Annotated in this window: 56 protein-coding genes and 1 other annotated feature (2 of these 57 cut by a window edge); of the genes, 44 read left to right on the forward strand and 12 right to left on the reverse strand. The window is 30.5% G+C overall.

Translation table 11 applies throughout. The annotated features are described in order from the left end of the window. Window positions 1–35, reverse strand: the 5' portion of a protein-coding gene (locus tag B3040_RS17845) for a GerMN domain-containing protein (RefSeq protein WP_291576308.1). 661 nt of this gene lie to the left of the window's left edge; 35 of the gene's 696 nt are visible here — the first part of the coding sequence; its start codon is at window positions 33–35; its stop codon lies off the left edge, out of view. Between the two features lie 146 nt (window positions 36–181). Between B3040_RS17845 and B3040_RS17850 the strand changes: the two genes are divergently transcribed. From B3040_RS17850 to B3040_RS17865, 4 genes are all read left to right on the forward strand, one after another. Next, window positions 182–697 carry an NUDIX hydrolase gene (locus B3040_RS17850; RefSeq protein ID WP_291576310.1) on the forward strand — a complete coding sequence of 172 codons (516 nt, stop codon included), beginning with the start codon at window positions 182–184 and terminating at the stop codon, window positions 695–697. A 17-nt stretch (window positions 698–714) separates the two neighbouring features. Then, window positions 715–1,539 (forward strand): GNAT family N-acetyltransferase, encoded by an 825-nt coding sequence (locus B3040_RS17855; RefSeq protein WP_291576312.1) that lies wholly within the window; start codon window positions 715–717, stop codon window positions 1,537–1,539. 116 nt (window positions 1,540–1,655) lie between these two features. Continuing rightward, complete coding sequence (locus B3040_RS17860) at window positions 1,656–2,144, forward strand: type II CAAX prenyl endopeptidase Rce1 family protein (protein WP_291576314.1); 489 nt, start codon at window positions 1,656–1,658, stop codon at window positions 2,142–2,144. A gap of 46 nt (window positions 2,145–2,190) precedes the next feature. Further along, the gene (locus tag B3040_RS17865) at window positions 2,191–2,661 is read left to right on the forward strand and encodes an NUDIX hydrolase (protein WP_291576316.1); all 471 of its coding nucleotides are present in this window, start codon (window positions 2,191–2,193) and stop codon (window positions 2,659–2,661) included. 295 nt (window positions 2,662–2,956) lie between these two features. Here the strand turns inward: B3040_RS17865 and B3040_RS17870 are convergent, their stop codons facing one another. Further along, a complete protein-coding gene (locus tag B3040_RS17870; protein WP_291576318.1) occupies window positions 2,957–3,874 on the reverse strand; it encodes an alpha/beta fold hydrolase in 918 nt (305 codons plus the stop codon). Window positions 3,875–4,162: 288 nt separating this feature from the next. Here B3040_RS17870 and B3040_RS17875 point away from each other — a divergent pair, with 288 nt between their 5' ends. From B3040_RS17875 to B3040_RS17955, 17 genes are all read left to right on the forward strand, one after another. After that, a complete protein-coding gene (locus B3040_RS17875; RefSeq protein WP_291576321.1) occupies window positions 4,163–4,723 on the forward strand; it encodes a histidine phosphatase family protein in 561 nt (186 codons plus the stop codon). Window positions 4,724–4,760: 37 nt separating this feature from the next. Further along, a complete protein-coding gene (locus B3040_RS17880; RefSeq protein WP_291576323.1) occupies window positions 4,761–5,522 on the forward strand; it encodes a sugar phosphate isomerase/epimerase family protein in 762 nt (253 codons plus the stop codon). Window positions 5,523–5,755: 233 nt separating this feature from the next. Continuing rightward, complete coding sequence (locus tag B3040_RS17885) at window positions 5,756–6,703, forward strand: SDR family oxidoreductase (RefSeq protein WP_291576325.1); 948 nt, start codon at window positions 5,756–5,758, stop codon at window positions 6,701–6,703. Between the two features lie 292 nt (window positions 6,704–6,995). Beyond that, a complete protein-coding gene (locus tag B3040_RS17890; RefSeq protein ID WP_291576327.1) occupies window positions 6,996–7,493 on the forward strand; it encodes a DUF2975 domain-containing protein in 498 nt (165 codons plus the stop codon). 12 nt (window positions 7,494–7,505) lie between these two features. After that, complete coding sequence (locus B3040_RS17895; protein WP_017414019.1) at window positions 7,506–7,721, forward strand: helix-turn-helix domain-containing protein; 216 nt, start codon at window positions 7,506–7,508, stop codon at window positions 7,719–7,721. A gap of 196 nt (window positions 7,722–7,917) precedes the next feature. Then, entirely contained in the window at window positions 7,918–8,475 is a 558-nt protein-coding gene (locus B3040_RS17900) for a hemerythrin domain-containing protein (RefSeq protein WP_291576330.1), read from the forward strand. 225 nt (window positions 8,476–8,700) lie between these two features. After that, window positions 8,701–9,102: a hypothetical protein gene (locus tag B3040_RS17905; protein ID WP_291576332.1), complete on the forward strand. Its 402-nt coding sequence runs from the start codon at window positions 8,701–8,703 to the stop codon at window positions 9,100–9,102. Window positions 9,103–9,659: 557 nt separating this feature from the next. Then, a complete protein-coding gene (locus B3040_RS17910) occupies window positions 9,660–10,850 on the forward strand; it encodes a 5-bromo-4-chloroindolyl phosphate hydrolysis family protein (protein WP_291576334.1) in 1,191 nt (396 codons plus the stop codon). Window positions 10,851–10,893: 43 nt separating this feature from the next. Then, window positions 10,894–12,042, forward strand: a complete 1,149-nt coding sequence (locus tag B3040_RS17915) for a toxic anion resistance protein (protein WP_291576337.1) — start codon at window positions 10,894–10,896, stop codon at window positions 12,040–12,042. 155 nt (window positions 12,043–12,197) lie between these two features. Continuing rightward, window positions 12,198–12,413, forward strand: coding sequence for a hypothetical protein (locus tag B3040_RS17920; protein WP_291576339.1), 216 nt, complete (start codon window positions 12,198–12,200; stop codon window positions 12,411–12,413). A gap of 82 nt (window positions 12,414–12,495) precedes the next feature. Beyond that, complete coding sequence (locus tag B3040_RS17925) at window positions 12,496–13,785, forward strand: MFS transporter (protein ID WP_291576341.1); 1,290 nt, start codon at window positions 12,496–12,498, stop codon at window positions 13,783–13,785. A gap of 173 nt (window positions 13,786–13,958) precedes the next feature. Then, window positions 13,959–14,852 (forward strand): GNAT family N-acetyltransferase, encoded by an 894-nt coding sequence (locus tag B3040_RS17930; RefSeq protein ID WP_291576342.1) that lies wholly within the window; start codon window positions 13,959–13,961, stop codon window positions 14,850–14,852. A gap of 148 nt (window positions 14,853–15,000) precedes the next feature. Further along, complete coding sequence (locus B3040_RS17935; RefSeq protein ID WP_017414028.1) at window positions 15,001–15,339, forward strand: YtrH family sporulation protein; 339 nt, start codon at window positions 15,001–15,003, stop codon at window positions 15,337–15,339. Beyond that, a complete protein-coding gene (locus tag B3040_RS17940) occupies window positions 15,327–15,779 on the forward strand; it encodes a hypothetical protein (RefSeq protein WP_291576344.1) in 453 nt (150 codons plus the stop codon). Before B3040_RS17935 ends, B3040_RS17940 begins: the two co-directional genes overlap by 13 nt. A gap of 160 nt (window positions 15,780–15,939) precedes the next feature. Beyond that, on the forward strand, window positions 15,940–16,941 hold the full coding sequence (locus B3040_RS17945; RefSeq protein ID WP_291576347.1) for a S66 family peptidase: 1,002 nt from the start codon (window positions 15,940–15,942) through the stop codon (window positions 16,939–16,941). Between the two features lie 32 nt (window positions 16,942–16,973). After that, the gene (locus B3040_RS17950; RefSeq protein WP_291576349.1) at window positions 16,974–17,747 is read left to right on the forward strand and encodes a metallophosphoesterase family protein; all 774 of its coding nucleotides are present in this window, start codon (window positions 16,974–16,976) and stop codon (window positions 17,745–17,747) included. Between the two features lie 15 nt (window positions 17,748–17,762). Beyond that, window positions 17,763–18,008, forward strand: a complete 246-nt coding sequence (locus B3040_RS17955; protein WP_291576351.1) for a TIGR04076 family protein — start codon at window positions 17,763–17,765, stop codon at window positions 18,006–18,008. A 183-nt stretch (window positions 18,009–18,191) separates the two neighbouring features. Here the strand turns inward: B3040_RS17955 and B3040_RS17960 are convergent, their stop codons facing one another. Continuing rightward, window positions 18,192–18,731 carry a GNAT family N-acetyltransferase gene (locus B3040_RS17960; RefSeq protein ID WP_291576353.1) on the reverse strand — a complete coding sequence of 180 codons (540 nt, stop codon included), beginning with the start codon at window positions 18,729–18,731 and terminating at the stop codon, window positions 18,192–18,194. A 461-nt stretch (window positions 18,732–19,192) separates the two neighbouring features. Between B3040_RS17960 and B3040_RS17965 the strand changes: the two genes are divergently transcribed. The 7 genes from B3040_RS17965 to B3040_RS17995 all read left to right on the forward strand — a co-directional run bounded on the left by B3040_RS17965 (window position 19,193) and on the right by B3040_RS17995 (window position 25,297). Beyond that, window positions 19,193–19,687, forward strand: coding sequence for an HIT family protein (locus B3040_RS17965; protein WP_291576355.1), 495 nt, complete (start codon window positions 19,193–19,195; stop codon window positions 19,685–19,687). 4 nt (window positions 19,688–19,691) lie between these two features. Beyond that, window positions 19,692–20,345 (forward strand): HD domain-containing protein, encoded by a 654-nt coding sequence (locus B3040_RS17970; RefSeq protein ID WP_291576357.1) that lies wholly within the window; start codon window positions 19,692–19,694, stop codon window positions 20,343–20,345. A 23-nt stretch (window positions 20,346–20,368) separates the two neighbouring features. Further along, complete coding sequence (locus B3040_RS17975; RefSeq protein WP_291576359.1) at window positions 20,369–20,824, forward strand: GNAT family N-acetyltransferase; 456 nt, start codon at window positions 20,369–20,371, stop codon at window positions 20,822–20,824. Window positions 20,825–20,863: 39 nt separating this feature from the next. Continuing rightward, window positions 20,864–21,688, forward strand: a complete 825-nt coding sequence (locus B3040_RS17980) for an MBL fold metallo-hydrolase (protein WP_291576362.1) — start codon at window positions 20,864–20,866, stop codon at window positions 21,686–21,688. Window positions 21,689–22,069: 381 nt separating this feature from the next. Then, window positions 22,070–22,840 carry an ABC transporter ATP-binding protein gene (locus tag B3040_RS17985; protein WP_291576363.1) on the forward strand — a complete coding sequence of 257 codons (771 nt, stop codon included), beginning with the start codon at window positions 22,070–22,072 and terminating at the stop codon, window positions 22,838–22,840. Continuing rightward, window positions 22,800–23,741 (forward strand): ABC transporter permease, encoded by a 942-nt coding sequence (locus B3040_RS17990; RefSeq protein ID WP_291576365.1) that lies wholly within the window; start codon window positions 22,800–22,802, stop codon window positions 23,739–23,741. The genes B3040_RS17985 and B3040_RS17990 overlap by 41 nt, the downstream gene beginning before the upstream one ends. Before the next feature lie 614 nt (window positions 23,742–24,355). Then, a complete protein-coding gene (locus tag B3040_RS17995; RefSeq protein WP_291576367.1) occupies window positions 24,356–25,297 on the forward strand; it encodes an alpha/beta hydrolase in 942 nt (313 codons plus the stop codon). A 126-nt stretch (window positions 25,298–25,423) separates the two neighbouring features. Here B3040_RS17995 and B3040_RS18000 read toward each other — a convergent pair whose 3' ends face one another. Beyond that, entirely contained in the window at window positions 25,424–26,209 is a 786-nt protein-coding gene (locus tag B3040_RS18000; RefSeq protein WP_291576369.1) for an EFR1 family ferrodoxin, read from the reverse strand. Between the two features lie 288 nt (window positions 26,210–26,497). Here B3040_RS18000 and B3040_RS18005 point away from each other — a divergent pair, with 288 nt between their 5' ends. From B3040_RS18005 to B3040_RS18020, 4 genes are all read left to right on the forward strand, one after another. After that, on the forward strand, window positions 26,498–26,977 hold the full coding sequence (locus B3040_RS18005) for a methylated-DNA--[protein]-cysteine S-methyltransferase (protein WP_414632548.1): 480 nt from the start codon (window positions 26,498–26,500) through the stop codon (window positions 26,975–26,977). Between the two features lie 190 nt (window positions 26,978–27,167). Beyond that, window positions 27,168–28,082, forward strand: a complete 915-nt coding sequence (locus B3040_RS18010; protein ID WP_291576373.1) for a DMT family transporter — start codon at window positions 27,168–27,170, stop codon at window positions 28,080–28,082. A gap of 239 nt (window positions 28,083–28,321) precedes the next feature. After that, complete coding sequence (locus tag B3040_RS18015; RefSeq protein ID WP_291576375.1) at window positions 28,322–29,272, forward strand: C39 family peptidase; 951 nt, start codon at window positions 28,322–28,324, stop codon at window positions 29,270–29,272. 395 nt (window positions 29,273–29,667) lie between these two features. Beyond that, window positions 29,668–30,669: a DUF4349 domain-containing protein gene (locus B3040_RS18020; RefSeq protein WP_291576377.1), complete on the forward strand. Its 1,002-nt coding sequence runs from the start codon at window positions 29,668–29,670 to the stop codon at window positions 30,667–30,669. A 127-nt stretch (window positions 30,670–30,796) separates the two neighbouring features. On the opposite strand, the gene B3040_RS18025 is transcribed toward B3040_RS18020, so the two are convergent. Continuing rightward, on the reverse strand, window positions 30,797–31,210 hold the full coding sequence (locus B3040_RS18025) for a DUF3888 domain-containing protein (protein ID WP_291576379.1): 414 nt from the start codon (window positions 31,208–31,210) through the stop codon (window positions 30,797–30,799). A gap of 268 nt (window positions 31,211–31,478) precedes the next feature. Here B3040_RS18025 and B3040_RS18030 point away from each other — a divergent pair, with 268 nt between their 5' ends. Continuing rightward, complete coding sequence (locus B3040_RS18030; RefSeq protein WP_291576381.1) at window positions 31,479–32,348, forward strand: radical SAM protein; 870 nt, start codon at window positions 31,479–31,481, stop codon at window positions 32,346–32,348. A gap of 284 nt (window positions 32,349–32,632) precedes the next feature. On the opposite strand, the gene thrS is transcribed toward B3040_RS18030, so the two are convergent. Continuing rightward, complete coding sequence (gene thrS / locus B3040_RS18035; RefSeq protein ID WP_291576383.1) at window positions 32,633–34,570, reverse strand: threonine--tRNA ligase; 1,938 nt, start codon at window positions 34,568–34,570, stop codon at window positions 32,633–32,635. Window positions 34,571–34,752: 182 nt separating this feature from the next. Then, window positions 34,753–34,956: a binding site (T-box leader), on the reverse strand. A 260-nt stretch (window positions 34,957–35,216) separates the two neighbouring features. On the opposite strand from thrS, the gene B3040_RS18040 reads away from it, so the two are divergent. Both B3040_RS18040 and B3040_RS18045 read left to right on the forward strand, forming a co-directional pair. Further along, window positions 35,217–35,459 carry a hypothetical protein gene (locus B3040_RS18040; RefSeq protein WP_291576385.1) on the forward strand — a complete coding sequence of 81 codons (243 nt, stop codon included), beginning with the start codon at window positions 35,217–35,219 and terminating at the stop codon, window positions 35,457–35,459. A gap of 86 nt (window positions 35,460–35,545) precedes the next feature. Then, a complete protein-coding gene (locus tag B3040_RS18045; RefSeq protein ID WP_291576387.1) occupies window positions 35,546–36,088 on the forward strand; it encodes a phosphatase PAP2 family protein in 543 nt (180 codons plus the stop codon). Between the two features lie 153 nt (window positions 36,089–36,241). Here the strand turns inward: B3040_RS18045 and B3040_RS18050 are convergent, their stop codons facing one another. From B3040_RS18050 to atoD, 5 genes are all read right to left on the reverse strand, one after another. Then, window positions 36,242–37,135, reverse strand: coding sequence for a polysaccharide deacetylase family protein (locus tag B3040_RS18050; protein ID WP_291576389.1), 894 nt, complete (start codon window positions 37,133–37,135; stop codon window positions 36,242–36,244). A 28-nt stretch (window positions 37,136–37,163) separates the two neighbouring features. Continuing rightward, window positions 37,164–37,442 (reverse strand): hypothetical protein, encoded by a 279-nt coding sequence (locus tag B3040_RS18055; protein WP_291576391.1) that lies wholly within the window; start codon window positions 37,440–37,442, stop codon window positions 37,164–37,166. 467 nt (window positions 37,443–37,909) lie between these two features. Beyond that, window positions 37,910–38,071: a DUF1540 domain-containing protein gene (locus tag B3040_RS18060; RefSeq protein ID WP_291576393.1), complete on the reverse strand. Its 162-nt coding sequence runs from the start codon at window positions 38,069–38,071 to the stop codon at window positions 37,910–37,912. Between the two features lie 592 nt (window positions 38,072–38,663). After that, window positions 38,664–39,323: a 3-oxoacid CoA-transferase subunit B gene (locus B3040_RS18065; protein ID WP_291576395.1), complete on the reverse strand. Its 660-nt coding sequence runs from the start codon at window positions 39,321–39,323 to the stop codon at window positions 38,664–38,666. Between the two features lies 1 nt (window position 39,324). Then, window positions 39,325–39,978 carry an acetate CoA-transferase subunit alpha gene (atoD, locus tag B3040_RS18070; protein ID WP_291576397.1) on the reverse strand — a complete coding sequence of 218 codons (654 nt, stop codon included), beginning with the start codon at window positions 39,976–39,978 and terminating at the stop codon, window positions 39,325–39,327. Between the two features lie 506 nt (window positions 39,979–40,484). Between atoD and addB the strand changes: the two genes are divergently transcribed. From addB to B3040_RS18110, 8 genes are all read left to right on the forward strand, one after another. After that, on the forward strand, window positions 40,485–43,937 hold the full coding sequence (addB, locus tag B3040_RS18075) for a helicase-exonuclease AddAB subunit AddB (protein WP_291576399.1): 3,453 nt from the start codon (window positions 40,485–40,487) through the stop codon (window positions 43,935–43,937). Next, the gene (locus B3040_RS18080; RefSeq protein ID WP_291576401.1) at window positions 43,927–48,066 is read left to right on the forward strand and encodes a UvrD-helicase domain-containing protein; all 4,140 of its coding nucleotides are present in this window, start codon (window positions 43,927–43,929) and stop codon (window positions 48,064–48,066) included. Before addB ends, B3040_RS18080 begins: the two co-directional genes overlap by 11 nt. Window positions 48,067–48,280: 214 nt before the next feature. Continuing rightward, window positions 48,281–49,915 (forward strand): hypothetical protein, encoded by a 1,635-nt coding sequence (locus tag B3040_RS18085; RefSeq protein ID WP_291576403.1) that lies wholly within the window; start codon window positions 48,281–48,283, stop codon window positions 49,913–49,915. Window positions 49,916–50,634: 719 nt separating this feature from the next. Continuing rightward, on the forward strand, window positions 50,635–51,675 hold the full coding sequence (locus B3040_RS18090) for a M42 family metallopeptidase (RefSeq protein WP_291576405.1): 1,041 nt from the start codon (window positions 50,635–50,637) through the stop codon (window positions 51,673–51,675). Further along, entirely contained in the window at window positions 51,666–52,694 is a 1,029-nt protein-coding gene (locus B3040_RS18095) for a M42 family metallopeptidase (protein WP_291576407.1), read from the forward strand. The genes B3040_RS18090 and B3040_RS18095 overlap by 10 nt, the downstream gene beginning before the upstream one ends. A gap of 482 nt (window positions 52,695–53,176) precedes the next feature. After that, a complete protein-coding gene (locus tag B3040_RS18100) occupies window positions 53,177–54,166 on the forward strand; it encodes a M42 family metallopeptidase (RefSeq protein WP_291576409.1) in 990 nt (329 codons plus the stop codon). 521 nt (window positions 54,167–54,687) lie between these two features. Continuing rightward, window positions 54,688–55,410, forward strand: a complete 723-nt coding sequence (locus B3040_RS18105) for an NAD-dependent protein deacylase (protein ID WP_291576411.1) — start codon at window positions 54,688–54,690, stop codon at window positions 55,408–55,410. 240 nt (window positions 55,411–55,650) lie between these two features. Beyond that, complete coding sequence (locus B3040_RS18110) at window positions 55,651–55,875, forward strand: hypothetical protein (RefSeq protein ID WP_291576413.1); 225 nt, start codon at window positions 55,651–55,653, stop codon at window positions 55,873–55,875. A 401-nt stretch (window positions 55,876–56,276) separates the two neighbouring features. On the opposite strand, the gene B3040_RS18115 is transcribed toward B3040_RS18110, so the two are convergent. Beyond that, window positions 56,277–57,134 (reverse strand): nitrilase-related carbon-nitrogen hydrolase, encoded by an 858-nt coding sequence (locus B3040_RS18115; RefSeq protein WP_291576415.1) that lies wholly within the window; start codon window positions 57,132–57,134, stop codon window positions 56,277–56,279. Between the two features lie 403 nt (window positions 57,135–57,537). Between B3040_RS18115 and B3040_RS18120 the strand changes: the two genes are divergently transcribed. Further along, a protein-coding gene (locus B3040_RS18120) for a YihY/virulence factor BrkB family protein (RefSeq protein WP_291576417.1) crosses the window boundary here: on the forward strand, window positions 57,538–57,671 show its start. 709 nt of this gene lie beyond the right edge of the window; the window shows 134 of its 843 coding nt (coding positions 1–134); the start codon lies at window positions 57,538–57,540; the stop codon falls past the right edge of the window.

A 57,671-nucleotide genomic window follows, 5' to 3' on the forward strand; every position in this document is an offset into this window, starting at 1 on the left:
AATAGTACAGTTATAAGAATAAAATATTTTTTCAATTATAACCTCTCCTAAATTTTTAATATTTATATATTTATTATATTACAACAGGAGCTTAGGTTGACCTATTTTTATAAAGTACTTAAGGAGGGTATCATGGAATACAAATTTATTGTGGAAATATTTGAAGAGGGAGAGTTTAATTATGATTTTTAATTATGAATTAGGGGTTAAAAAAGAACATATGAAAAACAGCAAGGTAAATCATAGACAAGCAGTTAGAGGAATTATTTTCAGGGACAACAGAATTTTAATGGTGTATACCAATAAAGGTGATTATAAGTTTCCAGGGGGTGGAGTAAATAAGGAAGAAACCTTTGAAGCTGCTTTAATGAGAGAAGTTTGTGAGGAAACAGGGTATACAGTAAATAATATACAGGGAAAAATAGGGGCAATGGTTGAGAGAAAAATTGATGACTTTGATGGAATCTCAATGTTTGAAATGACCTCTCATTATTATTTATGTGAGGTATCTAATACAAAGACAGCTCAAAACTTAGATGATTATGAAGCAGATTTAGATTTTCAGCCTATATGGATACTTATTGATGAAGCAATAAAAATAAATGAAGAAATCCTTAAAAAGGATTCTAATGATAGAAACCCTTGGGTGGATAGAGATACTTTAGTTCTAAAAGAGCTGAGAAAAATAAGGGGTTAGAAAGAAGAGGGTAGATTATGAGGAAAATAAATCAATTAACCAATGAAATAAAACAGAGTATATTAGATTATCTATACAAAGATGAAATGTATAACTCAATATTAATAGAACTAATTGAAAATAACTTTGAAAACTTAGGAGAGCTATTTATAAGTGATGATAGTAAAGAAATAACAGGTATTCTTCATATAAAAAATGATGGAAATTCTGATTTCACAAGCTTTCATTATAGTACAGAACAGGCATTAAAAGCAATTGCAGAGGAAATTAAAGGTCTAAACTATAAAAAAATACTACTTGCAGGGACACTTGAGAAAGTTACTGACCTGCTTTCTCTTCTAGGCGATAAAAGAAAGCCAGAAGAAAATGTGTTTTATAAATTAAATCCTGAAAAATACAAAGAGATTTCTAAAAATTACAGAACTAAAATCAGACTGGCAGCATTAAACAAAGAAGATATAGAAAAGGTTAAAAAGTTTACAGCGGCTTTTTTAGAGGCGAAAACAGAAGAGGAAGTTAGAAGTATTACTGATGATGATAAAATACTGCCCAAAATGAAATCAGGTGTTTACCTATTAGAATGTGAAGGTAAAGCCATAGGAATGGCAAGGTTTATAGGAAAAACCAAGAATTATGCAGAAGTTACAAGTGTTTATATAGAGGAGAGTTATAGAAATAGAGGTTTTGGCAAGGAATTAATTGGCCATATGAGCCACATTGCTCTTAAAGAAAATAAAATACCAGTATTAGAGGCGTGGCAGACAAATATGGCAGCTAGAAAAACCTATGAAGCCATGGGCTTTGAAGAAAAAGGAAAATATGCCTTTGAGTTTCTTACTTAGATGAAAGTCTTAGCAGTAATTTAATAGTTTACAATGTAATGAAATGCTATTTAATATTGCCTTAACTTAAAGAGAGAGCAAATAAGATATATTTTAAATGCATCAGGGGGATACCAATGAAAAATAATATAATAAGATTACACAATTACCTTAAAGGATTAACACCAGTTAAATTTATTATTACTGTCCTCATTATGAAAGTTTTATTTAATTTACTCATGACGCCAATAGGTATTTTATATACTACAAATATTGGAGCAGTAGGTGGACCAATTGAGAATAGTGTGCTAAATTTGGAGATGTTTATAATCGCAGTGATTATAGCTCCTATTATTGAAAGTTTTATTTTTCAATTAGGAATTATAAGAATTCTTCAGGATTTACTAAAAGTAAAAAACAAAAAATTGTTAATATTAATATCAGCAATTATTTTTGCAGCCCAACACTGGTATAGTCCATTTTATATATTGCTAATGATTTTCCCAGGAATAATTTATGCATATACATTTCTTATCTATGATGATAAGAAGTATCATCCATATTTAATGATAGTTGTAATACATGCTTTAAATAATTTAGTTACGCTTTCATTGAGCTTAATTTAAGTTTTAACTCTGTGAAAAATTAAATAAATTGAATAGAGGGAAAAAGATGATTAATTTTAAAACTGAAAAAGGGATTTTTAACTTTAGAACTGCAGGAATTTTATTTCATGATAATAAAGTACTCATTCATCGTAGAATAAATGACGATTTTTATGCATTACCTGGAGGAAGAGTAGAAATCCTTGAAGATACTGAAACTACTATTATAAGAGAAATGGAAGAAGAGTTAGGAGTTTATGTTAAAATCGAGAGATTACTATGGGTATGTCAAAGCTTTTTTGGCAGCGATGATAGCAAATACCATGAAATTTGTTTTTATTATCTAATTAATTGTGAAGATAAAGAATTAATTACTAAAGAAGATGTATTTTTAGTATCAGAAAATGATAAAACCTTTGAATTTAAGTGGGTTCCAATAGATGAAATTGAAAAAGAACCTTTTTATCCTACTTTTATAAAAAACAGATTAGGGAATTTACCTACTACTATTGAAAGCATTATAGACTTCGAAGAATAAAAGAGTGATTATGAAATAAATTTAAGATTATTGGAACTTAAGAGGGATCATGATTATTATTTTATAAAGCAAGTGAATTTTATAAAGATGATATAAAAAGGCTGCCTCGTAGTGCATAGCTCTGCATTATGAGGCAACTGTTCAATTATAGGAACCAAAGTCTCCACTTAACTTATATAGTATATTTACCTTGATTTTATTAAAGATTTATAATTGCTTAGCAGGTTGGAATGCTTTTAAATTACCATCCCTAGTCATAACAGCAATAACTATAGAAATAGCTAAATTAAATGGACTATTTAATATTAACTTGATTGATTACTTCAAGAACTTTCTCTACTATTATTTCAGGGCAATATTGATGGATATTATGACCTGCACCATTGACTAAAGTAAATTCTCCCTTAGAGCTATAGGATGCTTTAGATTTATTTAATTCCTGTAATAAGTTTTCAAAAGTTATAGCTTCACTTTCTATTATTCCAGCATTAATTAAGTTATTTATTTCAGGGGTTCCATCTCTTCCTAAAACCTTCAACGGAATATCTAAGCCCATAGAACCTAAAGTTTCTACTTCTTTTCCACTTTCAATCATATTTTCAAGTTCTGAGGCCGTTGCTTTGTACAAATCAGGTTTAATTATAAAGTTTTTTATTTTATCTTGTATGCACACTGGAAAGTTAAGTTGCCAAGGTGATAATTTAGGATTAACTTCTTCAATGAGCTGTTCATTACTCATACTTCCTATATGTCTCATTCTTTCTAAAGCCCTAGCTGTAGGGTAGGTAGACTGAATAGAAGGCAGAGATCTTTTTAGTTCTTCTACTTTGTACATTTCAATTGGACTTGAATCAACTAAAACTAAGCCAGAGACATAATTAGGAAATAGTTTAGTAAAATGTAAAGCACATATACCACCAAAAGAATGACCCACTAATATTATAGGTTCAGTTATATTTTCTTTTTCTAACAGGAGCTTTAAATTTTTAGAAATTCTTAAGCTTGTACACTTATTAGTTGTTAAAGCACTGTTACCATAACCTTCTCTATGGTACAAAATAACTCTTGCAACTTTTGAGATTTCATTAGCAATATTATTCCATTCATAAAAAGAGCAACCCATTCCAGTTTCCAAGACTACCACAGGACCATAATTTCCTAAAGTGCATAGCTCTATGCTTGTAGTTTCAATATTTATAATTTTTGTATTCATAACACATCTTTAGGTCAAATATTAAGTATATTTAACCTAAATACTCACCTCTTCCCCTTATACCTGTACTCAAATTTATATAAAAAATTTTAAACTTATGGATATATAATATCATGAAATGCAAATAATTCACACAATTGTGTATAATCTGATAAATAATCAGTGGGTTTATAGTTATCTGTAAGAATATAACTTATAATATAATAAAAGGATATGGTTGGAAGTTAAAGTTTCAAAGTTAACAGGTAAAAAGACTATAAGGAAAATGTATAAATTGGGGGTAGTATTATGACAAAACTTATACTAATAAGGCATGGGGAGCCGGACTACAGTGATGTAACAGAAAGAAGTTTTAAAGGGCATGGAATAGATCTAGGACACCTTACACCAGCAGGCATAGAACAAGCAAAGGCTGTGGCAAAAGATGAAAGGTTAATAGGGGCAAGTATTATTGTGTCTTCACCTTATACAAGAGCTTTGCAGACAGCTGCAATTATATCTAAAGAAACTTCACTGGATATAAGTATTGAACTTGATATCCATGAATGGTTACCAGATTTAACTTATAATTACGTTGATGATGAAATAGTTAAACAGGCTGCAAGAGAATGTACTCTTTGTAAGGGAGAGTATGATGAGAAAGATTCGAAAGGCTGGGAAAAGCTTAGTACTGTTGCGGACAGATCCTTTAAAGCTTTAGAAAAATATTTAGATTATGACAAGATAATCGTAGTAACTCATGGAGTTGTGATGAGGCAATTTAAATTTCAACCCTCAATACCATACTGTGGAATTGTGGAAGTAGAGTTTCATAAGGATTACAAATGGAGTGGATGGGTTGAGAATTAGTGATAAACTAAATGGAAGTTTTCGAGGGGGTGATTAGGTGAAAGAGGTTTATGTTTCTACTTTAAAAGATGAGTCAGAGAAAATTCTCAAGCTGGCTAAGGAGATGGGGTTAGGGTTTGAAGTCCAGAGTTTTATTCAGCCATACTCTATAGGTGATTATAATAGAAAACTTGAAACTATAAGGTGTAAGTTAGAACACATACAGCAGGTATCTTTACACGGACCTTTTGTTGATTTATTTACAGGAAGCAGAGACCCTAAAATAGTTGAAGTAGTGAAAAGTAGATTTTGGGATGCCTACTATACTGCTAGGAGCATTAAAGCTAAACACTTAATATTTCATGCAGGATATGTACCAAAGGCATTTTTTCCTATACAGTGGCTAGAAACTTCAGCAGAATTTTGGAAGGATTATTTAGAAAGTATCGACCATGATGTTGAAATACATATTGAAAATGTGTGTGAAGATCAATGGGGGACTATAGCAGAGCTAATAGAAGTAGTTGATAGTCCTAGGTTTTCTGCCTGTCTTGATATTGGACATGCTAATGTAAATTCATCAGTACCATTAGAACAATGGATTAAAGGGTTAAATAAACATATTAAGTATGTACACTTACATAATAATTATGGTATTTCGGATAATCACTATGGTTTGTGTAATGGAGATATTGATATTTTAAAAACTTTAGAATTACTTGAAATATATGCACCAGATGCTAAGTGGTCATTAGAAACTAAATTAGAAGAAACAGAAGAATCTATATTGTTTTTATCTAAAAATGGGTTTATTGAATAACGGCATTCTTACGGGCATTAACTTATTAGATAAGGAACTGGATAGAAAAGTAAAAGGTAATATATGGATTTAGGGATTATGTTCTCATACTAGATATGATTTTAGTGTGTTTTTAGAAAAAACTGTTTTAAAGCATTTGAAGGTATAGAATTTAGTTAGAAATCAATCAATAGGCGAGAATAAAAACAATTTCTAAAGTTTGATATTTATTAAAAAATCATGGAGGATAATATATGAAAGTATTAGTTATGGGAGGAACTGAATTTGTAAGCAGTTCTTTAGCAAAACATCTTATAGATAAAGGGTATACTGTGGACATTTTCACAAGAGGGATTAAGGAAATTAAATATGAGGGTATTAGAAAACATCTAAAAGGGGATAGAAAATTAATTGAAGACTTAGAAAGAAATCTTTTAGGAGAAAGTTATGACTATGTCTTTGATATTTCAGCCTATGTGAAAGAGGATGTGAAAAAGTTAGTTAAAGTTTTAAAGAGAGATAACTTAAAAAGATATGTATTTTGCAGCTCAGGAGCAGTATATGTACCCTCAGAAGAAATGATTACTGAAGACTTTACTAGGGGGGAGAACTTTAATTGGGGTAGTTATGGATACGATAAAAAGGAAGCAGAAGATTACCTCTTTGAAGTGTGCAAAAAAGAAAAGTTTCCGATAACTATATTTAGACCTACTTATATATATGGAGAAGAGAATAATTTATATAGAGAAACGTACTTCTTTGATAGGATAAGTGAAGGTTTAGATATTCCTATACCAAGTGGAGATAAAAGAACTCAATTTATTCATATCAGTGACTTAGTTCAAGTCTTTGAAAGCGCTGTAAAAGCAGAAAAATCTATAGGACAAGCATACAATGTAACTCACCCCGAAATTGTAACTTGGAATTACTTGGTAAAAACCGCTATGGGAATAGTGAACAGGAAGGTTAATACTATAGAAGTTGATGAGGAAAAAGAAAATATAAATACAAGAGAGTATTTTCCTTTTAGAAATGTTACCTATTTGCTAGCTACAAAAAAGGCAGAAGACCATGGACTATATGTGCCAAAACTTTCTCTGTCTGAAGGGATGGTGCTGGCTTATAATTACTACAGCAAAAACAAGTCAATATTAAAAGATATAAGAATGGATAAAATTGAATTAGTATTAAGAAAAAAATAATTTTAGAGCTATCTTTGCTTATGATTGAAGATAATAAGTCTTCATTTTATTAGCAAGGGTAGTTTTTATTTTGGAACTGCACTTCTCTTAGAAAATTGGATATTTGTTTTCAAAAGGGGACTCTTGTGTTACAAATGGGAATTTCGTGTTACAATTCACCCCAATTTTAACCTTTGGAAAAGATAATTTAATGTTATAGATATATTTTTTAATGATAAACGATAAAAAATGCTTGAAATACATTAAATACCATGCTATGATAAATATATGGTAAATAAAGGAGGTTGATTTTATGAGTCAAAACAGTATCAAAATTAAAAAAATTAGTAAGGCAATGCTAATGTTTGTCAGAGTGCTGACTTTAGTACTTGTAACTTTAGCAGTATATTTTACTGTTAAAAGCTTCTCTATTAATTATGATAATGGGTTATTTAGAGAATTTACTGCACTTCTTGTGTCTTCCATGGATGCATTGCTTATTATTGCTATTTTAGCAGTGGTATGCAACTTGTTAAAATCTATAGAGAAGGACTACACACCTTTTAATATCAGTAATGTTAAAAAGTTAAAAGTTTTATCTGCTCTTCTTCTTGCATTTGAACCAGTACATTTGATTTCAACAAAAGTTGTTCAATCAATACGTCCGCTAATTTTAGAAGGTGGAACAAGGGTTACTTCATTCACATCTTTTGGTGGTGTATTCTTTGCAGTAGGACTGGTTGTATTCTGTATTGCTTTAATATTTGAATACGGTATAGAACTTCAAAAGCAATCAGATGAAACCCTTTAAGGAGGATATGATATGGCTATTATTTTAAGACTTGACCGAATGATGGCACACCGTAAAATGTCATTAAATGAATTAGCTGAAAAAGTTGGAATTTCTAACGTTAATCTTTCGAATATTAAAACAGGAAAAGTAAGTGCAATACGATTTTCCACTCTTAATGCCATTTGTAGAATACTAGATTGCCAGCCAGGAGATATTTTAGAGTATAACCCTGATACTGAGGATTAAATTGTTAAATCCGTATCTATAGTTACCGAATTTTTTAAAAGTATATTTTATAATTAGATTAACTTAAAGATAAATGAAATTTTAAAAAAGTAATTTATTTTCAGATTTACCTATAAGGCAGGTTAGTCTAAGAATATTTTGCTAATTTAAATGGAAAATATAAATAAAGAGTATTTAGATAAAAGGAGATGTAACTATGAACGGAATTAATTTAATGGTTGAAGAACATAAATATATTAAAAGGATGCTTTTGGTATTAAGAAAAGCAAGCTATGGAATTTTAAAAAGGGCAGAAGTTAATTTTGAGGATTTCGAAAAGATGATTGACTTTGTTAGAAGTTATGCAGACAATCATCACCATGGAAAAGAGGAAAAAATTCTTTTCAATCGAATGGTAACCGAAATTGGAGGTCCTGCTGAAAAATTAGTTAACTTAGGAATGCTGGTAGAGCATGATTTAGGAAGACTTCATATGAAAGAACTAGAAGAAGCATTAGAAAGAGTAAGAGCTGGAGATGATGAAAGTAAGGTGGATGTAATTGCAAATGCAGTTTCTTACACTCATTTATTAACAAGGCACATAGACAAAGAAGACAGCACAGTTTACACTTTTGCTAATAGAAAACTAAGTGGAGAAACATTAAGCACTATTGATATTGAATGTGAAGCCTTTGAAAAAGAAATGGAAGAAAAGAATATTCAACAAAAATATATAAATATATTAGAAGAATTAGAAAAAAAATACGTACTATAATTTAGGCATTTTCAAAAAAATAATCCTTTGTGATTAAATTTAAAAATTCCTAAAGTAAAATAAGTTCATTCACTATTAAGTGGATGAACTTATTTTTGTGGTTAAATGTAAAAGAATAACTTATAATATAATTAGAGGGAAGATATTAAATAGGGAATAATTTAATATTCACTTATAATAGTTAAAGCGCATATATAGGTATTAATAAAAGGAAAGGGGTCTAATATGGGGAGATTAAAATCTAAAGCAATAGGAATTGTGCTTTTGCTAGCATTTTTTCTAGTAGGGTGTTCTGGGGGAGGTTACAGAACCGTCATGTCCTCAGAAAATAGTACAAATAATAGAACTGAAATGACCTATTCAAGTTTTAAGGGAAGTAAGTTCACTTCATTAAAACTTAAACAGGGAGACATACTAGATTTAGATGTTGAGGTAGTTACAAGGGAAGGGAATCTAACAATATCTTTAATTGATGAAGGTAATAAGGAATTGGTTAAGATTGAAAGCCCTAAAGAACCCGTGAAAAAAAATATAAAAGTTGATAAGGATGGAACCTATAAAATAAAAGTTGAAGGTAACCATAAAGGGAGCTATAAAATTAATTGGAATGTAAAAGCAGATGATTAATAAGGTATTTGAAAATGCCTAAGGGAAATCTCGATAAGATTGTATATTATCGAGATTTTAATTATTAAGATGTTAACTAAGTGTTTTTTACATAAAGAGTAAGGTGTTGATGGTAAATAGCAAACCTAAGTATAACTTTAATTTTCATAGTAGATATGTAAGGTGAAAGTTAATTTTTAAAATTTTAAAATAACTTGTTATTAAGGGCTTAATAAGTACTTTTAAAATTGTTATTTTTATGATTTTAATATATAATTAACTCATTAAATATATAAGTTGACACATTATTATTTATAAGTTACGAACTGTATAAAGTAGCTTACAATAAAAGGAAATATAAGTATGTTTTATATACATTTTTAATTATCTTCTATATAGGAACTTAAATTAAGATAATTTATACAGGATCTTATATTGGCACCCTTAAGGGTTTTAGGGATGAACAAAATAAGTTTTTACTAAGTAGGTCTATATTAGAAAGGTAAAAAGGTTACAGTAATTTATAATAAAAATTATTTTTTTGAAATAATTCTAAGATATAATTTGGAGGAATTAATATGGACAAGTGGGATTTTTCGAATTTAGGAGATGAAATTTGGTCTACAGTTCAAGATGCATTAAATACTAGAGATTTTACTAGATTAAAAGATGAAATTCGTTATACTGCAGAAAATACTTTAAATGAAGTAAGAAATAGCTTTGGATCAAATTATAATGGAACAATGGATAGAGGCAATTATACAGAGCAATGGTTTGATAAGCAACAAGTGATGAAAAATCAAAGTATTAATAATACACAAATTGCTAAAAAGCCTGCAGGAAATGTTTCTAGTATCTTATACATGGTATTTGGCTTTACTGGAACGGGATTATTTGGTGCAACTTCTTTAGTATATGGAATTATTAATCTTGCTTTGGGCACTTTTTCATCCATTGGTGCTATTGGGTTTGGAGCTTTATTTTTACTATCATTAGGAAGTTTATCCATGGCTTTAACAGGGGTTAAGTTAAGAAAGAGAGTTAAACGGTTTAAGAAATATGTAAGACAGCTTAGAGGGCGTAATTACTGTTCTATCAAGGAACTAGCTTCTCATATTGGAGAAACAGATAAGTTTGTGGTAAAGGATTTAAGAAAGATGATTGACTTAGGAATGTTTCCAGAAGGTCATATTGATAACAATGAAACCTATCTTTTATTAAATTATGAAATCTACGAGCATTATCAAAGAACTCAAGATGAGCAAAGGAAACAAAGTGAACAAGAAGCTAGTAAACAAAGGGAAGAGGCAGAAAAAAGAAATGATCCTTCTCAAAGAGAAATTAGAGAGGCAATTGAAGAAGGTAGAAGATATATTAAAAAAATTAGGGAAGCTAATGATGCTATACCAGGAGAGGAAATATCAAGGAAGCTTTATAGACTAGAGATAATTACAGAAAAGATATTTAATTATGTAGAGCAGCATCCAGAGCAGCTTCCAGCACTTCATAAGCTGATGAGCTATTATCTTCCGATTACACTTAAGCTAGTAACTAGTTATGAGCAGCTTGATGCTCAACCAGTTCAAGGGGAAAATATAATGACAGCTAAAAGTGAAATAGAGGATACCTTAGACACAATAAGTGGTGCTTTTGAAAAGTTATTAGATGATTTGTTTAGAGATATAGCTTTTGATATATCTTCAGATATTTCTGTGCTAGAAACCTTGCTTTCTCAAGAAGGCTTAACAGAAAAGGATTTTAAGAAGTAAAGGTATCTAACTATGTGGATACTTCATATATAAGGAGGATATTATGGTGGAGAATGAAATGAAAGATGGGATAGGTGAGGTTCCAACCTTAACCTTTGAACCCTTTGAAGAAGAAACTAAAATCGTGGAAGTACAGGAGAAAAAAGAAGAAGCTCCAGTACTTGATGATAGCTTCTTAACTGAAGAAGAAAAGAAAATGGTAGATGATTTTGCGGCTAAGATTGATATAACTAATTCAAATATGATTCTACAATTTGGAGTTGGATCTCAAAAGAAAATAGCTGATTTTTCGGAGACCGCTTTAAATAATGTAAAGACTAAAGATTTAGGGGAAATAGGAGGCATGCTTTCTGGTGTAGTATTAGAGCTAAAGAACTTTGATGCTAACGAAGAGAAAGAAGGCTTCTTCGGATTCTTTAAGAAAAGTGCAAATAAGCTAACTGCTATGAAAGCAAAGTATGATAAGGTTGATTTAAATATAAATAAGATTTGTACTGCCTTAGAAAATCATCAAATGCAACTTTTAAAAGATGTAGCAATTCTAGATAAAATGTATGAACTTAATAAGGTTTATTTCAAAGAACTTTCAATGTACATTTTAGCAGGAAAGAAGAAACTTGCAAAATTAGAAGAAGAGGAATTACCAGCACTAACAGAAAAGGCTAGAATAAGTGGACTTCCAGAGGATGCTCAGACAGCTAATGATTTTGCAGCTTTGTGCAATAGATTTGAAAAGAAAATTCATGACTTAGAACTAACAAGAATGATTTCCATTCAAATGGCTCCACAAATTCGACTTGTGCAAAATAATGACACTTTAATGTGTGAGAAGATCCAATCTACTATTGTGAATACTATTCCTCTTTGGAAAAGTCAAATGGTTTTGGCTCTAGGAGTTGCTCACTCAAACCAAGCAGCTAAAGCACAACGAGAAGTGTCAGATATGACTAATGAGCTTTTACGTAAAAACGCTGAAACTTTAAAAATGTCAACCATAGAAACTGCAAAAGAATCAGAAAGAGGAATTGTAGATATAGAGACAATAAGAGCAACAAATCAGTCATTAATTTCAACTCTTGATGAAGTAATGCGTATACAAACTGAAGGAAAGCAAAAACGTAAAGAAGCTGAAATGGAATTAAATCAAATTGAACAGGAATTAAAAAATAAGCTTCTTAGTTTAAGAGGATAAGAATAATTTTATTATAAAAATGCCACCATAATTCGATTTATGGTGGCATTTTTATGCGGAACAATACTTCCAATATTTACAAAGCTATCTTAAGGTGCTATAATTATTTTTTAAAATCAGGATATTTTTTATTAAAAAAAGAAAGGAGAGATATTATGAAGAAAATAATATATTTGTTTGGAGAAAACAAATCCTACGAAGATTACGTAAGACCACATAGTTTGAAACATTATGAACTAAGAATATTAGATAGAAGCTGCCAAGTAAAAGCACTAGATAGAAACACAGTTTTAATAAAGAGACATATATATAAGTTAATAGGATTTGGGGAATACCGTAAAACAGTAAGAAAGCTAAATTTATTGTTTTAGGGTATTTTTTTATGCTCTTAAGTAGGAATAAAAAAGCCAATAAGCATGAGTATTATTAATTATTAATTGGGGGGAAGGGTAAATGAAAGAGGGTATTATAAATAAGGAAAATCATAAAAGGGGATTAGGAAAGTCGAAGGATAATAAGAGAGAATATGAAAAAAGGGTGAGTGAAAAACTATGGAATAGAAACTTTACGCTATTACTTCAAGGGCAAGTGATATCTGTTTTTGGAGATAATATTTATGATATCGCACTTCGCTTTTGGATTCTTGCTGAAACTGGTTCAGTTGCTTTAATGGGGGTATTAATGGCAATTACAATTATACCCAAGATATTAATTTCACCCTTTGCTGGCACATTTATTGATAGGCATGATAGAAGGAAAATATTAATTGTTTGTGATGGTATTAGTGGTGTTACTATTCTTTTCATTGGGATAGCAGCAGTAATGAATTTTCTACAAATATGGATGATTCTTATAGCAGGAATTATTGTTGATGTATGCAGGTGCTTTTTTTATCCTACTATAAATTCATCTATACCTGATGTTGTTTCAAACTCTAAACTGATAAAAGCAAACTCTATGTTTGAGCTAGTAAGTTCGGTTAATGAAATGGCTGGATACGCATTAGGTGGTTTTTTAGTAAACCTTATTGCAGTACCTTTATTATTCATATTTAACGGAATAACTTTTTTATTATCAGGGATTGCAGAATATTTTACTAATATACCAAAAATTCAAGAGGTTTCGCAAAGGTTGAATTTTATGGAAGATATGAAAGAAGGAATAAGATATGTTAACAATTTAAAGGGCCTTAAATACCTTTATATAACCATAGCATTTTTGAATTTTTTCGCATCTGTGTCAATGACTCTAACATTACCTTGGTTTAAGGTAAATAATGAACTTGGGATTGAACTATATGGGGTTGCAATGGCTATAAATACCCTCGGTATGTTTATTGGTTTCACTATATTGTCCTTAGTTGAAATAAAAAAAGAAAAAAGATTTTTTGCTTTCATTACAAGTGGAATATTAGTATCTATCACTATGATTCTTTATTCTCTTACATTAAATCCTTACTTGATTTTTATCTTGTTTTTTATTGATGGATTAAGTTTAGCTATAATGGGGTCATTAATTCAATCAACTATGCAAAGCTGTGTATCTCCAAATATGAGATCTAAAGTCTTTGGATTTAAAAATGCTTTATCATCTGCATTAATGCCATTAGGTATGGCTCTTGCTGGTGTGTTAGGAGAAATAGTAAATATGAACCTTATTATACTTGCTGATTATGTGCTATTCCTTATATTCTTTATATATCTTAGTTTTTTATCAAGTGTAAAAGAAATAATTAATGGATAAATAATCTTAAAGGTAAATTAATTATCAAGTTGTATGTGCAAGGCTTCAATAGATATAAAATAAGTCTATTTTTATAGTTAAATGTAAAAAATAGATTATAATGTATATTATAGAAAATAAGGGTATCTTTATAAAGTTTATTTTTTATAGGATATAAAAAGGATGGGGAATAGATGATCTTAAGAAATATAAATAAAAATGAAATTGATTCAGTTATTAAGGCTACTACACCAGAGAAAAGCTCCTTTAAGGATATATTAGAATCCTGGATTAATGAAGGAATAACAAGGTTAGAATGGTGCTTTGTTGTTGAGGATCATGGTAACATCTTAGGAAGGCTAATATATGGTGTCTTTGACAATAGTTTAAAAATGTTAGATATATGGATGAAGAATTTTAATGATGAAACGAAGGAAAAATTACTAAGTGACAGTTTAAAAATAATGAAGGTAAAAGGATTTAATAATGTAGAATGCCATCTTTATTCTGATAAAAATAACTTTCAACAATATGTAAAGGCTTTAACATCAGTCGAGTTTAAAGTTACTCAAGAAAAGAAAAGCTTTGTTTGGGAAGAAGGAATTATTAACAGCTTATCAGGAGATTTATATTTCAGTACATTAGAACAAATTGGTTCAAATGAGTTTATTAATGCAATTGAAAAGGTTACAGTGGGAACTTTAGATGAAGACGATTTAGCATGGGTAAAAGAGTTTGGAAGTAAAGAAGCTGCAATAAAATATTTCAATCTACTGAAGGATATTGACTATACTGAAGGTTGGTGGAAATTAGCCTACAATCGGGAGCAAGAACTATTAGGTTTAGTAGTACCACAAAGATTGACAGAAGGTATTGGTGGTATTAACTACATTGGTGTAATTCCTGAAAAGAGGGGACAAGGCTATATAAACCATTTGGTTATAGAAGGAGTCAAAACTTTGAAGGATAACAATATAAAAAAGGTAATAGCAGATATTGATGTTAAGAATTACCCACTATACAAAGTTCTTCAAAAGCAAGGATTTAAATTAGATTGTACCATGTTAGTACTAAAATTGGATTTATAAGAATGATTTTATAAAAGTAAGTAGGGGGAAGTATTGCTGAAAAAAAGAAGTGAGCATGAGTATATAGGGGACTTCTAGCATAAAACATATTTCACTTTAAAAAAGCATAGCTTATATAGAAATCAATTTAAAAAGAAAAGGAAAAACTATGAATAACTTTATTTCAAATATATTCTATAGCTATTTTATTGCTTTTGGAGTTATGTTAGGTGCTTGCACTTTTGCAGGTGTTGCAGCAATGATAAACAACCACCCACCATTAAAAACTATGATGGATTTCGCAAGTTCTGTTAAGATATGGGCAATAGCTACTGCCTTAGGGGGAACTTTCACTTCCTTTCAAGTTTTGGATGAAGGCGTTTTTAAAGGTGAAGTACGATTAATGATCAAACAAATTGTATATGTTTTAGCGGCATTATTGGGAGCTAATCTTGGGTATTACACCTTGAAGCTTGTGGAGAGGTGTGGTGAGTTATGGACAAAGTAAAAAAAGAGAGGTACTTTTTCTTTCTTGTCACAGGATTTCTTCTAGGTGGACTTATAGGAATAATATCATTTAGCACTTTTATTAGTTATAGAATAGACCAATATCATCACAAGATTAAAACTTTAGAGTCAGAAATTGCAGACAAAGATGCTCGGTTAGAAAAACTTGAAGAAGTCATTAACAAAAAGAAACTAGTTGTAAAAGAGGTTGAAGTTACCTTAGAAAATGAAAATGATGAAATAGCTAAGATCACATTGCAAAAGCACATTAAAGAAAAGCTAGATAAGTTTATTGGTAAAGAAGTAAATAAACTAGATGGAGATATGCTTTGGGAAGTTGTAGATAAGAGAATTATGAAAATAAAAGATAAGGAATATAAGCTAAAGGTAAGTAAACTTATGATTTCTGAAACTATTCATATCTGGGTACAAGTTCAGTAGTAATAAAGCTGTGTGGATGGAAATTAAAGAGCAATAAAAAAGTAGGTTTAGATATATAGGAAATATTATAAAGAAAAATAATAGGGTCACACCCATATTTAAGGTATGAGATTTAGATATCACATATGAGAAGTAAAAAATTGTTAGAGAGGTATCAACGATGAGTTATATAGAAAAATTAAAAGTTGGTGATTCAATTGGAATTTTTTCACCATCAGCACCAATAACATATTTATGCCCTAAGAGGTTCCAAAGGGCAAAGAAATATTTAGAAGAAAAAGGCTTTAATATTATTGAAGGAAATCTCACAGAAAAGCACGATTTTTATAGATCTGGTGGAATAAAAGAAAGGGCAGAAGAGCTAAATAATTTAATTAGAAATCCAGAAGTAAAATGCATCATGTCTACAATTGGAGGAATGAACTCCAATTCTATTTTACCTTATATAGATTATGAAGCCTTTAAAAGGCATCCCAAAATAATTATTGGGTATTCTGATGTTACTGCAATTTTACTTGGCATATATGCACAAACTGGAATAAGTACCTATTATGGGCCTGCTTTAGTTGCTTCCTTTGGAGAATTACCACCATTTGTTGAAGATACATATAAATATTTTAAAGATATTGTTATTGATACAACAATGATTCCTTATAAGTTTAAGATTCCAGACTATTGGACTGAAGAGTTTATTAATTGGGAAACGCAAGATAGAGGTAAGGCAAAGAGAGAGAATCAATGGATAACAGTACATGAAGGTGTCACTCAAGGTAGAGTTATAGGTGGAAACTTAAATACAATGCAAGGAATATGGGGTAGTAAGTATATGCCTGAAATAATGGATGGAGATATACTCTTTATAGAAGATTGCTTAAAGGACATTGCAACCATAGAAAGAAGTTTTTCTCATTTAAAGGTAAATGGAGTTTTTGACAAGATTTCTGGAATAATTCTTGGTAAGCATGAATCTTTTAAAGATTTAAATACAGGCAGAAAACCTTATGAAGTATTATTAGAAGTTTTAGGGGATAAAAAATTGCCTTTTATTGCAGAGTTTGATTGCTGCCATACACATCCAATGATGACTTTACCAATTGGAGCAAATATTGAACTTGATGCTACAAATAGGAAAGTGTCTATTATAAAAGATTGGCATAAATAAATTATAACTAGGTAAGTTGTGGAGGAAATGTTATGAGAATTGCAGTAGTTAGTGATATACACAGTAACCATATTGCTTTTGAAGCAGTTCTAAAAGATATAAGCACTAAGGAAATAGATAAGATTTTCTTTTTAGGTGATTATGTTTTTGGAGGTTACGGATCCAATGAAACTGTGGATTTGTTGATGAGTTTATCAAAGGATAATAAAAAACACTTAATCATATCAGGTAATATTGATGAATTAATAGCTCCAATCGAGGAAGAGGCGGAGTGGATATATCCAGTAAATAAACAAATATATAAAGATTTAGGGAGCAACAGAGTGAATTTTCTTAAATCTCTTTCAAACAGTGCTTTATTTGAAGTGGAAGGAATTAAAATAAAGTTATGTCATAATCCATCGGAGATTGAAATGTTCATATCAGTTGATGAATTACGGAAAGAAAGAAATCAGCCTAATATAAAGGGCCTCGAAGAAATTGCAAAGTCCATGGATAGTGATGCTTGCATTTTTGGTCATTATCATTTGTTTATGGATGAGGAGATAAATGGGAAAAGAATTATATGTCCAAGCTCTGTTGGAATGCCATTTAATGGGGATTCAAGAGCACAATATATTATTTTAGATGTTTCTAAAGGAAGCATTACTACAACTAGTCAGTACGTTGACTATGATAGATTAAAATTAGTGAAAGATTTTGAGGAAAAGGGGTACTTTGAGAAATATTATAATTGGTCTACAGATATAGTTACAACTATATTAACAGCGCATAACTACATAGGTACAACACAACTTAGAAAGTAAGAAGGTGATGACAATATGTCGAAAGTTAAGTTAACAATTATAGAAAGTAATTGTAGATCTGGACATCATAAAAAAGATGATTCATATATAGTAGAGGATACTTGTGCACCAATATGTCATGAACTATGGAATAGCATTTATCCAAGTATATATGTATTATTAAACGGCGGAACTCTAGACTATGGCAATAGTAAAGCAACAAAATTTCAAGCGAAATGTCCAGATGGTGGTAGAGTAGTAATACTAGGTGAACTCTTATAGAAAGTTTAGATAATAACTGAAAGATATTTGGATTGTGAGAGTATTTTTGTGCAACGGGTTAAACGTTCTTTATAATAGAGCAGAAAGCGAGATTATATTGACTGAAAGAAGAGGGAGAAGTTTTATGGAGGCTTTAAGGCCTCCATTATTATACATATTCTAAGTATAGGTTTACTCACATAACTAGCATTTAAAATCCTTCCAATTTACTGGAGTAGTTTGCCTCTTTTGCCAATCCTCTTTTGTGATTCCATAGCCAATTGCATCATAAACACTGCCATCACTGCATTCCCAACCATTTCTATAGTGAGCTTCTTTCACAAATCCACATTTATGAAATACACATCTCATAGCATAGTTATCTTGTCTTGTAGTACCTTCTAGCCTTTTTTTCTCGGGATAATTAGTGAATATATAATCAACAAGCCATTTTATGGTAATTGTACCTATTCCCATACCTTTGTGAGTATTGGAAATTCTTATATCAAATAGCGGGTTACCATCTTCTAAATCAAAAACCCTAATGATTCCAATTTTCACACCTGAGTCTGAAAGAACCCAAAAGGTTTTAGCATCATCACTCGAGTAATACTGATTTTGGTAGCTGACTCGAATTCTATCTGGGTTTGGATTAGGTGTTCCATGGAACTCCCAAGTATTTGATGTCAAAAAGTTTATAAGGTCATCAATTTCATTTGTAAATTCTTCAAAGTATAGTTGCATTATTTTCTTCCCCCTAAATTAATATCAAAATACATCACAAGTCATACTGAATAGTTGTAATATTCAGTTATAAAGTATAACATTTTCTACTATAGAATTCAAATAATTCAGAAAATATTTCATGGAAGGCTAAATTTTTATTTTAAATTTCAATATGATAATTTTAGGAGTTTTAATAAGTTTTACTAATAAATATATAACTCTAAAGAAGTGATTAGTGCCAAAAAAGTTTTCTAATAAAATTGTGGGGTGAATACTTAGTTATATTTGTCAGGAAGGTAATAGAATTAAGAGTTAATTACAAATTATAGTTTTATGTAAAAATATAACTTATAATATAAATATAGTAAATAAACATTTATTATGAAACTAGTAGGCACTAGTTGATATAAAAATAGTATAATAATCTAACTTATAAAACAAAGACAATAAAGCAAATTTTAATTAGGAATGGTGATATAGTGGGGAGAGTAATAACTTTAGCTGATGGAAGAAGAGTAGAAGTTCAATGTTTAAGCTGTGCAATTACAAGTGGCTTAGTTGAGCCTACAGGAGGAGTCATTAAAGAAACTAAACATTTTCATGTGCATCAAGATGTAGCTTATCCAATACAAGGTTTAGTAATCTTAGCATCTAAGAGACATTTTTACTGCATGGATGAACTAACTGTTGAAGAGATGCATGAGTATATTGAATTGGTACATAATATTAGGGAAATACAGAGGAAGATTTTAGGTATAGAAAAAGTTTATTACTTTTATAATGAAGATACGACTCATCATTTTCACTTATGGATGGTTCCAAGATATGAATGGATGTATGAATTTGGACATTCAGTAGAATCATTAAGACCAGTACTACTATATGCTAGAAATAATTTAAATACTGAGGAAAATATGAGTAAAGTAATCCAGGCAATAGATAAATTACGCCAAGGGTTAAAGGAGTTGAGGTAATATAATGAAAGAGATTTTTAAAAGGCTACTTGATGGATTTGTATTTACTGGTGATTTACATAAGGATACTTATAATTTACTAATACTTCATAATAGACAAGTTGTAGCAGAGCATTCTAAAGCTGTAGCAGAGGAATGCAAGACTCTAGCTATTAAATTTGGAATAAATGAAGAGGCTGCTGAAATAGCAGGTCTTCTGCATGACATTAGTGCTATATTTCCCTTTCAGCAGCGATTAGAAATTTCAAGTTTATTGGGTATTCAAGTGTTAAAAGAAGAAGAAGATTTTCCTTTAATTCTTCATCAAAAAATTTCTCAAGTTATGGCAAAAGAAATTTGGAACATTAGCAATGAGGACATATTAAGTGCAATTGGTTGCCATACAACCTTAAAGAGGGAATATGCACAATTAGATTTACTATTATTTGTTGCTGATAAAATTAAATGGGATCAAAAGGGTGATCCTGAATACTTAGATGAGGTAATTAGTGGATTAGATATATCTTTAGAGCATGGAGCCTATGCCTACATAAAACATCTTATGGATAACAAATCTAACTTGAAAGTAGTACATCCTTGGCTTATAGAGGCTTATGATAGTTTAAGAGCAAAGCTTAATGAGATAGGTTTACAAAGAAATCATTATCTTATACAGTAAAGTAAAATTTATGGGGTGAAAAAATGATTAGTATGAATCCAGCATCTTCCTGTGACTGTGAGGAACTTACTAATTTAGCTATTAGGTCTGAAGCATATTGGGGATATGATTCTAATTATATGGACAGGTTTAAGGAAATTTATAAAGTAGACAAGGAATTTATAAACAATAACCCTACCTATATTATTAAAGAAAATGAAGATATAGTTGGATCCTATGGAATCTTAATTAGTGAAGAAGAAAGCGCCTTGGAATACTTTTTTATTGAGCCTAAGTATATAGGTAAAGGTTACGGGAGATTACTGTGGAATCACGCTATCGATATATGTAAAAGATTAAATATAAAGGAATTTGAAATAGTCACAAGTCCACAGGCAAAAGAATTTTATATAAAAATGGGAGCAAAGTATCAAGGAGAAATAGAATCACTTGTGGCTAAAGAACGTATAATCCCAAGATTAGTTTATAAAGTGATATAGGAACTAGGAATTAAAAATTTAGTAAAATGGGGGGAAGTTATGAAAGTAATAACACTATTTGAAAATAGAACCATATCAAAGAAATATAAAAGTAGTCATGGACTATCGTTGTATATAGAAACAAATAATCATAAGATACTTTTTGACACTGGTGCAGATGAATCCTTTGTGTATAATGCCTCAAAATTAGGAGTAAATTTAGAGGAGGTAGACATTGCTATAATATCTCATGGACATAATGACCATGGTGGAGGGCTAGAAGGATTTTTAAAGATAAATTCTAGGGCAAAGATTTATGTGGGTAAAGGTGCCTTTGATGATTACTTAACGAAAATATTTGGAATCATCAAGTTTAATATAGGCTTAAAGAAAGAACTACTAAGTGATAGATTTGAGTTTGTGGATGGAGTAACTTCTATTGATGAGGAATTAACCTTATTTAATAATATTGAGGATGATAAGCTGTTGCCCAAAGGTAATGACAGATTATTGAAAAGGTATAGCGATGGTACAATAAAAAAAGATGATTTTGCCCATGAAATAAACCTTTTAATTAATGAAAATCATAACTATAGTTTATTTTGTGGATGTTCTCACAAAGGCATTGTAAATATCGTAGAAAAGGCAAAAATCATTGCAAATACAAAGATTAGTACAGTTGTTGGTGGATTTCATCTAATGGGGATGAAGGTAAATAGTTCTAAGAATGCAGCTTACTTTCAAGAACTTGCAGCTAGTTTAAATAATAGTGGTGTTGATAAATATTACACTTGTCATTGCACTGGAGAAGAAGCATACAATTACTTAAGTAAACAGGTAGATGCTTTAGACGAAATAAAAACAGGGATGATTATAGAAATATGAAAGTGAAACAATTGTGGGTAATGATACCATAATATTACTTGAAGATGTGGATACTTTTAAGAGATAATTAGCAAAGTATTAACTAGAAGAGGATAGGATAGCCTATCCTCTTTTTACATTTCACAGTTTAATAATAGTTTTTCTTTAACAATATTTACGATTCAATCATATATTAAACCATGAACAACTTTATTTTTTATTTTAAAAGGGAAGGTTAAGGGGTAACTTGCCCTTTTAAGTGTTGATTTTGTTTTTATATAGGCTTCAAGAAGAAATTTTATTTAAACCCTTCCTAAAAGCCTTAGCAGAACCAAAGTAGGTTTAGGTATAAATTAAGTCCTACCTTTGGTTCTTTATACAAGAGTAAAAGGAGATGAGCAGATGAGCAAAGTAGAATTGAGAAATATTTATATGAACTATCATTCTCTAAAAGGAGAAACTTCTGCCCTAGAGAATATCAACCTTTCTATTGAAACAGGAGATTTTGTTAGTATAGTAGGACCTTCAGGTTGCGGTAAATCAACCCTTTTAAATATTATTGCGGGGCTTATTAAGCCTTCTAGGGGAGAAGTGTTATTAGATGGTGAAATCATAGATAGCTATTCTGAAAAGCTTGGTTATATGTTTCAAAGAGACCACCTTTTTGAGTGGCTTACCGTTTGGGATAATGTTTCTTTAGGTTTAAAAATTAAAAATCGTCTAAATGAGAATAGTAAGGACAAGTTACAACAACTACTTAAGAATTATGGACTATGGGATTTTAAAAACCACTACCCAAAGGAATTATCAGGTGGTATGAGACAAAGAGTAGCCTTAATCAGGACTTTGGCATTAGATCCAGAGGTGCTTCTTTTAGATGAGCCATTTTCAGCTCTAGATTATCAAAGTCGTTTAAATGTAAGTGATGAGATATACGACATTATAAAAAAAGAGGGTAAGACTGCTATAATGGTTACCCATGATATTTCAGAAGCTGTATCCATGTCTTCAAAGGTTGTAGTACTATCTAAAAGACCAGCTAAAATAAAAAAACAGCTAGGGATAGCGTTTACTTGTGATTGTAGAACACCATTAAAGTGCAGAGAAGAAGCAGAGTTTAGAACCTATTTCAATGAAATATGGAAGGAGATGGACTTTAATGATGAAACCTAATAAGAAAATAATTAAGGACAATATTAATATAGAAAAAAATAAGCATAATAATAATCAGCTTGTCAAGAGTCAGGATAGTCATATTAATAGTCAGCATGAGTTTTCTGATGAGCATCACTTTAGTGATGACCATATAGAATATATAAAAAAAGTTAAAAGAAGAAAAAATGAGATTTTATTTACTAGAATACTAATTCTTGTAGTATTTTTTGTTTTATGGGAAGTACTAGGTAGAATGAAGGTTATAGATCCATTCCTAACTAGTACCCCCTCTAGAATGGTTCAAAGTGCCATAAATATATATAATGAAGGAACGCTAGTTAGACATATTTTAGTCACTTGCTATGAAACCATTGTAGGTTTTACTTTAGGTACATTGCTTGGAACTGTAATTGCAGTAATTTTATGGTGGTCAGACTTTTTGTGTAAAGTTTTAGATCCTTATCTAGTGGTTTTAAATGCCCTTCCTAAGGTTGCGCTAGGACCAATAATTATATTTTGGGTAGGAAACGGCATGGAGGCTATTATTGTAATGGCTCTTTTAATATCAATTATCGTTACTATAATTAGTGTTCTTGCAGGCTTTAAAGAGGTGGATGAAGATAAGATTAAACTATTAAAAACCTTTGGAGCTAGTAAGTTTCAAACTTTAAAACATCTTATTATCCCATCTACAGTCCCAACCCTTATATCAGCTTTAAAAATTAATGTTGGTCTTTCTTGGGTTGGAGTCATTATGGGAGAATTCCTTGTAGCTAAAGAAGGTCTTGGTTTCTTAATAGTTTATGGAGGTCAAGTTGCACAGCTTGATATGGTAATGATGAGTATAATTGTACTTTCAGTTATTGCTTATGCAATGTATGAAATAGTACATTACTTTGAGAAAAAATATAAGGTTTAAGAACATTTTGGAAAGCTAATTCTCACATATCCTTTAGTGCTTAAACAATTTTAAGGTGAGAGTTAAATTTCTTTGAAAAATCGTTAAAAAATGAACTGGTTCATTATAAAATATAAATGCAAAATAGTCTATGGGTAAGTAATTATCCATAGACTTTTATAAGTTTATAGGTTGATCAAATACAGTTCAGTAAAGTAATAAATAGAATCTTTTAGGAACAAATCTAAATATTAATTTTAAAACCTCATGGAGATTAAAATAAGTTAAACAATGCTAAAATTCACATAGGATTTTCTATTCAGGCTTTTAAGGTGTTTTTGAATTTTACTAATTTTAAAAAATTCTAAGGCAATAATTTAAGTTGATATAAGTATACTTACATTGTTAAAATTTTAAATATAGTTCCTTACTAATAGGAAAATGATTATAATATATTATTAAGGTGAAACAACTGATACTTTAAAGGTTTAAATTTCATATAAGTTATTTAAGCTATAATTAAAAACTATTTACGTATGAAATTATAGTAAAGCTATTGGATTTTTAGGAGTACATAACTAAGCTATAAATTTTAGCCCTATAAAAATTATAACTAGAAGCAGAGGGGGAGAAGTATGAGGGGAAAAATAATACTTATAGTAACTGTAATTATTTTAGTAATATTAGCAGTTTTTATTTTTGGGGGAATATACTTTTATAATTTCGGAGTTCTTCGTAGAAAAAAGAAATTTATGGAGGGAAATCCAGACTTATCAAGTGATGAATTTGAAAGCAATTGGAAAGAAAGCAAAGAGTGGTTTCAAGGAAAGGTTTGGGAAAGTATACAGATGAAATCCTATGACGGGTTAAATCTTTATGGAAACTATTTAAGAGCTGAAGTGCCTACGGATAAAACTGTAATATTAGTTCATGGCTATACAGGTAGGGGCAGCGGTATGGCCTTTTTAGCAAGGTATTATCATGAAGAACTAGGATATAATGTACTAATGCCTGATCTTCGTGGACATGGGGACAGTCAGGGAAATTATATTGGTTTTGGCTGGCATGATAGAAAGGATTTAATTCAATGGGTGAGTTATATTCTTGAAAAACAGGGTGATAATAGTGACATTGTACTTCATGGCATATCTATGGGTGGTGGTACCGTTCTTATGACTAGTGGGGAGAACTTACCTGAAAATGTGAGATGTATAGTATCGGATTGTGCCTATACTTCAGCAAAAGATATTTTAATATTTCAAATGAAGAAGATGTTTAACATACCATCCTTTCCATTAATTCAAATAACCAGTATTATATGCAAGCTTCGAGCAGGATATTTCTTTGGGGAAGCATCTGCATTAGAAGCTGTTAAAAGAAGCAAAAGACCCATACTTTTTATTCATGGTAGTGAAGATAAATTTGTTCCAACAAAAATGGTTTATCCTCTTTATGAAGCATTGAATGCAGAAAAAGAACTACTCATTGTTCCAAAGGCAGGGCATGGCTATGCTTTTTGGGTAGATGAACAAGGGTATAAAGATAAAGTACAAGGATTTTTAAATAGGTTTATGTAGACTTAATATACTAAAGGACTTTAATGGCAAACTAAAGTCACAAAGATTGCCATTGAAGTCCTTTAGTATTTTGTAGTTATAGGAGTAGTAAATTATCGAAAGTTATTGATGAAAATGACTTGTTCATTATTTAATAAGAAGTTTACTACTTATCAAAACTGGTTTGTATTGCTGAAAGTGTTTATGTTTATACATAAACGCATTACTTGGACACCTATGAAGACATCTTTGACAGCTAATGCAACTGTTGTTAAAGTATATATTGTTATTAAGCATCTTAATATTTTTAGTAGGGCAGTTTTTTACACACTTGCCGCATCTATTACATAACTTATCATCTATATTAATTTTTTTTCTTGCCCAACTATAAGAGTAGGATTTATATATAGGATAAAACAATTTAGCTACAATTAAATTCACACTCTTAGTTGAATCAAGAGTTCTATTGCCGTTGTGAAAGTCTTTAACAATCTTAGAAATTCTCTTTGGGGCATCACTTATGTATTTTTCAGCTTTTTCTTTTGGTGTACTTGGGAATAAAGTTAGATAATAATTATTAGGCATGGAGAAACAAACTTCTCCGTAAATTTTAAATCCAAGCTTTTTTAGTTTTTCTCCAAGTATTTTAGGACCTGAACCTGAGTTAGCAGTTTGAGTAGAAAATAATATAGTTTTCCGTCCTTTTCCTACTTTAAGATTATTCATAATAAAATTAATAAAATAATCAGGATAAGTCTCACAATAAATGGGAGCCCCCAATATTAGCATGTCATAAGTATCTTTAAATTCATTAACTTTATCAATTTCTATTAATTCACTGCTTATATTGTATTTTAGTAGTTCTTGTTTAAAGAGTTTTGCTACGTATTCAGTGTTGCCAGTAGCAGAAAAGTATAAAATTCCACACTTCATAAACATCCTCCAATGAAATTATATGACAATATAATTATATTAATTATATTGCAAAAACATGAAATAACTTTGATTTTAAGGTGAATATTTGAGATAATGAAGTTATTGGACTAAGGCAAGGCATATGAAAATAAATAATAGTTAAAAATGTGAAGGATATTTTGAGTTCACAAGCAAGCTTGTGCCGACAAGGAATCTGTTGACGCAGTATAACAAAAAATAGACGATCGTACTTACTTATTTTTCAAGATGCCTAAAGGAAAGTTCTATACACAAGGAGAGATGAAGATGGAAGATTTATGTTTTGCATATTATAATTCCCCCATTGGTGTTATAAGATTAGAAGGAAACCAAGAGGGAGTTTCTTTTATAGATTTTATAGATGATAAAATTGAAGTAGAAAAAAATCCTAAAAACATACCTGAGCCGTTGAAGCAGGCATTAATTCAACTAGAAGAATATTTTAGTGGAAAAAGAAAAGATTTTACAGTTAAGTTAACGTATAAAAAAGGCACAGAATTTCAGAAAAGTGTATGGAAAGCTCTTGAGAATATTCCCTATGGGAATACGGCTTCCTACAAAGATGTAGCCATAGCCATAAACAATCCAAAAGCAGTAAGAGCGGTTGGGGGAGCTAATAATAAGAACCCACACAGTCTATTTGTCCCATGACATAGGGTTATTGGTGCTAACGGTTCGTTAGTAGGCTTTGGTGGAGGACTTTGGAGAAAACAGTGGCTAATAAACTTTGAGAAAGAAAACTTGTAATAGGTTTTAGTGATAAATTTTAGCTTTATAGAAAATAGGAGTTAAAATAAAGTTAGGTTTTCAGAAGAAAAGCCTTTAAGACTTAAGATAAAGTTATTTAAATAATTGAGGCTAAGTAATATAAAAAATTCTTAGATATCTTTATTTGTAATATAAATAAACTATGAGATGAAAAGAAGGAGTTGGGAAGTTGAGTAAGACAAGGACAGTTGCGTACTTTGCTCTGATTGCAACTATTGTGGTATGGGGAATTTCCTTTATCAGCATGAAAATAGTATTAGAAGCATTTTCTCCAGTGGCTTTTGCCGTAGTGAGATTTCTAATAGCTACTAGTATTTTAATAGTTGTGAAAATGAAAACAAGCAAAGAGAGAGTTAAAAAGGAAGATTTAAAACTTATGGCACTTACAGGGTTTTTCGCCACCACTTTGTATTTTTGGTGTGAAAACAATGGAGTTATGAGAATTTCTGCTAACTCTTCCTCAATTATAGTGGCCACCTTACCTATAGGTGCACTAGTTGCTGATGCTATAGCTTATAAAAGCAAGATAAGTATGAGAAGCATTAGAAGTATTATTTTATCTGTCATAGGAGTTTACTTTGTTATTGGAAATGATGCTATAAGCGGTACAGCCTTGGGATATGTATTCATGTTCGGTAGTGTAATAGCTTGGTGTTTATATATGGTGTTTACAAAGCCCTTGTTTAAAAAATATTCAGATATTACAATAACTACCTATCAGGCAATTTTTGGGACACTAGGTTTATTTCCATTTTTACTTTTTGAAAAAGGGGAAGCTATAAGAGTTAATATGATAAGTGGTACTGTAGTTTTTAATTTACTATTTTTAGCTGTGATATGTTCTTCAGCAGCAAACTTTGCTTATACCTTTTCAATGAAAGAATTAGGAGTGGAAATCACTTCTCTGTTTATGAATTTACTTCCGGTGGTAACTTTTGTGTTTAGTTTTTTAGTACTAGGAGAAAAGCTAAGTATTATGCAACTTTTTGGAGCAATTATTATAATATATTCTGTATATGTAGTTACCAAACCACAAAACACTGTTAGTGAAGAAATTATAGAAGAAAAGGAATTGGAAGCATAAGGAATATGGTTTTTGCCTTCCAATCACTAAAGATTATAAATTATATACCGAATAATAAACATAAGTGTAATAATGCTTTATATAGAAGCAAAGGCTTCCAAGGTGAAGATGAATTTTAGTCATCATAAATAAAATTCATCTTCCAAAAGTCTTAAATGAACCAAAGTAGGAGTAGTGAATAAGTTAAGTCTTGACTTTGGTTCTTCAAAAAAACATATTAAGGTAGGATGGCAAAGTCTATGAGGAAGGTTATTTCTACAATTATGCTTTTAATTAGTATAGGCCTATTAGTTGGTGCCTTCTTATTTTATCAATTTCAAGATGAAAAGCTATTAGCTCTAAAGCAGCATATGAGTCTTACTGCCTTCAAAGGAAAAATAGAGTATGTAGATTCCGACGAAGAAGCAAAAAGGCTAAAGGAAGAAAAGAAACGCTTGGAAAAGGAAGAGAAGGCAAGGCTAAAGGCGGAAGCAGAAGCTAAAAAAATAGAAGAGAAAAAGAAAAGAGAAGAAGAAATTAGACTTGCAGCAGAAAAAAAGCAGCAAGAAGAATTGAAGAAGAAACAAGAGGAGGAGGCAAAGAAAAATCCTCCTAAATCTGTATTATTAGATATACCAGTAATTAGTCAACTTCCAGAACTGAAAAATGGATGTGAAGTAACCTCTATTGCTATGATGTTAAATTATAGTGGTATTTCAGTAGACAAAATGACTTTAGCAGAAAAAGTAAGAAAGGATACCACTCCTTTAACTTACAATGGATCAGCTATTGCATCTTGGGGTAATCCCAACGTAGGATTTGTGGGAGATATAACAGGAAAATCACCAGGGTACTCTATATATCCAGAACCATTAAAACCTTTAGTAGAAGAGTACATGCCTGGCAAGTCATTGATTTTAAATGGTGTAAATTATAATGATATTGAGAAAGTTTTGGCTGATAAGAGACCTGTAGTTGTATGGGTCACTGTAGACTTTAAGCAGCCATCAAGGAGAGCTCAGTGGGTTAGCAATGGTGAAAATATTAGTGTAAATCTATCACAACATGCAGTACTACTTACTGGATATGATGAAAGTAATCTTTATTATAATGACCCTTTAGATAATGGAAAAAACAAAAGTGTTTCAAAAGAAACTTTTAAGGCTATATGGGAAACAATGGGCAAGCATGCACTTTCATATTACAAATAATAATTTACAACTATAATATCATTGAATAATAAAGACTAGTATTTTGATTTAAGTACTAGTCTTTTTTGTGTCAAAATATAACTATGAAGAATTGTTATAATATCCTTTGTTAATCTCAAGAAAGTTTAAGGTAAGTTGATTAGGAGTAACAAAGTAACCTTCGTTTAGCCAAAAGCTGCTTCTAAAGCAGCCACACAACATGAACTTATTAATTATTTAATATAATATTGAATTTTTATAATTAATCCTCGTATATATAATAACAAGAATTAATAAAGAGTACAGTGTACAGTGATGGGAAATTAAGCTATGGCTTTGGAAGGTAGAAACTAAGTTTAAACATCATGGAAAAGCTTATGGCAAGTAAGAATTGAAATGTATAAGGAGAGAGAGTTATGAAAGGAAAAAGTTTGCGATTCAAGACGATTTCAGCTATTTTAATTTTTATGTTTGTTTTTGCTGGTTGTGGAAGTAAGAAAGATGGGGCAGCACAACAGTCACCATCAACAGCTTTAAATAAACAAGAGATTATGGATAAGGCTAAAAGTGAAGGTGTTCAAGTTAAACCTGAAGACTCTAAGATAGGTGAAAAGCCAGCTACTAATGAGGGGACAAATGCTAATAAAATACGTGCTATTGATAATGAAAGAAAGATTATTAAGGCTGGAAGTACAACTATAGAGACAGTAAAATTTGAGGAAAGTTTAAATGGTATACTAAAGGAAATTGAAGAAAAGGGAGGATATATTGAAAACTCAAATATTCATGGAAGTAGTGACAAAAACCAATTATATAACGAGAATGCAAAGAAGGGCTATAGCGAAAATAGAAGTGCTAGTATCATAGCTAGAATTCCTAAGGAAGTTTTTGATGGGTTTTTAAAGGATGCTAATAAGTTTGGTAATGTTATATCTAAAAGTGTAAATGGAGAAGATGTAACAGCTCAATATTTTGATACAGAAGCAAGATTAAAGACTCTTAAAATACAAGAAGAGAGGATACTAGAACTATTAAAAAAATCTGGAGAACTTAAGGATATAATCGAACTTGAAAAACGTTTATCAGAATTAAGGTTTGAAATAGAATCCCTCACTGGGACCTTAAAAAAGTGGGATAACATGGTGAGTTATTCTCAAGTTTCTATAAACCTTATAGAAGTTACAGAGCTTACACCCAATGAGAAGACTCCAATAACTTTAGGAGCTAAAATTATTGCAGCCTTGAAAAATTCAACTAAAGGATTAATCGATTTATGTAAGAGCTTTATAGTTTTTATAGCTTTAATATTACCTTATGTGGTAGTGATTGTTGCAGTAGCTTTCCTTATTAGTTTTTTTAAAAAGAAATTAAATATAAAAGGCTTTAAAATAAACCTACCCTTTAAAAAGAAAAAATAGTAGGCTGTAAAAATATAGGGAACCATAGAGAGGTTTAAATTGAACTTGGCTATGATTCCCTTAATAATTTTCTATAGGAGAAGAAGGAAGTTTAAACACCTAAAGTTTATGTGAAATTAAATAAAAGTTATTGCTTCTTTTGTGAAGTAGCAACGTGAATAAAATTAGTAATTTTAATGCTACCAAATTCATCAATTAAAGTAATTCTGTCTACACCATAAGGACCTTTATGATCTGGCTCACAAGTTACTACTTGAAGTGTTACTTCATAATATTTATTATCCTCACTTAAAGGTTTAAAATTTATAACTTTTGCATTTTCAAAATCTATATATCTATTTCGACCATAATAAGAATTAATGCCATCAGATATATAAGGAATTAAAGATTCAATAGTATTAAAAGTTAATAATTCATAGGCATCTACTGCGGGTTCTTCCTGCTTCACTGTAGCCACGGTTTCAATCATAGAATTTTGTAAATTAATATAATTTGAGCCTAAGAGATAAAGACCAAGTAGTACGCATACTAATTTCTTCATAAAAAGTCCTCCAATTTCAAGTAAATAAAACTCCCTTATATTTTGTTTATTTTATTGGGTTTTTATGTATAATTTTATATGAAAGGTAAAGTAAATTAGGAAGGTATTATAGGGCTCTCCAAATATAGACTTGGTTAAATAGCCTAAGATTTCCTGAAAGATATCTTTAGGTTGATGGAAAACAAGCTATTTAACTAATTTTGAATTTGGAATAACAAAAGAAATTCTAAGATATAGTAAATGAGCTATTGAAGAGAGGATGATGAAAGTGAGATATGAAGGAACAGTATATAGACCACCAAGTGAAGCTTATAGCTTAATAATTCAAGCCACCATTGGATGTTCACATAACAACTGTAGTTTTTGCAGCATGTATAAGGACAAAAGCTTTAGAATAAGAAGTGTAGAGCATATTCTTGAAGATTTAAGTGAAGCAAGAAGAAGATATGATAAAGTTGAAAAAGTTTTTTTAGCTGATGGTGATGCCTTAATTATGAGAACAGTAGATTTAATCACTATACTTAAAGCAATAAAAGAATTATTCCCAGAGTGTAAGCGAGTTGGGATATATGGGTCACCAAAGTCCATATTAAGTAAAAATCTAGAAGAGCTTAAGGAGCTTAAGAACCATGGAATAGGCATAATTTATTTAGGAATTGAAAGCGGAAGCGATAAAATATTAAAGGAAATAAATAAAGGGGTAACTGCGAAGGATATAATTGAAGCGGGCAGAAAAGCCAAAGGCTCAGAAATTGCTCTTTCTGTTACACTTATATCAGGACTTGGTGGAAAAGAAAACACTAAAGAGCATGCAATAGAAAGTGCTAAAGTAATTAGTGAAATAAATCCTGATTATTTAGGGATCTTAACCCTAATGATTGAAGAGGGTACAGAGTTAAAGCATAAAATAATGACAGGAGAGTTTTCTTTATTAACTCCAAGAGAAGTTATGGAAGAAATGAGGGAGTTTATTGAAAATATTAAAGTTCAGGGTACAATCTTTAGAAGTAATCATGCATCAAATTATATAAACTTTGCTGGAGTATTAAGCAAGGACAAAGAAAAAATTCTTCAGGAGATTAACTATGTTCTTAAAAATAATAGCTTATATAAGGATGAAAGATTTAGAGGATTATAGAAATATATAAATTATAACAAGGACAGTAACATGAAAAGACAAATTTTAAATAATTAATAACAGTGTAAAACTGAAATAAAAATTTCAAAAGTTAATTATCAAGAATAAAAAAACTGGGATATCCATAATATAGGGAACCAGAGTTAAAACTTAACTTATACATTAGTCCTACCCTGGTTCCCTTAAGGGTTAATGAAGATGAATAAGTTAAAATTCTATCATTGAACCCTATAGGATATCCCAATTCATTTAGTTTAAGCTATATTATTATAAATCTTTAGAAATTATTTTTCTTTAGTTTCAATTTCTTTTAATACTCTTTCTATGAAGCTATCTAGTGGAAGAGCACCTTCATCACCATTCTTACGGCTTCTTACTGCAACTTCTCTGTTTTCAGCTTCCTTTTCTCCAACTACTAGGATATAAGGAGCTCTTTCATTACGAGCTTCTCTAATTTTATAACCAATCTTTTCAGCTCTGTAGTCAGTTTCAACCCTAATCCCTTTATTTTTAAAGGCTTTAGTAACTTCCTCAGCATAATCATGGTATTTCTCAGAGATTGGAAGAATTTTAGCTTGAACAGGTGCAAGCCAAACTGGGAAAGCACCAGCATATTTTTCAATAAGCATTGCAAGAGTTCTTTCATAACATCCTATAGAAGTTCTATGAATAATGTAAGGATGCTTTTCTTTTCCATCCTTATCGATATAAGTCATTCCAAATCTTTCAGCTAGTGAGAAGTCAATTTGTACAGTAATTATTGTATCTTCTTTTCCATGAACGTTTTTGAACTGTAAGTCAAGTTTTGGTCCGTAGAAAGCAGCTTCTCCAATTGCTTCTTTATAATTAATACCAAGATTATCAAGGATTTGTCTCATCTTATCTTGAGTAGCATACCACTCTTCAGGTCTATCTATATATTTATCTTTTCTAGATTCATCCCATAGAGAGAATTGATAAGTGATGTCATCTTGAATTCCTAAAGTATTCATCATAAAGTTGATTAAATCAACTACTCCTCTGAATTCTTCTTCAAGTTGATCAGGAGTGCATACTAGATGTCCTTCAGAAATTGTAAATTGTCTAACACGGATTAAACCATGCATTTCTCCTGAGGACTCATTTCTAAATAAAGTAGAAGTTTCACCATATCTAATTGGTAAGTCTCTGTAACTCTTTTTATCATTTTTATAAATCATAAACTGGAATGGGCAAGTCATTGGACGAAGAGCAAATACTTCAGTATCAGTTTCTTCATGTCCAAGAACAAACATACCGTCTTTATAGTGATCCCAGTGTCCAGAAATTTTATAAAGGTCGCTCTTTGCAAGCATTGGAGTCTTAGTTAGAACATAGCCTCTTCTTTCTTCCTCATCCTCAACAAACCTTTGAAGAAGTTGAATTACCTTAGCTCCCTTTGGCATTAGTAGAGGAAGTCCTTGGCCTATTGCTTCTGCAGTTGTAAATAGCTTAAGCTCTCTTCCAAGTTTATTATGATCGCGTTTTTTAGCCTCTTCCATTGCTTCAAGATGTGCATCTAAATCAGATTTTTTAGTAAAGGAAGTTCCATAAATACGAGATAACATTTTGTTTTTCTCATTACCTCTCCAGTAAGCTCCAGCAAGCTTTGTTAATTTAAAAGCTTTTATATATTTTGTGGACATAAGGTGGGGTCCTGCACAAAGGTCAACAAATTCCCCTTGCTTGTAGAAAGTAATTTTTGCTCCTTCTGGTAGCTCTTGAATAAGTTCTACTTTATAAGGCTCTTCCTTTTCTTGCATGAAGGCTATAGCTTCTTCTCTTGGAAGTTCAAATAATTCTATTTTAAGATCTTCCTTAACTATTTTTTTCATTTCAGCTTCGATATGATCAATATCTTCGAAGGTAAATGGTCTTTCAGTATCAAAATCATAGTAGTAACCATTATCTATAGCAGGTCCTATAGCTAGTTTAGCTGTAGGGAAAAGTCTGCTTACTGCTTGAGCCAAGATGTGTGCTGATGTATGTCTAAAAGCTCTTCTACCTTCCTCATCATCAAAGGTTAATATACTAAGCTCGCAATCATTACTAACTATAAAACGTAAGTCTACTGTTTCTCCATTTACACTTCCAGCAGTTGCTACTCTAGCTAATCCTTCTGAAATGTCTTTAGCAATATCAAAAACTGATATTGGATTTTGGTATTCTTTTACTGATCCATCTTTAAGTGTTATTTTTATCATTTTTGTTCTCCTTTCATTTCTGTTTTAATATGAAGTAGACATATAGAGAAAATGTAATAATTGGGATAAGATTCTCTATAAATGTCTGTTAGTTTACAAATTAACTTTGTATTAATATTTATTTGTTTTAAACGTTGTGAATAAATATTAATAATAAAAAAACTCGTCTCTTTTCATTACTGAAAAGGGACGAGTTATACCCGCGGTTCCACCCAATTTACATAGAAATTCTATGTCAACTTTTATGACTATAACGTGGTCAACGAACTTTATTAAAGTTACTCAGAGGTGGTCTTCAGCAACAGTTCATTTAAAAGTACTTTCAGCTATTGCACTTTCTCTCTGTAAATGTTCTAGAGGCATACTCTTCTCTTCATCGCATTAAAAATATATAAGTATATTATATGACTATTATATTATGATTATTACACAAGATACAATATATTTCAAATAGATAATATATGGCAACAATAAATAATATAACAATTAAATTTTATATCATTATAACACTTATAAAATCACAGTCAAGGGTTTTTGTAGATTGAAGTGAATTATTTTGGTATAATCCTAGTATAGAACTAAAGGAAAATGTTGAGTAATCAAATATAACTTAGCTGATAAACATTTACATAGGAGGACCCTTACTATGAACCTAGATAGAAATGAACTAATAGGAGAAAATGCTTTTAGCATAGATGGAATCATATCCATACCAAATGGAATAGATCAAGAAGAGTTTTTTGATAACCTTATAGAGTACCTACAAGATAAAGGGGCTTATTTCTTTGGCTTTACTGAAACTCTTCAGGGAGAAGCAATGAAGGAAGGACGCTTGAAAGAACTTTTAACTGTTAACGGAATTCAGGAGTTTAAAGAGGATGAAATATAAGGACTAAGGAGATCGATATGAATAAGATTAAAATTATACCAATAATAGGTGAGAGACAAAAAGAATTTAAGTGTGAGGAATTTTAGATGGAGTTTTTGCACAGTATTGATAAGAGTATTGTAGACTTTGTTCATTATGGACTACAAAATTCATTGTTTGATTTTCTTATGCCTAAGATTACAGCTTTAGGTGAGGCGGGAATTATTTGGATAGTAATAAGTTTAACTCTTATAGCAACGAAGAAGCATAGAAAAACAGGCATTACCTGTCTTGTTGCCTTGTTTTTGAGTTTGCTGTTTACAGATTTAAGTATTAAACAAATTATTCAAAGGCCAAGACCAATAACTACATATCCAATAGAAAATTCACTAATTAAAATACCAACAAGTTACTCTTTTCCTTCAGGACACACCAGCTCCTCCTTTGCGGCAGCTTGGGTGCTTTATAGAACTATGGATAAATACAAATTAGGTTACTTAGCCTTAGCAGTGATTATGGCTTTTTCAAGAATGTACCTATATGTCCATTATTTATCAGATGTAGTAGGAGGAATAGTAGTTGGTATAATCAGTGCAACCTTAGCTATGATAATTGTAAATAAATATGTGAAAAGAAAAAATCAATTATAATATATAATTGTAGGAAATATGCTAAAGCTATGAATAAGTGGTAGCAAGGTGAAAAGTAGAACTACAAATTTATACTGTTACTAAGGTGAAATAATAAAAAGAAGTCAGAAAAAATCTGACTTCTTTTCTTATAAATTTATAAATTATCTACTATTAGTTAACTTCTGTAAATTGTGCCTTAGGTGAATCGTGAGTTAAAACATCAAACATAAAGCCTTGATTTTTAAGGCCTTCAATTATTTCAGGTAGTGCCTCTAGGGTAGTGTCTTTAGGATCCAAGTCATGCATTAATATATTAGCATGCTTAACATAGGTACAATCTTCTAACACCCTATTTACGATAATATGTTTTTCCTGTCTAAAGGTTGATGCATCTGTAGAGTCTACATTCCAATCAAAGAAAGTATAGCCTTTATTAGTCATTTCTTTAGCTAGTTCAGGCATAAAACGAGAAGAGCCGCTATAGTTCCAACTTATTGTGTTGTTTGACCCACCAGGAAACCTTAAAATTTTAGAGGGCTTTGCACCAGTAATTCTTTCAAGTTCCGTATCTAATTTTTCTACGTCAGCTATAAAGTTTTCTTTTGAAGAATAAACTTTTTTATAGTCATGACTATAAGTGTGGTTTGCAAGAACATGTCCACGTTTCACTATCTCTTTATATATATCATCTTTACCTTCCTTATAATTAACAAAGAAGGTAGCTTTTACTTTGTATGCATCTAAAGTGTCTAAGAGTTTACCAGTATGAGCTGATGGACCATCATCAAAGGTCAAGTAAGCAAATTTTAGATTTTCCATAGCTTTTTTATAGACAGTTTCTTTATCCATGATTTCAGCTTGCAAAGAAGTATTTTGCTGAGATAAATTACTTATAGAGGACTTAACTTCTTCTAGTTCAGATTGAAGTTTTTTGCTTTCAGACTTTGCCAAAATTGCCTGACTTTGAGTGAAAACTGTACCAATTAAAGTAAGAAACAGTATAACAAAAAATATTGTTTTACCAATTAATGATTTCAAATTAGATTTAGATTCAGATGTTTTCATAAATTCCCGTTCCCCTTATATCTATTAATTATTGTGATGATTTTGGAAGAGCATTGATTCTCTCTTCTAGCTGGTTTTTAGATTTATTAAGAGAATCATTTTTTTCTGTGAGCTCTGCATTTTCCTTTTTTAAAGTCTCTACTTGCTTTCTAAGTTCTTCATTTTTAGATTGATATTGAGAAATTTTAGACCTGGTATAAGGAACCGATGCAAGCACTGCAATACATAATATGCTTATAATTATATATTTATTAAAGAAACTATTTTTCTTTCTTTTTCTTTTTGTGCTAGATGACACTTCTAACATAGACAAATCCCCCCTTTAAGTAACTAATATCACTATTATCATATGTTTATTTCTAAATTTAGTTAATAAGTATATAATATAGCAATAAATTCAATGAATTTATTTGACTAATTTGGTAGAAAATATACTTATAACTTGTACATTTCAAGCCGTAACCATGAGAATATGATGTTTTTATAACTGGTTTATAATTAATAAACTATAAATCACGTATAAAATGGTTTTATAGCTATACATGCTTCAATATGACAAAAATTGTCACAAAATATGTATATGTACTATAATAAATATTATATTATAAAAGCATAACCTATTCAATGACAATGTTCATTACAAGCCTTTAATTTCTGACAAAAACAAAAGACACAACACCTTTAATTAGGCGTCGAGTCTTTTGTTTAACTTACTTATTAAAATCAAGTTTTAATTTCATAAAAAAATAATCTTAACATAGTTTAAAAAATGAATTATTTTCCTAATTCGAAGCTACCACAATCTGTACATTGCTTTGTGTCAGCATGCCCTTCATGTTTAACAACTTGAATTTGGTCTAGTGTGCAGTAGTTTTGCTCTTGAGCATGATATTTACACTCACTAACTATGCATCCTATGCTTTTATTTTTATCCATGTGAATCATCTCCTTTTCTTTTTGGTTTAGATTTTTTACTTAACCTTATAAAAGATTAGTTATAAAATTAATTTAGAACTAAATAAATTATATTTAGTTGTAATGAAATATTTTATTTTGTTAATTTTCATCACAAACTTATTATCTGCAAAGAATATAGTTTTATTCTTTGTAAATTTTGATAAAAGTTTTAAGAACAGGTTAATTTTCAAATATACAAGCTACAGAAAAAAGATTAATTCATATAAGTTAGTTAGTTCAATAAGAGGAGAAAATAGATATAATATAACCAAATAAATTTAATTTATATAGAGTGCAATAAAAATTCTAAATTAAAAATGAACCTACTTTTGCATTCTTTTTTATATAAGTTGCTTTTAATTTATTAAGCAATGTAGAAATATTGTTTGAACTTATATGTTTCAGTAAATTTGATGTACTAATAGATGAAGTAGAAGTAGGTAAACTATACTACAAGAGGAATAAAATTCAATAAAATAAAACTGCTAAAAAATAAAACATATTTTTCAGCAGTTTTTATATTTAAGAAATAAATATTTCTTATTAACACTATAAAGTGAAAGAACTATAATTAAACTTCCATTCTTCCTATATTTTCAGGAATAATTAAGTCAGCAAGAGTAGCATTTTTAACATCTTCAATTGATGATTCTGGTCCTAGTTCTCTTAATACTAAGCCTTCTGGAGTTACTTCCATAACAGCCATTTCAGTTACTATTAAATTAACTTGATGTGCAGCTGTTAAAGGTAAAGTACATTTTTTCAATATTTTTGGAGCACCTTTTGCAGTGTGTTCCATAGCAACAATAACCTTCTTAGCTCCAACAACTAAATCCATAGCTCCGCCCATTCCAGGAACTTTTTTACCAGGTATCATCCAGTTAGCAAGGTTTCCTTCTTGGTCAACTTCTAGAGCTCCTAAAACAGTAGCATCCACATGTCCACCTCTTATGATTCCAAAGGATACTGAAGAATCAAAGAAAGCAGCGCCAGGAAGTACTGTAACATGTAAGCCACCAGCATTAACTAAATCTTTATCTTCTTCACCAGCAGCAGGAGCAGGTCCAATGCCAACGAAACCGTTTTCGGATTGAAGAGTAACATCTATTCCTTCAGGAATATAGTTAGCTACTAAAGTTGGAAGACCTATACCAAGGTTAACAACGTCTCCATCCTTTAACTCTTTAGCAACTCTTTTAGCAATAACTTCTCTAACCATGTTCTTATCCATGTTATTTATCCCCCTTTACGATATAGTCTACAAATATTGAAGGTGTCATAACTTCATTTGGATTTATTTCTCCAACTTCAACTAATTCTTCAGCTTCAACTATAACTAAATCTGCAGCAGCCGCCATTAGTGGGTTAAAGTTTCTAGTTGCTTCGTTATAATAAACGTTTCCTTTTTTATCTACTTTTGAACCAAAAATTAAAGCTACATCAGCTCTTAATGGTTTTTCTAATAAGTATTCTTTTCCATCAACAGTGATTTTTTCTTTTCCTTCTTCAACCACTGTTCCAAGACCAGTTGGAGTTAAGAAACCACCAAGTCCTGAACCACCACATCTAACTCTTTCAGCAAGAGTTCCTTGTGGTACAAGTTCTACATCCATTTCTTTCTCATTCATTTGACGTCCAGTTTCAGGATTTGTACCTATATGAGAAGCAATTGTTTTCTTAGCTTGTTTGCTTACAATTAGCTTACCAATTCCCTTATCAACAAAGCCTGTATCATTTCCTATAATAGTTAAGTCCTTTACACCTTTTGCTATTAAGGCATCAATAAGTTTATCAGGTGTTCCCACTGCTAAGAAGCCACCAATCATAACACTCATGCCATCTTTAATGTGAGAAACAGCTTCTTCAATTGTAATAATCTTGTTCATAACTTTCCCTCCATATAAAACTAATTTATAAACAACTTCATTATACACCATTTTAAAAATATTTTCATAATAAATTAAAACTATTTTAATTAGTCTAATAAATTACTGTAGAAATTTAATTTATATGTAAATCTATATTTTAGGATTTCATAGTCAAGACTTAACTTATGCGTCGAATCTACCTGGGTCGTTTTAAGGCTTTTTCAAGGTGAGCAAAATATATTTTAGCCTTAGAAGCCTTTAGTCATATTAAAGCTTTAAAAATTAGTATGGAATTAAATTTAAGTTCTTTAAAAATATAGCTAGTTAATACTAAGTAGATTATTAGTTTGTTTATTAATAGGAGTTTAAGATATAATTATAGAAAGAATTACTTAAAAGGGTTACTTGCTATCTAATTTGGCTAGTGATTACGGTTTTTTAATTAAGCAGCTTTTAATAATAAGTATGACTTTAGATTAAAAGCATTAGAAGATAAACAATAAAAATTAGGATGTGAAATTGTAATGAGCATTAGATTTATATATGGCAGATCTGGTACAGGTAAGAGTTATACCTGTACTGAGGAAATTTATAATAGAGTAAAAGAGGGGGGAACTCATCCTTTAATTCTTGTAGTTCCAGAGCAACTTTCCTTTAGAGCAGAAAAATCATTAATACAAAGAATTGGAGCCACTGGAATTAACAATGTTCATGTGCTTAGTTTTAAGAGATTAGCCTTTACTGTATTTAGTGAAGTTGGGGGCATAGCTCATAATCACATGAACTCTACAGGAAAAGCTATGATAATCAATAAAATATTACAGGAAATCAGGGAGGATTTAAGCATCTTTGGTAAGATATCAAAACAAAGGGGCTTTGTAGATACTGTTTCAGAGGTAATTACAGAACTTAAAAGACATAATGTAACTCCTGAGGTTTTAGGGGAGCTAAAGGAAAAAGTTGTTGATAACACGCTTTTATTTCATAAACTTTCTGATATAGCTTTAATCTATAATAGCTTTCAAAAGAAACTTAATACAGGTTATTTTGATCCTGAGGATGACCTTAATCTTTTGTATGAAAAGTTGGAGGAGAGCAAATTTTTAAAGGGTGCGGAATTTTGGATTGATGAATTTAGTAGCTTTACACCTCAGCAATATAATGTTATTGGAAAGCTTTTTAAGGTAGGTAAAAATGTAAATATAACTCTTCCTTATAGCGGAAAGGAAATAAGAAATAAGGATGATGAAACTAATCCTTTTTACCCTATTTTTATTACTGAAAGTACCTTAACAAACATTGCACAGGACTATGGCTATTATCCTAAAAATCCTCTTTATTTAAAAGTAAATCATAGATTCGAAAACTCTAGTGAACTAGCCTTTCTGGAACGCAATTATTTTAATATTGGAGTTAAGGCTTTTGAAGAAAAAACAGAGGATATTAAGATTTTTAAGGCTCAAAATTCCTATGTTGAAATAGAGTACATAGCAAAGGATATTTTAAAGTTAGTTAGAGAAAAGGGTTTAAGATTTAATGATATTGCTGTAGTAACAAGAGATTTAGAAAGTTATGAGGAAATCACAAAAGTAATCTTTAATGAATATGAAATTCCTCACTTTATTGATAACAAAAAGGATGTATCAGGAAATCCTTTGGTCATATATATTACATCAATTCTTGAAGTGTTTATCAGAAGTTGGAGTGATGTGGCGGTTTTAAGGTATATTAAGGCTGGATTTAATAGGTTATCTATAGAAGAAGTAGACTTACTAGAAAACTATGTGTTGGAGTATGGAATAAAGAGTAAAAAACGATGGACTGAGGATAAGTTTTGGAGAGAAAGTGAAAAGTATCCTAAAATTATTGAACTAAGAGATAAAGCTGTAGGCTCTCTATTTTCCTTGCAAAAACTTTTAAAGGGAGAAAAAACTGTTAAAGGAATTACCACTAACCTTTTCAATTTCTTAAAGGAAGGTAATGTATATGAAAAGGTAGAGCAATATATAGAAGTATTTAAAGCTGAAGATAATTTACTTTTAGTTGAGGAATACAGTAGCATTTGGAATTTGATTATAGAAATTATGGACCAATTAGTAGAAGTATTAGGAGATGAGGAAGTAACTCTTGAAGAGTTTAACAGTATTTTCACCATGGGAATAATACAAAATCAAATGGGACTAATTCCACCCTCCTTAGATTCAGTTATAGTAGGAAGTGCAGAGCGTATAAGAACCCATGAAATAAAAGCTCTTTATGTAGTTGGAGTAAACGATGGAGTTTTTCCAAGAAGCAGTAATGATGAAGGATTATTTAATGATTCGGATAGACTGTTATTTCAAAGTAATGGAGTAAGCATGGCTGACAATAGCCTTCAGCAAGCCTTTGCAGAGCAGTTTTTAATTTATAATACGCTTACGTTGCCAAGAAAGTATCTTTGTATAACTTATCCAATAGCAGATACAGAAGGAAGGGCAAAGCGTTATTCTATAATAATTCCAAGGCTTAAAGCTATATTTAAAAGAATCACAGAAGAGAGTAGCATTGGAGTAGAATATAACAAAGAAGAAAACTACGAAGATTTGGTTGCTATAACACCAGCCTTTAATCACTTAATAAGTAAAATCAGAGAATATATAGAAGAAGATAGAATTCATCCTATTTGGCAGGAAGCTTATAGATATTTTAAAGAACACGAAAACTATAAGGAAATAACAAACAAGGTGCTTTCAGGATTTTCTTATACTAATGCTGTAGAAGAAATTAAAAGCGAAAAGATAAGAAAGCTCTATGGAAATAACTTTAGTGTGTCAAAAATAGAAAGATATGCTCATTGTCCTTTTGCATACTTTGTTCAATATGGGCTAAGAGCAAAAGAGAGAAAAGTGTACACCTTTGCTCCACCGGACTTAGGAAACTTTCTTCATAAGGGGTTAGAAAAGTTTTCAGAAATAGTGGAGCGAGAAAACAAGGTTTGGGGAAATTTAGAAGAGGAATTTTTTAACAAAGCTATTGATGAGGTAATAGAATATTTAGTTTCAATTGATGAAAACTTTATTTTAAGCAGTTCTAAAAGACATGAATATGTTATTAAAAGATTAAAAAGAGTTCTTCATAGAATGGTATTAATCATTGATGAACAAATGGACAGAGGAAACTTTAAGCCTCTAGGCTATGAAATTTCCTTTGGCTCAAGACCAGACAATGATTATCCACCAATTGAAATTACTTTATCTAACGGAGAAAGGCTAACTCTTGAAGGAAAGATAGATAGGGTAGACAAAGGAGAGGTAAATGGAGAAAGCTATTATAGGGTAGTGGATTACAAGTCAGGAAACACGGAGCTAAATTTACATGAGGTTTATAATGGACTTCAAATTCAATTGCTAACTTATCTTGATGCAATTTTAACTCTAGAGAAAACCTTTAAGAAAGAGAACACAAATCCAGCAGCCATGCTTTATTTATCCATAGATGATCCTTTAATTCAAGCTAAAAAGCAGTTATCTGATGAAGAACTTAAGGAAGAAATGTTAAAAAGTTTAAAAATGCATGGATTGATTATAAGAGATTTAGAGGTAGTTAGAGAAATGGATATGACCCTTGAAGAAGGTGGAGCTTCCTCAGTAATTCCTGTAACCCTTAAAAAGCCTAAAAAAGGAGAAGAAGAGCCCGAGTTTTCAGATAGAGGTACTTCTGCCATAACCTATGGAGGCTTTGAAGTTCTAAAAGCACATATGAAGGAAAATGTGGCTAAAATCTGCGAAGAAATGCTTAGCGGTAATATTAGTATTGAACCTTGTAAAAAGACTAGTACCACCCAATGTGATTTTTGTGACTTTTTATCCATATGTCAGTTTGATAGCACCTTAGGGTTAAACAAATATAATACCCCAAAACTAATGTCTAAAAAAGATATATTAGAAGTAATTGAAGAAGAAGCTAAAGTGAAGGGAGATGAGAGTGATGGAAAATAGAGGAGATTTACAAAAGGCAAAAGGAGAATCTACCTTAAATAGTAAGGAAGCTATAAAAGAGGCTTCTAATAGTGAAAATAAAGCCACAGCAGTTAAATGGACGGAAGACCAGCTAAAGGCAATTAACACTAGATATGCAGATGTGTTAGTCTCTGCAGCAGCAGGTTCAGGAAAAACAGCAGTATTAGTTGAGAGAATTATAAAAATAATCACAGACAGAGATAACCCAGTAGATATAGATAGACTTCTTATTGTAACTTTTACTAATGCAGCAGCTGCTGAAATGAGAGAGAGAATTGGAGAAGCAATATCAAAGGAACTTGAAAAAAATCCTAATAATAGCAATCTTCAAAAGCAGCTTACACTTTTGAATAAGGCTAATATCTCAACACTTCACTCCTTTTGCTTAAATCTAATAAGAAATAATTTTCATCAAATTGACTTAGACCCTAGCTTTAGAGTTGGAGATAGTACTGAAATTGCTTTGCTAAGAGGAGAAGCTCTAGATGAGGTCTTTGAAGAAAAATATAATGAGGAAAATGAAAGCTTCCATAAACTTGTTGAAAGCTATTGCAATAATAAAAGTGATAGAGCACTATATGATTTAATTCTAAGACTTTATAATTTTTCAATGAGTACACCAAATCCTAAAAGCTGGCTTTTACAAAAGGCAGAGGATTTTAATATAACTAATGGTTTTGATGGATTTTCTTTTAGAGATGAGTTCATAAGTGAAGTTATAGAAGATTTAACTCTTGGAGAAAAACTTCTTAATAGAGGATTAAGACTTATTGACGAAAATAATTTTTTAGAAAAATATAGAGATAACCTGAAAAGCGATCTGCAAATAATGGAAAGTTCAAAGGAGAAGGTTAAAACCTCCTTAGAAGAGTTAAGCAATTTTATAAAGGAAAATTCTTTTGGCAAATTAGCTACTGTAAGATTAAAAGAGGAAGAAGAGAAAATCCTTCAGGAGGAAGTGAAAAACTTAAGAAATAAGGCTAAGGATATTTACAAGGAAATAAGTGAAAAGATTCTTTCCTTTACCTCCCCTGAAAATGGTGAAATACTTAAAGAACTTTATCCTCTTATGTTAGAGCTTTCAAACTTAGTTCTAGAATTTAGAGATAAATTTGCTAAGAAAAAAAGAGAAAGAGGGATCATTGACTTTAATGACCAAGAGCACTTTGCCCTAGAAATCTTAAAAACTCTTAATGAAGAAGGAAAAGAAGTGCCTTCTCAAGTAGCACTAGATTTAAGGGATAAATTTGAAGAAATTTTAGTGGATGAATACCAAGACTCAAATGATGTACAAGAAGAAATAGTAAACCTTATTTCAAGGAAAGAGTCCGGATTTAGAAATAGATTCATGGTAGGAGATTTAAAGCAAAGTATTTACAGATTTAGAATGGCAAAACCAGAGCTATTTAAAGAAAAAAAAGATAGATACACTAAAGAAGCAGGTGGAGATAATAGATTAATTACCCTTCACAAAAATTTTAGGAGTAGAGAAGAAGTTATCAATGGAATTAACTACATTTTTAACTCTATTATGAGTGAAAAGGTAGGAGAACTTAATTACACTGAAGAAGAAGAACTAAAGCTTGGAGCTGAGTTTCAGCCTTTAGAAGAGGAAGGAATTGTTGGAGGAGCTGTAGAGCTACATATAATTTCCCTTGATAATGAGGTGAATTTGCCTGAGGGTGAAAACTTACTCCTTGAAGAGAAAGTGAGCTGTGATGGAGAGTTTAAGGCTGAAAGAAAAATTCTAGAGAAAATTAATAAAATAGAAGCTCCTAATGAATCAAAGGAACAGGAAAAATCAGAAGAAGACACAGAAGAAGAAATTGAGGAAGAAGAGTTAGATGCAATTCAAATTGAAGCAAGGGCCGTGGCTAAAAGGATTCAACAACTTATGGAGTATAAGGGTAAGGATACCTTTAAGGTCTATGATAAAAACTTAAAAAGCTATAGACAGCTTCAGTTTAGAGATATTGTTATACTTCTTCGTTCAGCAAACAAGTTTGCTCCAATTTATGTAGAGGAATTTAAAAATTTAAATCTTCCACTATATGCAGAAGGGGGCACAGGGTACTTTGATACCATTGAAGTAAAAACTATAATAAGTTTACTTCAAATTATAGATAATCCTCTTCAGGATATTCCTCTTATTGCAGTACTTCGTTCACCTATTGGAGGCTTTATATCAGAGGAACTAGCAGATATAAGGCTAGTTGATAAAAAATTAAACTTTTATGATGCTATGAGAAGATATGTAAGAGAACATAGTTTATTTAAGAATAATGAGGCAGAAGAACAGGGAGTCATAGATATTACTAAAGACTATGACTTAGAATTAAGGGGAAATCCTAAGGAAAACAATAGACCTGAGAATATAAATTTTCTAGAAGAAGATAATTATCTAGATATTATTAATAAAGATAATGAAAATCAGGATAATGAAGACCCTCTTACCAGAAAAATTAAAGAGTTTTTAAGAACTCTTCAAATGTGGAGAAACAGGGCAAGGTATACTCCAATAAATAATCTAATTTGGGAGCTCTGCATGGAAACAGGATATTATGGCTATGTGGGAGCTATGCCAGGAGGGATTCAAAGGCAGGCAAATTTAAGAATTCTCTTCCAGAGAGCTAAGGAATTTGAAAGAACTAGCTATAAAGGACTTTATAATTTTATAAACTTTATAAATAACCTTCAAAAAAATAGTGAAGATTTAGGAGCTGCAAAGGTCATTGGGGAGAATGAAGATGTAGTTAGGGTTATGAGTATTCACAAAAGTAAGGGCTTAGAGTTTCCAGTGGTGTTCTTATGTGGTATGAGTAAGCAATTTAATCAAAGTGATTTAAAAAGTAAAATTTTATTTCACAATGAATTAGGCTATGGACCCATGTATGTAGATTTAGAAAAAAGAGTAACTTCAAGTACTGCTCAAAGGGATTATATAGCTAAGAAAATCCAAGGAGAAAATAAATCAGAGGAAATGAGACTTCTTTATGTAGCCCTTACTAGAGCTAAGGAAAAGTTAATTCTTGTTACTTCTCATAAAAAGCTGGATAAAAAAATAGAGGAATGGATAGAAGCGGCAAGGGATGAGGAGGAAGTAATAGGAGAAAGCTATATTTCAAAGCAAAAGAGTTATATAGATTGGGTGGCACCAGCTATAATGAAACATGTGGATGGAGAACCTTTAAGAGTTTATAAGGATGATACTAACATAGAATATCTAAATGAACATAACTCCAAGTGGGAAGTGATTTTTCATAATAGAATTCAGTTTTCTAAAGTTATTGAAGAAGAAGAGACTACTACTTCTGTAGAAGAAAAATTAGGAAAGTTAGAAGAAGGTCCTATAGATGAAGAGAGAAGAGCTTTTATAGAGAATAATTTAAATTACAAATATAAATTTGAAGAATCAACTAAGTTACCAACAGTAATCACAGTTTCAAAGCTAAAAGCTATGGATATTGTGGATGATTTCATTGAAGATGAAGAAAGATTACAAGATGACTATCATAGGGAATATAATAAGCCTTTAATGAAAGCCCCTCTATTTTTACAGGAGAAAAAAGGTCTCACCCCTGCAGAGATAGGAACGGCCCTTCATGGAATAATGCAAAGATTAGACTTAGAAAAGGTGAATACTTTAGAAGAAATAAAAACACAGATAAACCAAATGGAACTTAGAGAACTTTTAACCTCGGAAGAAGCTAAAGTAATTAAAGCAGAAAAGATTTATAACTTCTTCCAAAGTAATTTAGGGGTTAGAATGCTGCAAGCACATAAAAATGGTACCTTGAAAAGAGAGCTACCCTTCCGTATGGAAGTTAGCAGTACTCTATTAGATAATACTTTGAAAAAGGAAATCTATGGAGAGGAAAAAATAGTTCTTAGAGGGATTATAGATTGCTACTTTGAAGAGGAAGGAAAGGCTATAATCCTAGATTATAAGACAGATTATCTTCGTCAGGGTGAGGAAGCTGTAATTATAGACAGATACAAGACTCAGTTGAATTACTATGGAGAAGCAGTTGAGAAGCTCTTAGGTAAAAGAGTTGAAGATATGTACTTGTATTTATTCTCAATAGACAGGGATGTAAAAGTAAATTAAGACAAAACAAAGACTAGAAGCTTTAGTAATTCAGCTTCTAGTCTTTGTACTTAGTATGAATATTTTTTAGTTATCAATTAAATTAACTTTCATTAATAGAATGTATGTTAAATAAATAAGTTTCTCAAAAAAGCTAGAGGTATTTATTGAAAAATGTAGAATAATTAGTTTTAAGAAAAAACCAAAGGCAATTTGATTTAGGAGTTGAATTTCTATGGATAATGAAGAGAAATTACAGACTTCACTTTACAATAATATAAAATCTTATGTAGATGCCACTGAGCTTTTAGAGAATTTAATTCAAATATTCGAGAGCTACTTTGGTAGAAGCGAAAGTGAAGGAGATATTTTAACAGAAATACAACATATAGTTGAGCATAAAACCTATGACTTTTATAATTTTAAACATAAGATTCTGCAATTATTTCATTGTTCCTTAATAAAGGGTAAAGATAAGTTAGACTATAATATTCAACTAGATAAGAAAGAGCTTTTTGCCATAGGGGATGAAGTTAAAAAGGTATTAGAAAACAATTTATTTTTATATCAACATGAATTTATACTAGAATTCACTAGTTTTATTAATAAGGGGGAAGCCACCTTACAATTAAAGGAAGATTTTAAAGCTTTAACTAAGGAATGTTTTAGTGATAAGCTTCAAGAATTATATAGGGGTATTGAATTATCAGAAGAAAAGGTAAAGTTTGTGATAGAAGATAAGATTTATGACTATGAAGTTTTTTTATGGACTGTTAAGAAACTTTTACTAGATTTGCAAAAGGAAAGAGAGACTTTAGAGGAAAAGGTCTATGTTGATAAAGTATTAGCTATGAGGGAGACTTTTATCGCCACAACAGAAAACTTAAAGGAAGATTTGATAAAGGATATAACCTTCATTGTAATTTCTTACTTTGTGAAGAACTTGAGAGAAAACCTATTGGCAGGGATGGAGGACAGGCTTCATAACTACAGAAATACATTAAAGCAGTACTTGAATTTTAAAACAGAAGGTTATCAGGAAGTAGAAAATGTGAACTTAAATCATAAAAATTCTGAACCTGGTGAAGTAGAATTTCAAGTTTATAGTATATGTAGGGAACTTTTTATATGCCAATATAATTATCTATCCAAGATTTTTAGTCTTTGCAAAACCAAATTTGACACCTTAACTTCTGAAGTTAAATTTAATTTAGATATTATATTTAATGGGGAGTTTGAAGAACCCATATATTTTATTAACACTTATGAGGATTTTAATAATATTTGTGATATATTCAATGAAAAGTTACATGTGATTTTATATACTTTTACTATTAATACTTTTAATGAGTTTAAGAAGAGTTACTATGATTACCTTATGGAGAAGCTTTCTTACAAGAAGGAAAGTTTGGAAAAAATGTATTGCCATAAGTTGATTTTAGATGGAATTGATTATATTAATTGCTATAGCCAAGATGTTAAAATTAAGTTATGTAGCAAGTTAGAAGAACTGTATAAATCCTACAGTAGTGAGGAAATCCTTACGGACAACTCTCTTAATCTTATCATTAATTTTTATAAAGTTAGAGATGATATACCAAAGGTTTTCTTTAGGGAATATATATACAGTGATATAGATTACCAAACTCTATTTTCAAAAGAGAATTTTAATCAATGTGATTCCTTAGAAGATAAAAAGCAGCTTCTTTACAATAAAGTAGTAGGTTTTAAAAATAAGCTATGGGACACTTTATATAATGAATTAATAAATTACTTTGATTATATACTTCCTAACATAGGAAAGAATATGGATCATGCGAAAAAACAATCAGATTACTATAAGGTTAAAGCAGAAGAGCCCCTTTTATAAAAGATATAGTTATAAGAAATTAAAATAAACAAAGTATTAATTATACAATGTTACTTGTACTAAAAATAGAATATATGCTAAATCGTTCAATATTCAGTTGGACTAAGTTATAAATTAAGATATTAAAAAATATGATAGATAATTACCAAAGTGAGGCTTGTAAGTTGCATTTAGTAATATAGAATACCTATGTGCTTATAATGCTTATAATTAGAACTTAATATTTTCATTAGTAAAAGCACTACTTTTTATAGAGTAGTGTTTTTCATATTGTTGTTAACTTTCGCAAGTAAACATTGAAAGAAGTTTTAGTTTATAAACAACAAATACCTATTATGTTTAAGTAAATCAGAATAATACTAAAAAAATCATCTACATATAGAACTTATGTAGATTGAGCTTGATTTCATAATGTTTAAATTTATAAAGACCTTTGATTTTAAACTGGAAAAATCTTATAATAAGAGTAGACTTATTTGAAAATTTTTAACAAATCCAATATTCACTTAAATTTAAATTAGTAGAAAGTTTAGTTGGTTCTATGTTGAGATAGAACTATGTGTAAGGATTAGTTTTCTTATGAGGCTATATGGCTTCATTAAGGGGTTGTGAAATAAACCTTAGCTTAGGAGCTTTTGTAAAGAAAAAAAGTTCAGGACTAAAAATAACAATTTAATATTAAGGTCATATAGTTATTAAAACATTAAGGAGGAATCGCAATGGAGGAGAAGGAATTATTGAAAACACTTTGTGAGGGCCATGGTCCTAGCGGAAGGGAACATTGGTTACATGACGAAGTTAATAAGGCTTTTTCAGAATTTGGACATGTTTCTGTAGATAATTTAAACAATATTATTGTCTATAAAAGAGGAAAAGGTAAAGGTAAAATAATGCTTATGGCTCACTTGGACGAAATATTTATGTCTGTAACAGCCATAAAAGAAAGTGGATTTTTGGAGTTTAGAGGAAATGGAATAGATGTTAAAACACTAGTTTCACAAGAGGTAATTGTTCACGGAGAAAAGGACATACTAGGAATCATAGGAATTAAGCCACCACATCTAATGAAGGAAGAAGAAAGAGCAAAGGCTGTAACTTTAGAATCACTGCTTATTGATACAGGATATTCCAAGGAATCCTTAGAGAAAATAGTTAAGGTTGGAGATTATGTAACTGTAAAAAGAGACTTTAAAGAATTGCTTAATGGTAATGTAACTTGTAAGGCTCTTGATGATAGAGCTGGGGTAGTTTCTCTTTATACTTGTGCTAAGGAGCTTAAAAATGTAAATCACGATTTAGATGTGTATTTTGTATGTTCTGCTCAAGAAGAGGTAGGTCATAGAGGGGCAAAAACTGCAAGTAATGCCATCAATCCAGATATAGGTATTGCCGTGGATGTCACCTTTGATAGTGGTAAAATGGGAGATCAGGAAAGAGATAATAACCTAGGACAAGGTCCTGTAATTTGTATTGGACCAAATATTCATCCAAGGGTTAGGGAAAAGCTTATGGAAGTTGCAGAGGAATACAATATACCTTATCAGGTAGAAGTGGAACCAGGAGATACAGGAACAGATGCTTGGGATATTCAAATAGCAGGAGAGGGAATACCAACCCTATTAATTTGTATACCTCTTAAATACATGCACACTTCTGTAGAAGTTGTTAATATGAAGGATGTTAAAGATACAGGACGTATTATGGCTAAGCTTATCGAAAAGCTTAATGGTGAAGAATTGGAGGGATTACTATGCTATTAGACAACCTATTAGAAAAGGATGGACTATTAGATAAACTTTGTTCTCTTCCTGGTCCTTCAGGCTTTGAAGGCGATGTAAGAGAATTAATTAAAAGTGAAGTTGCCCCTTATGTAGATGAAATGAAAGTTGATAGATTGGGAAATATTATTGTTCATAAAAAGGGTAAGGGGAAAAAAGTATTAATAGATGCTCACATGGATGAGGTAGGTTTTATTGTCACTGGTTTTAATGAAGATGGGACTTTAAAGTTTAGAGCTCTTGGAGGAATAAATGAAAAAATTATTTCATCAAAGGTAGTTTTAATTGGTGAAAATAAAATTCCAGGAGTAATAGGGGGAAAACCTATTCATCTACAAGGTAAGGACGAAAGAGAAAAGGGTTTGTCTTATAAGGATTGTTGTATTGATATTGGAGCAAATTCTAGAGAAGAGTCTAAAAAGCTTATAAAAATGGGAGACTATGTAGTATTTGACATGGAGTATGATGGCTTTGGTGAAGGGTTAATTAAGGGAAAGGCTTTTGATGATAGAATTGGCTGCCTAATTCTTATGGAAATACTTAAGGAAAACTACGACATAGATTTATATGGAACCTTTAACATACAAGAGGAAGTTGGTGAAAGAGGGACCTTCATTTCTGCTTTAAATGTTAAAGCAGACTTAGGTATTGCTCTTGAAGGTACTATTTGTGCAGATATGCCAACAGTTCCAAAACACTTAAGCGCTACTGAAATAGGAAAAGGGCCAGCTATATCTATCATGGACTTAACAAGCATCTTTGATCAGGATATTGCAAGAGATATTATGGCTATTGGAGATGAAAAAAATATACCGTATCAAAGAAGAAAAGCCATAGCAGGAGGAAATGATGCTGGAGCAATTCATACTGTAGGTGAAGGAGCTAAAATTGCTACAGTTTCTGTGCCTTGCCGATATATTCACTCCTCAGTATCCGTAGCTTCGAAGGCAGATTTTAAAAATACAGTGTTACTTCTAAAAGAATATTTAAAAAGTCTTTAAGGATAAGAGATAAGCATAGTTTTTCATAGCAGTGCCTAGTTAATTTCAATGAGGTTCTTAATAAGAAGCTATGGAAGTAATAACTTTAAAGGAAGTTGTAAACATAAAGATATAAGAAATTATAAACAAAGCAATATATATAACAATATCACCATAAATCAATATAAAAATAGAAAAATATAAGAATATATAGGTTTATGTGAGTTCTAGGGAGTTATGACTTTAAAATAAGCTGTTTAGAATATTATAAATAAAAATTAATAGTTATTTTTGCGTTGGACAATTTGACCAATGCAAAATATACTTCGCATCTTTGACTTATTATTTATTTTCACATACTTAAGCTATTTGTAACCTTGAGAATAAGAATTTACACAGAAGTTTTGAACAGGAAAAATTCACGTGTGCAAATTATAATAAACGTTTAAAGATTTATAAAATAATTTAGTTTATAACAATTTTAAAAATAGGAGGAAGAATAAATGGATAGATTATTAGAATCACTACTAAGTGCTTTTGGGGTTAGTGGTCATGAAGAAGAAGTTAGACAAGTTATAATAGAAGAACTAAATAGATTAGAGTTATGTCATGAAGTAGATAAGATGGGTAATGTAATTGTAAAGATGGGTAAGAAAAGTGAGAAGGAAGAAGAAAGACTTATGATTACAGCTCATATGGATACCATGGGGGTAATAATAACTTATATTGATGACAAGGGTTTTGCAAGAGTAGGTAAAATTGGAGACTTTAAAGAACCCTCAATGATAAATACTATTGTAGAATTTGAAAATGGAAATAGTGGAAGGGTTTGTGCAACCAAAGATGACCCGAAGATAGATGATTTATATATAGATTTAGGAGTATCTTCAAGAGAAGAGGCCCTTGAGCTTATAGAAGAAGGAGATGTAGCTGTATTTAGTTCAAATATTATTGAAGAAAGAAATAATATTATAGCTCCATTTTTAGATGATAGAGTTGGTTGCTTTATGATGCTTAAAGTTATGGAGAACCTAGCTGAAAACAGAGAGATATTAAATAGTTTAGATAAAGAAATATATTTTGTGTTTTCTACACAAAATAAAGTAGGTGGAAGAGGAGTTAGAGCTGCAGCTTATAGTATAAACCCAATGTTTGCTATTGTTATAGATGGAGAAGAAGCAACAGATAACCTAGGTGGAAAAGGAAACTTTAAACTTGGTAATGGCCTTGGAATTAAATTTATGGACAGAAGTCTAATAATGCACCATGAAATAAAAGAAATGTTAGAAGAGACTTTCTCTACATTAAATAAAAAACCTCATTATATCTTTAATGAAAAAGGTGGTGATGGAGCCACCATTCATAAAGAAGGTAATGGAATAAAGACAGGAACTTTGGTGTATCCAGTAAGATACAAGGATACAAACTTAGAAATGGTAAACACTAAGGATGTAGGAGAGGGAATAGAGATTTTAAGTAAAGTGATTTTCTAATTTATAAAAAATTAGAAGACTATGCTGTTAGAGTAATTACAGACATCATTTCCTCTAAAACTAAAGGTAATGATTATAAATCAACACCTTTAACAGGAACAAAAAAAGAAGAGCTCAGAACTAAAATTAATAAACTTTTCTTTACCTTAGACTTTAAAGTTGCTGATGAATTTACAAAGTTAAATAAGAAAGAGGATAATAAATAGTTAAATACTAAAACCCGCAGGAATTATGAGAAATAATTTCTGTGGGTTTGTCAATTGGGTTAGTTATTTTATTTAGATATCCTTTTTATAAAAATGAACATGATAAATGCTTTGAATACTGTACTACATTTATATGAAGAATAAGTAGTATAAATCTTTTATTAAAAGAAACTAAATTAAAGGATACTATAGGCAATAAATCTAACTTAGTTCCTTGAAAAGTTATTAGTTCACATAGGGCTTTTTCACTTTCAACCTATACTACTTCAAAGAAAAAGTGGTATAATTTTTATCAGATAAAAATGAGGTGAGTAGATGAGTATTGCTAAGCTAAAGGAAATTATTGAAAGATCCAGTAATATTGTTTTTTTCGGAGGAGCAGGAGTGTCTACAGAAAGCAATATTCCTGATTTTAGAAGTGCCAATGGACTATATAGTGAAAGAATCAAAGATTATATTTCCCCAGAGGATATACTTTCCCATAGTTTTTTCGTAAATCGTACCAAAGAGTTTTACGAATTTTATAAAGAAAAAATGGTTTATAGGGATGCAAAGCCTAATGATGCACATTTAGCTTTAGCAGAACTTGAAAGAATAGGAAAATTAAAAGCTATAATAACTCAAAATATAGATGGTTTACACCAAAAGGCAGGAAATGATAAGGTTCTAGAACTTCATGGCTCCATTCATAGAAATCACTGCATGAAATGTAATAAAGCTTTTTCCTTAGATTTAATTATTGAGTCTAAAGATGTACCTAAATGTGATATTTGTGGTGGTATTATAAAACCAGATGTAGTTTTATATGAAGAAAGCTTAGATTTAAATGTTTTAAATGAAGCAATTTCATTTATTCAGCATGCAGAGGTGTTAATTGTTGGAGGAACTTCACTTACAGTTTATCCAGCAGCAGGGCTAATAAGGTATTATAAAGGAAATAATTTAATTCTTATCAATAAATCAGTAACTCAATATGATAATAGGGCAAACTTAATTATTTATGATAAAATCGGTGAAACTTTAAAGAAGGTTTTATAAGTAAAAAAGTAGTTTAAATAAACTTTTTTGTTATAATAGTGACTGTATAGAACTCAACTAATTTTTGCAGGATAATTCTCAATCATCTTTAGATTAAGGTTTTAGCAAAAAATAAACTTTGGCTGAATTAAATCTTCTTTCAAAGTAGCTAAATAAAATAGGATTAACACGCAATAAAATAGAGGGTAAGGAATATAATTATTTATAGTAAGCATAGGCTGAAAACTTGGGGGAATTTATATGAAAGATTATAAAATAGCTATAGCTATAGCAAACATTCCAATATTTATTGTTCTTGCTTTGTATGTTATTAGCAAAGACTTTCGAGATTTAGTTAACCATGGTATAAATGATAGAAGTAATAAGAGATATGTATCACTTAATAAAGTGTCTACGCCAGGTGTTGATATTAATATAAATGTAAATGGTATAGGTTATACTATTGGCGAAAAGAAATATAAATAGAAAAAAATAGGCTAATTATTAATCCTATTACGGAAGAGTAATTACCCATATTAAATAAGTGTGAGTTAAAGCTTCCAATAAAGGATACTTTATGAACTAGATTTTTACTAGTTCATAAAGATTTGAATGAAGTATTATAAGTTATTAAGGGAATAAAGATGAGTTTAGGATGTAAACTTCTTTTTATTCCCTATAATTTTTTCAACAAAAAGGCTTCTAAGGTGGAGTTTATTCTATTCGCTTTGAAAAAGCCTTAAAGGAACCAAGGGAGGCTCTTGTAGAAGTTGAGTTTTTATGATAGTTCACTAAACTTATTTAAAGGCTATGATTTACTGATTATTTTAATTTTAATCTCCTGTATTAATCATTTTTCATATTTATATTGAGTGCCGCAAAAAATACTAGTGAATACTTTCATTGATAGCTTCAATATTATCAATAAGAAGTTCTTTGTATAAGGATTCTCTCCTATCATTTTTAAGCGGGAAATCCCGTCTTAAGGAATGGACTAAATCTACATCTAATTCTGCCATAATTAATCCTTCTATATTTTCTAAAGAACTAGAAATAATATTTCCTAGAGGATCAATAATTAAAGAGTTTCCATTGTACTCTAAGCCATCACCAATACCAACTCTATTAATTCCAGCAATATAGCATTGATTTTCAATAGCTCTAGCCTTTAGAAGGTCAATCCAATGATTAATTCTTGCTTTAGGCCAACTTGCAGCAACTGTAATAAGCTCAGCTTCTTTTGAAGCAATTTGAAAAATTTCAGGAAACCTCAGATCATAGCAAATAAAAGTAGAAACATTAAAGTTATTTACTCTACAATGAGCTATTTTCTCTCCACCTAAATAATAGTGACTTTCTGTGCCAAAGGAAAAAGGGTGAATTTTACTATAGTTGCTCAGAATTTCTCCATCTTTACTCATAATAGCATAGTTGTTTCTTCCTTTTGTTTGATCTAGGACTTTTTCAATATAACCGAAACCAATGTTTATACCATGATTAATAGCAAGTGTTCTTACCAAGGTAATAGTGGTTTCAGATCTTGTTTTTAATGGAGTTTCGTTATTCTTATCATAGACTTCTCCACAATATTCCACATTCATAGTAAAGCCTGTAAAGCTCATTTCAGGAAATAGAATTAAATCAATGTTTTCTTCTGAGGCTTTGGCAATAAATTTTTCTGCTATATGTAAATTAGCCTTCTTGTCTTCCCAGATTATATCTGTTTGAGCTAATGCAATTTTCATAAAAATCTCTTCCTCTCTATATTTTGAAATAATAATATGTTAAAATATTACAATGTTGGATTTCAAGTGGTATAATTCAATAATATATATTATTTTAGATTGCTTAAAAGGAGACTGATTTGAGTTTTAAAGCAAAATAATCTAATGATAAATAGTATCTTAAGATATAGTTATAAGTACATACTAATTCCTATAAAAATATAGAATTTTGTTGCATCAAATTTATTTAAATATAGTTTTAAAGATGAGTTTTTATCTAATATAAACACTAATTATATTTTGAGCAAAAACACCTTTTTTCATGTTGGAATAAATTTGTTCTAAGTAAATACAATATATTATAATGAACTATTTAAATTATAGTACAATTTTGCTCATATTAATATTGACGGGAGAAAGAAAAATGAGATTAACTCAATATATAATTAAAATCATATTACGGTATAAGCATCATAATATATCAGCGCTTGCCTCTCAAATGGCTTTTGATATGATGTTTGCTTTTTTTCCTTTTTTAATATTTCTTCTAACTATGGT

Origin of the sequence: Clostridium sp. UBA4548 (assembly GCF_002387895.1) — a bacterium.
In the GTDB taxonomy this organism is placed as follows: Bacteria; Bacillota; Clostridia; order Clostridiales; family Clostridiaceae; genus Clostridium_J.

What these genes read in the sequence shown, in the direction of transcription:
- B3040_RS17850 (WP_291576310.1), top strand. Translation starts at nt 182, where the DNA reads ATGATTTTTAATTATGAATTAGGGGTTAAAAAAGAACATATGAAAAAC.
- B3040_RS17855 (WP_291576312.1), top strand. Translation starts at nt 715, where the DNA reads ATGAGGAAAATAAATCAATTAACCAATGAAATAAAACAGAGTATATTA.
- B3040_RS17860 (WP_291576314.1), top strand. Translation starts at nt 1,656, where the DNA reads ATGAAAAATAATATAATAAGATTACACAATTACCTTAAAGGATTAACA.
- B3040_RS17865 (WP_291576316.1), top strand. Translation starts at nt 2,191, where the DNA reads ATGATTAATTTTAAAACTGAAAAAGGGATTTTTAACTTTAGAACTGCA.
- B3040_RS17870 (WP_291576318.1), bottom strand. Translation starts at nt 3,874, where the DNA reads ATGAATACAAAAATTATAAATATTGAAACTACAAGCATAGAGCTATGC.
- B3040_RS17875 (WP_291576321.1), top strand. Translation starts at nt 4,163, where the DNA reads ATGACAAAACTTATACTAATAAGGCATGGGGAGCCGGACTACAGTGAT.
- B3040_RS17885 (WP_291576325.1), top strand. Translation starts at nt 5,756, where the DNA reads ATGAAAGTATTAGTTATGGGAGGAACTGAATTTGTAAGCAGTTCTTTA.
- B3040_RS17890 (WP_291576327.1), top strand. Translation starts at nt 6,996, where the DNA reads ATGAGTCAAAACAGTATCAAAATTAAAAAAATTAGTAAGGCAATGCTA.
- B3040_RS17895 (WP_017414019.1), top strand. Translation starts at nt 7,506, where the DNA reads ATGGCTATTATTTTAAGACTTGACCGAATGATGGCACACCGTAAAATG.
- B3040_RS17900 (WP_291576330.1), top strand. Translation starts at nt 7,918, where the DNA reads ATGAACGGAATTAATTTAATGGTTGAAGAACATAAATATATTAAAAGG.
- B3040_RS17905 (WP_291576332.1), top strand. Translation starts at nt 8,701, where the DNA reads ATGGGGAGATTAAAATCTAAAGCAATAGGAATTGTGCTTTTGCTAGCA.
- B3040_RS17910 (WP_291576334.1), top strand. Translation starts at nt 9,660, where the DNA reads ATGGACAAGTGGGATTTTTCGAATTTAGGAGATGAAATTTGGTCTACA.
- B3040_RS17915 (WP_291576337.1), top strand. Translation starts at nt 10,894, where the DNA reads ATGGTGGAGAATGAAATGAAAGATGGGATAGGTGAGGTTCCAACCTTA.
- B3040_RS17920 (WP_291576339.1), top strand. Translation starts at nt 12,198, where the DNA reads ATGAAGAAAATAATATATTTGTTTGGAGAAAACAAATCCTACGAAGAT.
- B3040_RS17925 (WP_291576341.1), top strand. Translation starts at nt 12,496, where the DNA reads ATGAAAGAGGGTATTATAAATAAGGAAAATCATAAAAGGGGATTAGGA.
- B3040_RS17930 (WP_291576342.1), top strand. Translation starts at nt 13,959, where the DNA reads ATGATCTTAAGAAATATAAATAAAAATGAAATTGATTCAGTTATTAAG.
- B3040_RS17935 (WP_017414028.1), top strand. Translation starts at nt 15,001, where the DNA reads ATGAATAACTTTATTTCAAATATATTCTATAGCTATTTTATTGCTTTT.
- B3040_RS17940 (WP_291576344.1), top strand. Translation starts at nt 15,327, where the DNA reads ATGGACAAAGTAAAAAAAGAGAGGTACTTTTTCTTTCTTGTCACAGGA.
- B3040_RS17945 (WP_291576347.1), top strand. Translation starts at nt 15,940, where the DNA reads ATGAGTTATATAGAAAAATTAAAAGTTGGTGATTCAATTGGAATTTTT.
- B3040_RS17950 (WP_291576349.1), top strand. Translation starts at nt 16,974, where the DNA reads ATGAGAATTGCAGTAGTTAGTGATATACACAGTAACCATATTGCTTTT.
- B3040_RS17955 (WP_291576351.1), top strand. Translation starts at nt 17,763, where the DNA reads ATGTCGAAAGTTAAGTTAACAATTATAGAAAGTAATTGTAGATCTGGA.
- B3040_RS17960 (WP_291576353.1), bottom strand. Translation starts at nt 18,731, where the DNA reads ATGCAACTATACTTTGAAGAATTTACAAATGAAATTGATGACCTTATA.
- B3040_RS17970 (WP_291576357.1), top strand. Translation starts at nt 19,692, where the DNA reads ATGAAAGAGATTTTTAAAAGGCTACTTGATGGATTTGTATTTACTGGT.
- B3040_RS17975 (WP_291576359.1), top strand. Translation starts at nt 20,369, where the DNA reads ATGATTAGTATGAATCCAGCATCTTCCTGTGACTGTGAGGAACTTACT.
- B3040_RS17980 (WP_291576362.1), top strand. Translation starts at nt 20,864, where the DNA reads ATGAAAGTAATAACACTATTTGAAAATAGAACCATATCAAAGAAATAT.
- B3040_RS17985 (WP_291576363.1), top strand. Translation starts at nt 22,070, where the DNA reads ATGAGCAAAGTAGAATTGAGAAATATTTATATGAACTATCATTCTCTA.
- B3040_RS17990 (WP_291576365.1), top strand. Translation starts at nt 22,800, where the DNA reads ATGAAATATGGAAGGAGATGGACTTTAATGATGAAACCTAATAAGAAA.
- B3040_RS17995 (WP_291576367.1), top strand. Translation starts at nt 24,356, where the DNA reads ATGAGGGGAAAAATAATACTTATAGTAACTGTAATTATTTTAGTAATA.
- B3040_RS18000 (WP_291576369.1), bottom strand. Translation starts at nt 26,209, where the DNA reads ATGAAGTGTGGAATTTTATACTTTTCTGCTACTGGCAACACTGAATAC.
- B3040_RS18015 (WP_291576375.1), top strand. Translation starts at nt 28,322, where the DNA reads ATGAGGAAGGTTATTTCTACAATTATGCTTTTAATTAGTATAGGCCTA.
- B3040_RS18020 (WP_291576377.1), top strand. Translation starts at nt 29,668, where the DNA reads ATGAAAGGAAAAAGTTTGCGATTCAAGACGATTTCAGCTATTTTAATT.
- B3040_RS18025 (WP_291576379.1), bottom strand. Translation starts at nt 31,210, where the DNA reads ATGAAGAAATTAGTATGCGTACTACTTGGTCTTTATCTCTTAGGCTCA.
- thrS (WP_291576383.1), bottom strand. Translation starts at nt 34,570, where the DNA reads ATGATAAAAATAACACTTAAAGATGGATCAGTAAAAGAATACCAAAAT.
- B3040_RS18040 (WP_291576385.1), top strand. Translation starts at nt 35,217, where the DNA reads ATGAACCTAGATAGAAATGAACTAATAGGAGAAAATGCTTTTAGCATA.
- B3040_RS18045 (WP_291576387.1), top strand. Translation starts at nt 35,546, where the DNA reads ATGGAGTTTTTGCACAGTATTGATAAGAGTATTGTAGACTTTGTTCAT.
- B3040_RS18050 (WP_291576389.1), bottom strand. Translation starts at nt 37,135, where the DNA reads ATGAAAACATCTGAATCTAAATCTAATTTGAAATCATTAATTGGTAAA.
- B3040_RS18055 (WP_291576391.1), bottom strand. Translation starts at nt 37,442, where the DNA reads ATGTTAGAAGTGTCATCTAGCACAAAAAGAAAAAGAAAGAAAAATAGT.
- B3040_RS18060 (WP_291576393.1), bottom strand. Translation starts at nt 38,071, where the DNA reads ATGGATAAAAATAAAAGCATAGGATGCATAGTTAGTGAGTGTAAATAT.
- B3040_RS18065 (WP_291576395.1), bottom strand. Translation starts at nt 39,323, where the DNA reads ATGGATAAGAACATGGTTAGAGAAGTTATTGCTAAAAGAGTTGCTAAA.
- atoD (WP_291576397.1), bottom strand. Translation starts at nt 39,978, where the DNA reads ATGAACAAGATTATTACAATTGAAGAAGCTGTTTCTCACATTAAAGAT.
- addB (WP_291576399.1), top strand. Translation starts at nt 40,485, where the DNA reads ATGAGCATTAGATTTATATATGGCAGATCTGGTACAGGTAAGAGTTAT.
- B3040_RS18080 (WP_291576401.1), top strand. Translation starts at nt 43,927, where the DNA reads ATGGAAAATAGAGGAGATTTACAAAAGGCAAAAGGAGAATCTACCTTA.
- B3040_RS18085 (WP_291576403.1), top strand. Translation starts at nt 48,281, where the DNA reads ATGGATAATGAAGAGAAATTACAGACTTCACTTTACAATAATATAAAA.
- B3040_RS18090 (WP_291576405.1), top strand. Translation starts at nt 50,635, where the DNA reads ATGGAGGAGAAGGAATTATTGAAAACACTTTGTGAGGGCCATGGTCCT.
- B3040_RS18095 (WP_291576407.1), top strand. Translation starts at nt 51,666, where the DNA reads ATGCTATTAGACAACCTATTAGAAAAGGATGGACTATTAGATAAACTT.
- B3040_RS18100 (WP_291576409.1), top strand. Translation starts at nt 53,177, where the DNA reads ATGGATAGATTATTAGAATCACTACTAAGTGCTTTTGGGGTTAGTGGT.
- B3040_RS18105 (WP_291576411.1), top strand. Translation starts at nt 54,688, where the DNA reads ATGAGTATTGCTAAGCTAAAGGAAATTATTGAAAGATCCAGTAATATT.
- B3040_RS18110 (WP_291576413.1), top strand. Translation starts at nt 55,651, where the DNA reads ATGAAAGATTATAAAATAGCTATAGCTATAGCAAACATTCCAATATTT.
- B3040_RS18115 (WP_291576415.1), bottom strand. Translation starts at nt 57,134, where the DNA reads ATGAAAATTGCATTAGCTCAAACAGATATAATCTGGGAAGACAAGAAG.